We start from the raw sequence: 57,671 nt of genomic DNA on the forward strand, positions 1-57,671 counted from the left end.
AAGCTCGAAGCTCGAAGCTCGAAGCTCGAAGCTCGAAGCTCGAAGCTCGAAGCTCGAAGCTCGAAGCTCGAAGCTCGAAGCTCGAAGCTCGAAGCCAGGATTTGTCTTCCCGCTTCCAGCTTCAAACTTTCAGCTTCAGGATTGCGTTCCCCCTACGGTCAGCTCGTCGAGCTTGAGCGTCGGCTGGCCGACACCCACCGGGACCCCCTGCCCCTCCTTGCCGCAGACCCCGATGCCGGTGTCGAGCTCGAGGTCATGGCCGACCATCGACACGCGACCCATGGCCTCGGGACCGTTGCCGATCAGGGTCGCGCCCTTGACCGGAACGGTGAGCCTGCCGTCCTCGATCAGGTAGGCTTCGCTGGCCGAGAACACGAACTTGCCCGAGGTGATGTCCACCTGGCCGCCGCCGAAGCTGACCGCATAGAGCCCGCGACGCACGCTCTGGATGATATCTGCCGGGTCATCCTGGCCAGCCCGCATGTAGGTGTTGGTCATGCGTGGCATGGGCAGGTGGGCGAAGGATTCACGGCGCGCATTGCCGGTAGGCGCCATGCCCATCAGCCGGGCATTGAGCTTGTCCTGCATATAGCCGGTGAGGATGCCGTCCTCGATCAGGGTCGTGCTTTGCCCCGGGGTGCCCTCGTCATCGACGCTCATGGAGCCACGCCGGTCGGCCAGGGTGGCATCATCCACCACGGTGACGCCGGGAGCCGCCACCCGCTCGCCCATGCGCCCGGCGAAGGCCGAGCTGCCCTTGCGGTTGAAGTCCCCCTCGAGCCCGTGCCCTACCGCCTCGTGCAGCAGGATACCCGGCCAACCGGCCCCCAGCACCACCGGCATCTGGCCGGCCGGCGCGTCGACCGCTTCCAGGTTGACCAGGGCCTGGCGCACCGCCTCCCGGGCATAGCGTTCGGCGACATTCTCGTCGCGCAGGCGCGCCATCGGGTAACGACCGCCGCCGCCGGCGCTGCCCCGCTCGCGGCGCCCGTTGCGCACCGCGATCACGCTGACGTTGAAGCGCACCAGCGGGCGAATATCCGCCGCCAGGGTGCCGTCGCTGGCACGCACCAGCACCACCTCGTGCACGCCGGTCAACGAGGCGCTGACCTGGCTCACCGCGGGGTCGGCCGCCCGAGCGATCCGGTCGGCGAGCTTGAGCATGGCCACCTTGTCGTCGGCGGAGAGCCCGGTCAACGGATCGACTCCGGCATAGCGGGGATCACTGGCCACGGCGATACGGGGCGCCACCGCGAGACGATCACCGCGCCTGACGATGCCGGCCGCGGTGCGCCCCGTCTCGGCCAGGGCATCGGCGGTGATCTGATTGGAATAGGCGAAGCCGGTCTTCTCGCCGGCCATGGCCCGTACCCCGACGCCGCCATCGATGTTGTAGCTGGCCTCCTTGACCTCGCCGTCCTCCAGCACCCACCCCTCGTGCCAGCTGCGCTGGAAGTAGAGATCGGCATAGTCGACACCCGGCCCCATGGCATGGCCAAGGCCGGCGTCCAGTGCATCGAGATCCAGGCCGCCCGGGGCCAGCAGGGTCAGGACGGCGTCATCAAGCAGCGCATGTGTCGGTGAGGTCATTCGGCACTTTCCAGAGAGATCTGCGGCGAGGTCCAGGGTCCCCGCACGCGATAGTGAATTCGGGTGACGCGATCGATGGCATCACCGAACAGCTTGTCGGCGAGGTAGAGCGCCCCGCCAACCACCGGCGCACCGGCGATCACCGCCGCCAGTGGCAGGTTGCGGCTCACCGGCACTGTGACGCCGAGCCGCATGTCGAGTTCCCGACGGGCCAGGGCGACACTGCCATCCAGCGTGAAGCGGGTGGCCGGTCCCTCGATCATCACCGGTCCGCGGGTTTCCAAGACCCCACCATACAGGGTCGCGTCACCGCTGACACGGTCGAAGGCGGTGCCTTGTCCGGTGACGTCGGAAAAGTCCAGGCGCAACCGGCGCAGCAGGTAGTCGACGTTGAGCAGCCCCACCAGCCTCGCGGAGGGCGACTCGAGATGGACAAAGCGGCCATCGCGCAGCCTGACCGCCAGGCTGCCTCGGGAGCGCTCCAGGGCGAACTGCCAGGGGGCACCCGGCCAGGCCAGCTGACTCTGGACGCGGGTTTCCGCGCTGCGCAGCACCACCGGCTGGCCGAGGGCCGCCAGGGCCGTCCCGGCGTCTCCGCCATCGAGGTCGAGGCGGGCCCGGGTCAGGCTGGCCGACGAGCCGGTGGCCTCCCAGACCAGGTCGCCATGGGCCGAGATCTCGCCCAGGGTCAGGCCCAGCGGCTGAAGCCGCAGGCGCTCGGAACCGGCCTGCCACCCCACGTTGAGAGGGCCGAAGCGCTGGCCCTGCCAGGTCAGATCGGCGATCCTCAGACGCCCGACCGGCAGCCCGTCGACCCACGCCGGAAAGGGGACCGGTTCGGGCGGGATGGCGAGTTCGTCGAACAACCGCCCTCCCCCCTGCCGCGTTCCCTCGGCCGACGGCACCAGGCCATCCAGGGTCAACCGCTCCAGGGCGATGTCCAAGGGCACCGACAGCCCCGGTCGATAGTCGACGTGCCCGTCCAGCAGGCTACCACCCAGATCCAGACGCCAGCCCCCCGCATCCGGACGCCCCTGGGCGGACAGCGAGCCGAGACAGCGCGACTCGACGCTCAAGCAGTCGGTTTCCAACCTTACCCGGGACAGGGACACCGCGCCACCGGCCTGCGCCGCACCGCCCTCGGCCAAGGGCGCCAGATCCACGGCCCAGTCTCGCGGGGCCAGGCGCGGCAGGTAGGCCAGCACCGACCAGCCTGCCCCCTCGGGCCAGGCCAACGGCGCCTCGCGCCCGATCCACACTTGCCCCTGGCCGCCGCCCCGCTCTCGCCAACGCAAGCCGAGGCGACTGCCGAGCCGCCCCCTCAGCCGCATTTCCTGCTCCAGGACCAGGTCCAGACGTAGCGGCAGTATCGCCTCGGCGGCCTTGCCCAGTGGCGCCGGCAGGGCGATGCTCAACCCCTCGAGGGTGCTCTCCAGGTGCAGCGAAGGCGCCTCGCCGCCGATGGCCACATGACCTTGCCACGGCAGGCGGCCCTGCACCACGTCGTCACCCCGCGGGATCCCGGCCCGGGTCAGCAGCGCCTCGGCGGTGGCGGTGCCGGAGAGCGCGATCTCCCCCGCGTCGGTCTCGAGGGTAGCCCGAACCGGTCCCCCTAGCAGGCGGCCGGCGAGCTCTCCAGAAAGCGCCCCCTGACCGGCCGCCTGGTGCCAGGCCAGCGGGCCCGACAGCGCCGTCACCTCGAGTCCGGAAGGCGCGTGGCGCAGTTGCGCCCGATCGAGACGGCCCTCGATGTCCAGCGCCAGGGCCTCGGGTGAGGCCAGCGGCAGGGTCAGCGACAGCTCGGCCGTCGCCTCACCTTCGCCTTGCAACGACTGCACCGCCGCCATGCCCTCGACCGGCATCGCCGCCAAGTAGTCCCGAAGGGCCGGCACCCCGGCTGCGAGGTCGGCCGTCACCGCCACGCGCCCTTCCGCCAGGCGCACCTCGCCCTGCCTGGCCCGGACCCCAAGACTCACGGCATGGTCGATGTCGGCGCTCAGGGTCTCGTCTTCCACCGCCAGGCGCCCCGTGACTTGCGTCAGCGCCGGCCAGTCCGGGGCGAAGGGCAGCCGGCCATCGACGACCTCGAGATCGAGTTCCAGGGTCGGGTCGATCTTCTCGTCCTCGGACGCCCGGGGACGGATCGGCACATGCAGGCGCAGCGTCCCTTGGGATACACGACCGGCCACCTCCGCGGCCAGCCAGTCTCCGAGCTCGGCGTTCACCTTCTGGCGCAGCAGCGGCATGGGCAGCCAGTCGGTAAGCGGCCGGGAGACGGCATCCACGTCGTGAAAATCCAGCGACAGGCCGAAGCCACCGCGACCCTGCCCGCCGACGGAGAGCCCGAAGCCGCCCGTCACCCCGGCCCCCTGCCAGACGGCTTCGAGCCCGCGACCACTGACGAAGCTGTGCGGCCCGTCATAGGCCCAGTCCACCTGGCCACTCGCCCGGGTGAGGCGCATGGGCGCCTGGAAGAGCTGCGGGAAGTACAGCTGCGTGCCGTCGCCGCCCGCGAACTCGACGTGTCCGGTGAGATTGCGCGATTCCACCCAGATATCCAGCGGCCCCCCGCCCGGGGCCTGCTGCCAGGGCGATACCTCCACATCGGTGGCCGAGGCGCGCGCCAGCCACTCGCCTTCGCGACGCCCCAGGGCGAGGCCCGTGACACGCCCGCGGGGCGCCAGGGTGGCGACCGTCCTGGCCAGCCCTTCGGGAAGCGGCAGGCGGCCCTGCCAGGCGGCCAGGGCGCCCAGTTCGAACCCGCTGGTGGTGAGCCACCAGTCCTCCCCGGCGCCCGTGGCGTGCCAGTAGCGGGGTACCGCCAGACCGGAACTTCCCTCGGCGCGCACCGGCGCGGCCCAGTCGGCGCTCTCGGCATCGCCCTCCAGCCAGGCTTCCCAACCCTCCTCCTGGCGCAGCCACTGGCCACGCACGCTGAGCTCGCGCAGCACGATCGACGACGGCTCCGGCCCAGGGGGCACATCCTGGCGCTGCAGCGAGAGCAGCGGCACCTCGAGGTCGAGGCGAGCATCGGCCAGCGCCCCTCGCTGCCAGCGCCCCCAGAGCCTGGCCTGGCCACTGGCGGCCTGCAGCGCCAGGCGATCGCCGACCCCCAGCAGTTCGACGACACTCAGCAGGCTCTTCAGCTGCATGTCCGCTTGCAGCGCCGCGCTAAAGTCCTGCAGGCCACCGGGGCCAGGCACCAGTTCCATCACCACCCGCATGGCCTGGTCGCGCTGCCCTGCCACTCGCACCTCGCCCTCGAGATGGGCGCGCCGCGCATCTCCGGTCATCAGCAGCCGAGGGGCCTGCAGGATCGTCTCCTGGCGCTGGCCATGGAGCACCACCCGCAGGTCCTCGACCCAGGCCCGCTGACGCAGTAGCACGCCTACCCAGAAGTCCAGCCGCTGAAGATCGAAGCGCCCCTCGGGCGTCAGCGCCTCCGGCACCTCGGCGGGAGCCGGCCAGCGCCAGCGTCCTTCCTGATCCTGGTAGAGGTGCAGGGTCACGCCCTCGAGACGGGCCTGGGAGAGCCGAGGCATGCCCAGGCGCAGGCTGTCCAGGGTATCGAGGCGCAGCCGGGCCCGCTCCACCTCGAGCAGCGGGAAGTGTCCGAGCCCCTCACGGGAACGGAGGTCCAGGTCGGCGAGTTCCAGGCGAGGATCAAAGCCTGTCAGGCCGCCGTCGAGGCGCTCGAGGGTCACCACCGCCTCGAGACGCGACGACAGCAGGCTCTCCAGACGCCCGGTCACCGCATCGGCCTGGCCCAACAGCAGGCGCAGGACCAGAGTCAGCAGCGCCAGCACCGCCATCAGCAGCGCTATCAACGTCAACGACCAGCGGATGACCAGGCGAATCGGCGGCATGGACTCACATCAGCACGATGTCGTACTGCTCCTGGGAATAATGGATCTCGACCTGGAAGCGGATGGTCTTGCCGATGAACTCCTCCAGGTCTGCCACCGCCGCCGATTCCTCGTCGAGCAGCCGGTCGACCACCGCTTGGGAAGCCAGCACGGTGTAGGTCTCGGCGCTATAGGCCCGCTCCTCGCGCAGGATCTCGCGGAAGATCTCGTAGCAGACCGACTCCGGGGTCTTGAGGGTTCCACGCCCCTGGCAGGCCGGACAGGCCTCGCACAGGGTCTGCTCGAGACTTTCCCGGGTGCGCTTGCGGGTCAACTGGACGAGCCCCAGTTCGGTGACGCCGGTACACTTGGTCTTGGCATGATCGCGCTCCAGCGACTTCTCCAGCATCCGCAGCACCTGGCGCTTGTGCTCGGCGTCCTCCATGTCGATGAAGTCGATGATGATGATGCCGCCGAGGTTGCGCAAGCGTAGCTGGCGCGCGATGGCGGTGGCGGCCTCGAGGTTGGTCTTGAAGATGGTCTCTTCGAGGTTGCGGTGCCCCACGTAGCCGCCGGTGTTGACGTCGATGGTGGTCATCGCCTCGGTAGGATCGATGACCAGGTAACCGCCCGATTTGAGTTGGACCTTGCGCCCCAGTGCCTTCTGGATCTCGTCCTCGACGCTGTAGAGGTCGAAGATCGGCCGCTCGCCGGCATAGTGCTCGATACGCCCCACGGCATCGGGCATGAACTCCTCGGCAAACTCGAGGAGCTTGACGTGGTTCTCCCGGGAGTCGATGCGCACCTTCTCGATGTCGTCACGCATCACGTCACGCAGGATGCGGATGAACAGTGGCAGGTCGTCGTAGATCACGCTGGGCGCCGAGGCGGTCACCCGGCGCTCGCTGACCTTGCGCCACAGGCGCAGCAGGAAGTGCATATCGGTGGCCAGCGCCTCGACGCTTACCCCCTCGGCGGCGGTGCGCACGATGAAGCCGCCGGTCACCTCCAGGCTCTGCTCGGCCAGGGCCGTCTCGATCAGTCCTCGCAGCCGCTCACGCTCGCTCTCGTCCTCGATGCGCTGGGAGACCCCGTTGTGCGGCGCGTCCGGCATGTAGACCAGATAACGCGATGGCACCGAGAGATGGGTGGTCAGCCGCGCCCCCTTGGAGCCGATGGGGTCCTTGGTGACCTGCACCACCAGCGACTGCCCCTCATGGAGCAGGGTGCCGATAGAGGCCTGATCATCGGCGGGGGTGCCCGGCGGCATCACCTCGTGGGCGTGGATGAAGGCGGCGCGGTCGAGCCCGATGTCGACGAAGGCGGCCTGCATACCAGGCAGCACCCGGACCACCCGGCCCTTGTAGATGTTGCCGACAATGCCCCGGCGTCGGGCCCGCTCGATGAAGGCCTCCTGAAGCACGCCGTTCTCGACCACGGCGACGCGGGTTTCCATCGGCGTCAGGTTGATGAGTACTTCACCGCTCATGCGGAAATCCTTGTCCAGAAGAAACTCGGGGCATTATGACATAGCGCGATTCCATATCGGCACGCCCTGGCGTGCCAGCAGCGACGCGGTCTCGAAGAGCGGCAGGCCCACCACCGCCGAATGGCTGCCCTCGAGGCGAGCGATGAACACCGCCGCCAACCCCTGGATGGCGTAGCCGCCGGCCTTGTCCACGGGCTCGCCGGTAGCCCAGTAGGCACGGATCTCGTCCTCGTCGATCACCCGCATCACGACGCGGGTAGGCACGCAGGTCTCGAGCAGCCCGGCCGGGCCGCTCACGGCCACCGCGGTCAGCACCTCGTGGGATCGGCCCGACAGGGAGCTCAGCATGGCCGCGGCATGCGAGCGCCCCTCGGGCTTGCCGAGGATCTCGCCGTCGCGCACCACGGCGGTGTCCGACCCCAGGACCGGCAGCGGTGACAACCGCGCACCGGCCAGGGCCTTCTCGCGGGCCAGCCGCGTCACGTAGGCGTCGGCCGGCTCCCCAGGCCGCGGGGTCTCGTCGATATCCACCGGGCATACCTCCACCGCCACCCCGATCGAGGCCAGCAGATCACGACGACGGGGCGAGGCCGAGGCCAGGCAGAGCACAGGGGACACATCAGGAGCAGGCATGGCGGACTCCCGCATCAGGAGCTGGCGGGACGGCGGCGCAGGGCCCGGAACAGGGTAGTCAGCCAAGGCCACAGGGCCGCCCCGATCAGCGAGGGCAACAGGAAGGAGAGATGGATGGAGAAGGGCCCCAGCAGGGTGCGCAGCCACTGCTCGACCAGCTGGACCGTGCCCAACAGCACCAGGATCAGTACCGCCTGCTGCAGCAGCGAGTAGGCCCGAAAGCGCGGATAGACCAGCGCGCAGAGGAAGGCCAACAGCGACAGCAGCAGGGCATTCTGGCCCAGCGGCGCGCCCTCGATCAGGTCGAGCAGAAGGCCCAGCACGAAGCCATGGAAGACGCCGACCCGTCGGGGCACCCTCATGCACCAGTAGATGAGCATCAGCCCCAGCCAGTCGGGGCGCCAGATCTGCCAGCCATCGGCCAGCGGCATCACCTGCAGGCAAAGTGCCAGCAGCAGGGTCAGCCAGATCCAGGGCAGGTTCACGGCGGGGTTACTCGTCGCCATCACGCTTCCTTCTCGATCAGTCCCGCTACCTCCAGGGCAGCCTCGAGGGCGGTAGGCGACAGGTGGCGGGACCAGCCGCCCCGCCCGGGCACCGGATGCGGCTCGGGAGGAAACAGCAGCAGGAAGTGGCGGGAGCGCTGCAGCTGGGCGACCGGCACCGCCGTGACTCGGGCGAAGGGCTGGCCGGGATCGTGGACCACCTCGGCGACCCGGGCCACGGGGTAGCCGGCAGGGAAGCGGCCCGCGAGCCCCGACGTCACCAGCAGATCTCCTTCGCGGATGTCGGCGGTGTCGGGAACATGCAGCACATTCAGCGCTTGATAGTTCCCGGATCCCTGGACGATAAAGCGCAGTCCATTGCGATTGACCTGGACCGGTAGGGCATGACTGGCATCGGCCAGCAGCAGCACCCGGCCGGCATAGGCCGATACCGCGGTGACCTGTCCCACCAACCCCGAGGCATCCATCACCGGCTGTCCCACATAGACCCCGTCACGATGGCCGCGGTCGATCACCATCTGGTGGGTGAAGGGGTCGGCATCCAGCGACAACAGTTCGGCGGTGATGTAGGGGATATCCCGCTCGCGGGTGGCCAACAGCAGCTCGCGCAGCCGCACATTCTCCGCGGTGAGGCTGGCCATGCGCTGTACCCGGTGCGACAGGGTCAGAATCTGCTCGCGCAGCCGCCGGTTCTCCTCCACCAGGGCCTGCTGGTCCGAGAGCACCAGCGCGCCCCAGTTGAGGGCGTCACTCGGCAGGCTCACCAGCCACTGGATCGGCGCCACCAGGGTGGAGAGCTGAGCCCGCACGGCCTCCATGCGTCTGGAGTGCAGATCGGCAACCATCAGCCCCGTGGCCAGCAGGGCACACAGCAGCATGCGATAACCGGGTACCGATCCGTGCGAGAACAGCGGTTTGATAGAGGGTCCCCCTGCGATATCCCGTGCAGGTCGTCAGTCGCTAGACAGGAGCTCGAAGGTGTGCTGATCGATCATCTCGAGGGCCTTGCCGCCGCCGCGAGCCACGCAGGTCAGCGGATCCTCGGCGACCACCACCGGCAGGCCGGTCTCCTCGGCGATCAGCTTGTCCAGGTCGCGCAGCAGCGCCCCGCCGCCGGTCAGCACCAGGCCGCGCTCGGCGATATCGGAGGCCAGCTCCGGGGGCGCCTGCTCCAGGGCGCTCTTCACCGCGGCGACGATGGAGCTCAGGGTCTCCTGCAGGGCATCGAGGATCTCGTGGGAGTTAAGGGTGAAACTCCTCGGGATGCCCTCGGCGAGGTTGCGGCCCCGCACATCGATCTCGCGCAGTTCACCGCCCGGGTAGGCACAGCCGATCTCCTCCTTGATCCGCTCGGCGGTGGCTTCGCCAATCAGGCTGCCGTAGTGGCGACGCACATAGGCAGTGATGGCTTCATCGAAGCGGTCGCCGCCGACGCGGATGGATTCCGAGTAGACCACGCCGTTGAGCGAGATGATGGCGATCTCGCTGGTGCCGCCGCCGATATCGACGACCATCGAGCCCTGGGCCTCTTCCACCGGCAGGCCGGCCCCGATCGCCGCGGCCATCGGCTCCTCGATCAAGAACACCTCACGGGCACCGGCCCCCTCGGCGGACTCCTTGATGGCCCGGCGCTCCACCTGGGTCGACATGCAGGGGACGCAGACCAGCACCCGCGGGCTCGGGGTCAGGAAGGTGCTCTGGTGGACCTTGCGAATAAAGTACTGGAGCATCTGCTCGGTGACGGTGAAGTCGGCGATCACCCCATCCTTCATGGGCCGGATCGCGGTGATGTTGCCGGGGGTACGGCCCAGCATGCGCTTGGCATCGAAACCCACGGCGGCCACGCTGCGCATGTTGCCGGACTGGCGAATCGCCACGACCGACGGCTCGTCGAGCACGATGCCGCGACCGCGGACATAGATCAGCGTATTGGCCGTCCCCAGGTCGATCGACAGATCGCTGGAGAACAGCCCCCTCAAGCGTTTGAACATGGAGTCGTTACCTAGTGCAGTCCGGGAGCCCTGTGCGGTGGCAAACGGTATCACCGTGGCCCCCCTGCAGCAAGCGCAACCCCGTGCGCCGCCCCCCGCCAGACCTGCCAGCCGCGGCCGGGATGTGGTACCTTTTGCGGTCATTTTACCTGACCCCATCCCTTCGAGGACATCCGAACATGGCGCTTGAACACGCAGACGTTCTCAGGGCCGCCCATCTCGCCCGGCTCGGCATGGACGACGAAGAGGCCGCCCGTTACCTGGACGACCTCGGCCGCATCCTGGAGATGGTCGACCAGCTGCAGGCCCTCGACACCCAGGGGGTCGCCCCCCTGGCCCACCCGCTGGATGCCACCCAGCGCCTGCGCGCCGACGAGGTCACCGAGAGCGACCAGCGCGAAACCTTCCAGCGCTGCGCGCCGGCGGTGGAAAACGGCCTCTATCTGGTGCCGCGGGTCGTCGAATGATTCGCCTCGCCCTCCCCCGTCAACGGCAAGCCATCACGGAGCCCAGGGCCCATGCATGACAAGACACTGACCGAACTCGCCGCCGCGCTGTCCGCCGGCGAGTTCTCCAGCCGCGAGCTCACCGAGCACCTGCTGGCACGCATCGAGCGCCACGATGGCGAACTCAACAGCTTCATCACCGTCACCGCTGAGCAGGCCCTCGAGGCCGCGGACCAGGCCGATGCCGCCCGCGCCCAGGGCGAGGCCGGCCCGCTGACCGGCCTGCCGCTGGCGCTGAAGGACATCTTCTGCACTCGGGGCGTGAAGACCAGCGCCGGCTCGCGGATGCTCGACAACTTCGTCTCGCCCTATGATGCCACCGTGGTCGAGAAGCTCGCGGCCGCCGGTACCGTGAGCCTCGGCAAGACCAACATGGACGAGTTCGCCATGGGTTCGTCCAACGAGAATAGCTTCTATGGCCCGGTGAAGAACCCCTGGGACCTCGCCGCGGTGCCCGGTGGCTCCTCCGGCGGCAGTGCCGCCGCGGTGGCCGCGGGGCTGGTGCCGGCGGCCATGGGCACCGACACCGGCGGCTCGATCCGCCAGCCGTCGGCCTTCTGCGGCCTCACCGGGCTGAAGCCCACCTACGGCCGAGTATCGCGCTACGGCATGATCGCCTACGCCTCGAGCCTCGATCAGGCCGGCCCCATGGCGCGTTCGGCCGCCGACTGTGCGCTGCTGCTCGGCGCCATCGCCGGCCATGACCTGCGCGACTCCACCAGCGTGGCCCGGGGGGTACCCGACTATACGGAGGAGCTCGACGCCCCGCTGTCCGGCCTCAAGATTGGCCTGCCCCGGGAGTACTTCGGCGACGGCCTATCGCCCGAGGTGGAAGGCGCGGTGCGCGAGGCGATCGGCGTCTTTGAGACGCTGGGCGCCACGGTGCGCGAGGTCAGCCTGCCGCATACCCCCTACGCCATCCCCGCCTACTACGTCATCGCCCCGGCGGAGGCTTCCTCCAACCTGTCACGCTTCGATGGCGTGCGCTTCGGCTACCGCTGCGAGGCGCCGGCCGACCTGATCGACCTCTACAAGCGCAGCCGCGCTGAGGGCTTCGGTGAGGAGGTCAAGCGGCGCATCCTGATCGGTACCCACACTCTGTCCGAGGGCTTCTTCGACGCCTACTACAAGAAGGCCCAGCAGGTGCGCCGGCTGATCCGCCAGGACTTCCTCGACGCCTTCGACGAGGTCGACGTGCTGATGGGCCCGGCCTCGCCGACGCCGGCCTTCGACCTGGGCGCCAACAAGGACCCGGTATCGATGTACCTGCAGGATATCTACACCATCGCCGTGAACCTGGCCGGCATTCCCGGTATCAGTGTGCCGGCCGGCTTCACGGGAGGCCGCTCCACGGGAGGCCGCCCCACGGGAGGCCGCCCCATCGGCCTGCAGATCCTCGGCACCCACTTCGCCGAGGCGCGGCTGCTCAACGTCGCCCACCAGTTTCAGCAGGCCACCGACTGGCACCTGCGCCGTCCCGGGATCATTGAGGAGACCGCCTGATGCAATGGGAAACCGTGATCGGCCTGGAGGTCCACGTCCAGCTCGCCACCCGTTCCAAGATCTTCTCCGGCGCCTCCACCGCCTTCGGCGCCGAGCCCAACACCCAGGCCTGCGCCGTGGATCTGGGCCTGCCTGGCGTGCTGCCGGTGCTCAACGAGCAGGCCGTGGCCATGGCCGTGCAGTTCGGCCTGGGCATCCATGCCGAGATTCCCGAGGTCTCGGTGTTCGATCGCAAGAACTACTTCTACCCGGACCTGCCCAAGGGCTACCAGACCAGCCAGATGTACCATCCCATCGTGGGGCCCGGCGAGGTGGAGATCGCCCTCGACGACGGCAGTACCAAGGCCGTGCGCGTGCACCACGCCCACCTCGAGGAGGATGCCGGCAAGTCGCTCCACGAGCTCTTCTCCAACGGAAGGGGCCACGGCATGACCGGGATCGACCTGAACCGGGCCGGCACCCCGCTTTTGGAGATCGTCTCCGAGCCGGACATGCGCAGCGCCAAGGAGGCAGCAGCCTACCTCAAGGCGATCCATTCCATCGTCACCTACCTAGGGATCTCCGACGGCAACATGGCCGAGGGCTCGATGCGTTGCGACGTCAACGTCTCGGTGCGCCCCAAGGGCCAGGAAGCCTTCGGCACCCGCGCCGAGATCAAGAACGTCAACTCCTTCCGCTTCGTCGAGCGGGCCATCGAATACGAAGTGGAACGCCAGATCGAGCTGCTCGAGGATGGCGGCACGGTGATCCAGGAGACGCGCCTGTTCGATCCCGAGGCGGATGAGACCCGCAGCATGCGCACCAAGGAGCAGGCCAACGACTACCGCTACTTCCCCTGTCCCGACCTGCTGCCGGTGGTGCTCGACCAGGCCTACGTGGATCATCTGCGCGACACCCTGCCGGAACTGCCCGCCGCCAAGCGTGCCCGCTTCGAGGGCGAGCTGGGCCTGTCCGCCTATGACGCCGGGGTGCTCTCGGCCAGCCGCGAGATGGCCGAGTACTTCGAAGAGGTCAAAGACGTCTGCGGCGACGCCAAGCAGGCCGCCAACTGGGTGCAGGGCGAGCTCTCCGGAGCCCTCAACCGCGAAGGCTTGGCCATCGGCGACAGCCCGGTCTCGGCCCGCCAACTCGGCGAGCTGATCCGCCGTGTCATGGACGATACCATCAACGGCAAGGCCGCCAAGCAGGTCTTCCAGGCGCTGTGGAACGACCAGGGCGAGAGTGCCGACGAGGTGATCGAGGCCAAGGGCCTTAAGCAGGTTACCGACACCGGTGCCATCGAGGCCATGATCGATCAGGTCATCGCGGACAGCCCGGCCCAGGTGGCCCAGTATCGCGACGCCGAGCCCGAGAAGCGCGGCAAGATGATCGGCTACTTCGTCGGGCAGGTAATGAAGGCCTCACGGGGCACCGCCAATCCCCAGCAGGTCAACGCCCTGCTCAAGGAGAAGCTCGACGCCCTGTGCTGAGGCCTGGCACGGGCGCGCGACTGCGCGCCCTGCGTAACCTGAAAGGTATATCCCAGCGCGAGCTGGCCAAGCGTTGCGGCGTGACCCACTCCAGCCTCTCACTCATCGAGCAGGGCAAGGTGAGCCCCTCGGTGAGCTCGCTGAAGAAGATCCTCGACGCCATCACCATGAGCGTCGGCGACTTCTTCGCCATGGACTTGGAGAGCCGCAACCGGGTCTTCTATGCGGCCGACGAGTTGGCCGACGTGGACACCGGCCGCGAGATGATCGCCCACCAGGGCGAGGAGGCCGGCGTGCTGCTGGAAGGCGAGATCGATGATCACCATCGGCGCCGACGCTCGGGTGCTGGGCCCCGGCAAGGCCTACTACTTCGACACCAACGTCTCCCACCGCTTCCGCAACCGCGATAGCGTGCCCTGTCGGCTGGAGAGCTGCGCCACCCCGGCGTGAGCCTTCTGACTGGCCGATAATCGCCCCAACATGACGCGGCCAAAGTCGCATTCGTACATTCAGCGACAATCTGATATCGCTCTGTTACGCTTTCCTGAAAAATAGGATACCAATGCATCTTACGACGAAAGTTGGGACTACCTCCTCCTCATTGGAAGCAGGTTGTCATCACCAGCGCAGGAAGCTAGGCAGGGAACATGGAACCATTCTTCGAGCGACCCATACTCAACTCGCCCTATGAGTACCCCGGCCGCCATTGGGAGCTGGATGATCAGGGCCAACCCACCCAGAAAATCCTAGAGAAGCGTCGCAAGGCTGAGTTCATCACCCCTATCCCCAAGCCCAAGAAGCGCAAGGATGGCGGCAAGCAGGCCACCATGGCGTTCGACGAAGGCCTGGGGCTGTCTGATGACGACCAGCAGTACGATCACACGGCCGTTATTACTGCCGTACGTGAGGAGGTGGACAAATGGCGCCGCCTCCCCAACCCCAGCGACTGGCGCGTGACCCCGGAAACCGCCCGGCTGCTGCAGCACTGGCGACACCATGACTACGCCGGCATCCGCCCCTTCTTCTGCCAGGTCGAGGCCGTGGAAACGGCCATCTGGCTGACCGAGGTCGCCCCGAAGATCGGCAAGAACGGCGCTCGCTTCCTGGAGCACCTGGCCAACGCCAACAACGAGGCCAACCCGGAGCTTATGCGCCTGGCGCTCAAGCTCGCCACCGGGGCCGGTAAGACCACCGTCATGGCCATGCTGATCGCCTGGCAGACCCTAAATGCCGTGCGTCACCCCAACAGCAAGCGTTTCACGCGCGGTTTCCTGCTGGTTGCCCCCGGCATCACCATTCGCGACCGCCTGCGCGTGCTGATGCCCAATGATCCGGACAGCTACTACAAGAGCCGCGAGCTCGTGCCCAGCGACATGCTGGAGGATCTGGGCAAGGCCAAGATCGTCATCACCAACTACCACGCCTTCAAACGGCGTGAACGCCTGGAACTCTCCCGAGGTGGTCGCCTGCTGCTGCAGGGGCGAGGCGGGGATGAGCTGAACACGATCGAATCCGAAGGCCAGATGCTGCAGCGGGTCATGCCCGAGCTGATGGGGCTGAAGAATATCCTCGTCATCAACGACGAAGCCCACCACTGCTACCGCGAGAAGCCGGGGGACGCCGACGAAGAAGCCCTCAAGGGCGATGAGAAGAAAGAGGCCGAGAAGAACAAGGAAGCCGCCCGCCTGTGGATCAGCGGCCTGGAGGCGGTCAATCGCAAGCTGGGCGTTGCTCGCGTGTATGACCTCTCCGCCACGCCCTTCTTCCTCAGCGGTTCAGGCTACGTGGAAGGCACCCTCTTCCCCTGGACCATGAGCGACTTCTCGCTGATGGATGCCATCGAGTGCGGCATCGTCAAGCTACCCCGAGTCCCCGTGGCCGAGAATATCCCCGGCAACGAAATGCCCATGTTCCGCGAACTGTGGAAACACATCGGCAAGAAGATGCCCAAGAAAGGTCGCGGTCAGGGCAAGGAGCTCGACCCCCTCAGCATCCCGGTAGAGCTGCAGACCGCTCTCCAGGCCCTCTATGGCCACTACGAGAAGACCTGGCAGCTCTGGCAGAAGGCCGGCATCAAGGTGCCCCCCTGCTTCATCGTGGTGTGCAACAACACCGCCACCTCCAAGCTCGTCTACGACTACATCTCCGGCTTCGTTCGCGAGAACGAAGATGGCACAGAAAATGTCGAGAACGGCCGCCTGGAGCTGTTCCGCAACTTCGACGAGCACGGCAACCCTCTTCCCCGCCCCAACACCCTGTTGATCGACAGCGAACAGCTGGAGTCCGGCGAGGCCCTGGACAAGAACTTCCGCACCCTGGCCGCCGACGAGATCGAGCGCTTCAAGCGCGAGGCGCTGGAACGGGGCGGGGCCCTGGCCAACGACCTGCGCGCCGGCAAGGAGATCGACGACGCCACGCTGCTGCGCGAGGTCATGAACACCGTCGGCAAGAAGGATCAGCTCGGCGAATCCATCCGCTGCGTGGTCTCCGTCTCCATGCTCACCGAGGGCTGGGACGCCAATACCGTCACCCACGTGCTGGGCGTGCGCGCCTTCGGCACCCAGCTGCTCTGCGAGCAGGTGATCGGCCGCGCCCTGCGCCGCCAGTCCTATGACCTCAATGAAGAGGGACGCTTCAACGTCGAATACGCCGACGTGCTCGGCATCCCCTTCGACTTCACCGCCAAGCCGGTGATCGCCCCGCCCCAGCCGCCACGGGAAACCGTTCAGGTCAAGGCCGTGCTGCCGGAACGTGAAGCGCTGGAGATCACCTTCCCCCGCGTGGCCGGCTACCGCGTGGAGCTGCCGGATGAGCGCCTCACGGCACACTTCAACGAGGACTCGGTGTTCGAGCTCACCCCGGCCATCGTCGGCCCTTCGATCACCAAGAACTCCGGCATCATCGGCGAGGCGGTGGACCTCAGCCTCGAGCATATCCGCGACATGCGACGCTCCTCGCTGCTCTTCCACCTCACCCAGCGCCTGCTATACACCAAGTGGCGTGACCCCGGCGAGGAGCCCAAGCTGCACCTGTTCGGCCAGCTCAAGCGCATCACCCGGCAGTGGCTAGACACCTGCCTGGTCTGCAAGGGCGACACCTACCCTGGCCTGCTGATGTACCAGGCCCTGGCCGATATCGCCTGCGACCGCATCACCGCGGCCATTACCCGTGCCGAACAGGGCAAACGCCCCATCAAGGCGGTGCTCGACCCCTACAACCCCACCGGCTCCACGGTGCACGTCAACTTCCCTACTACCAAGACAGAGCGCTACGAAACCGACAGCCGCCACTGCCAGCTCAACTGGGTGGTGCTCGACAGCGACTGGGAGGCCGAGTTCTGCCGCGTCGCCGAGGCCCATCCGCACGTGCTGGCCTACGTGAAGAACCACAACCTCGGGTTCGAGGTGCCCTACCGCTACGCATCGGAAACCCGCAGCTATCGCCCGGACTTCATCGTGCAGGTCGACGACGGCCACGGCGAAGATGACCCGCTCAACCTGATCGTCGAGATCAAGGGTTACCGCGGCGAGGATGCCAAGGAGAAGAAGGCCACCATGGATACCTACTGGGTGCCCGGGGTGAACCACCTGGGCAGCTATGGCCGCTGGGCCTTCGCCGAATTCACCGATGTGTTCCAGATGCAGGACGACTTCGCCAGCAAGGTCGAGTCCGAGTTCCACCACATGATCAGCCGCGTGACCGCCAAGCCGGCAGCGTAAGGGATTTACCATGGCCAGAAAGACACAATCCACGACTCCCAAGTCCGTCGAGTCTCTCACCCACGACGAGGCCACGCGGCGCAATATCCCCACCGCCGAATACCAGTCGGTGATGCGCAAGGACGACCAGGCTCCGGTCAGGGTCAGCTACCCGCGCGGCAACGGTGAGCTGAGCGAGGAGAAGGAGAACCGCAACCGCGATCTGGACCCCCAGCTGGTCTGGCGCGGCAAGGATCAGCAGGACTGGTCCGATCTGGTGGTGCACGCTCCGCCGCTCTACATCCAGGAGAAGGTGCACCCCAAGGTGCTGATCGACGACCTGCGCCGGCGCAGCGAGGCCGATCAGCAGGCCAGCGACGACCAGCACGATCTTTTCGCCGATTTCAACGGCCTGGAAAACGACGCCGCCACTACAGAGTTCTACCAGCACGAGGCCCACTGGACCAACCGCATGATTCTAGGCGACAGCCTGCAGGTGATGGCCAGCCTGGCTGAGCGCGAGGGCCTGCGCGGCAAGGTGCAGTGCATCTATCTCGACCCACCCTACGGTATCAAATTCAACTCCAACTTCCAGTGGTCCACCACCAGTCGCGACGTCAAGGATGGCAATGCCGCCCATATCACCCGCGAGCCGGAAATGGTCAAGGCCTTTCGCGATACGTGGCGGGATGGCATACATTCCTACCTGACCTACCTACGTGACCGACTTACAGTAGCTCGAGACTTATTGACCGATTCTGGCTCCATCTTCGTGCAGATTGGTGATGAAAATATACACAGAGTTAGAGCGGTGATGGATGATGTTTTTGGAGAGCAGAACTTTGCCAGCTTAATCACCATTCAGACAACCACGGGCTTTGAATCAAATTACTTGGGCAATATGTCCGATTTTGTCCTTTGGTACACAAGAGAAAAATCAAGCGGAAAATCAAGACCTCCTTTTTATAAAAAGGATTTCACGTTGGGGGAAGGAAATGCGAAATGGCTATTTTTTGATGACTTCACCTACCGTGGTGTTAGCACTAAGGAAACTCGAGGCGCACACCCCATTCCTAGTAAAGCAAAACCATACTCGCCGGGTGATATGGCATCACAAGGTCGCGCTAAAGATAAACAACCTTTTGCATTTAGAGGAAAAACTTATGATCCGTGGAAAAAGAACTCTCACTGGAAGGCGAACTATCCGTCAGGCGTTGAGCGCCTTGCCAAGGCTGGACGGATTCATGTAGCCAAAAACTCGATTCGATATATACGATTCCATACTGATTTCGAGCTAGCAGTTCACGGAAATATCTGGACCGATACTGGTTCGGGAAATTTTACAGATGACAAGGTGTATGTTGTTCAGACAGCAACAAAGGTCATCGAGCGCTGTCTTTTGATGGCAACCGATCCTGGCGACTTGGTCCTAGACCCCACCTGTGGTTCAGGCACCACTGCCACCATCGCAGAACAATGGGGCCGTCGCTGGATCACCATCGATACATCGCGCGTAGCGCTGGCCCTGGCCCGCGCCCGGATCATGGGTGCCCGCTACCCCTACTATTTGCTGGCCGACAGCCGCGACGGCCAGCTTAAGGAAGCGGAAATCACCCGCACGGCGCCCTCCAGCCAGCCTACCCGGGGCAATATCGGCCACGGTTTCGTGTACCAGCGAGTGCCCCATATCACCCTAAAGGCCATCGCCAACAACACCGAGATCGATGTGATCTGGGAGCGCTTCCAGGAAACCCTGGAGCCGCTCCGCGAGCGGCTCAACGACGCCGTGGCAGCCAAATGGGAGGAGTGGGAGATTCCCCGCGAGGCCGGTGAGGAGTGGCCGGAAGAGGCCAAGCAGATTCACGCCAGGTGGTGGGAGCAGCGCATCGCCCGCCAGCAGGAGATCGACGCCTCTATCGCCGCCAAGGCTGACCAGGAGTTCCTCTATGACAAACCCTACGAAGACAGGAAGAAGGTCCGCGTCGCCGGGCCCTTCACCGTGGAGAGCCTCTCGCCCCATAGGGTACTGGGCGTGGACGAGAACGACGAGCTGATCGACCCGGCCGTTGCCGAGAGCGAGGGTGACTACGCGGAAGAGCGCGACTTCGTGCAGATCATCCTGGAGAACCTCAAGACCGCCGGGGTCCAGCAGGCCCACAGGGAAGACAAGATCTCCTTCACTTCCCTCACCCCATGGCCAGGTGACCTGGCCTGCGCCGAGGGACGCTTTGTTGAGGGTAAAGGGGTCGAAGGAGGCGACGAGACAGCCGGCCAGGAGAAACGCGCCGCCATCTTCATCGGCCCCGAGTTCGGCACCGTCTCCCGCCCGGACCTGGTGGCCGCCGCCCGCGAGGCCGGCGACGCCGACTTCGACGTGCTGATCGCCTGCGCCTTCAACTATGACGCCCATTCCAGCGAGTTCGACAAGCTAGGGCGCATACCGGTGCTCAAGGCGCGCATGAATGCCGACCTTCACATGGCCGACGACCTCAAGAACACGGGTAAGGGCAACCTCTTCGTCATCTTCGGTGAGCCGGACATCGATATCCTCGATGCCGCAGGCCCGAATGGAACAGGTGACGGCGAACCGGGACAGATCCAGGTCAAGGTCAACGGGGTCGACGTCTTCCATCCCAACACCGGCGAGGTCCGCTCCGATGGCGCCGAGGGCATCGCCTGCTGGTTTATCGATACCGACTACAACGAGGAGAGCTTCTTCGTGCGCCAGGCCTACTTCCTCGGTGCCAACGACCCCTACAAGTCGCTGAAGACCACTCTCAAGGCGGAGATCGACGAGGACGCCTGGGCGACCCTCCACAGCGATACCTCGCGACCCTTCGCGAGGCCGAAGGCGGGGCGCATCGCGGTGAAGGTAATCAACCACCTCGGCGATGAAGTAATGAAGGTGTTCCGGGTATAAGCACAAGGAAACGATGACATGATCGAAGGCGCAAGGAAGCTCCCCGTCCACCACCTGACCATCCGCGTGCCCTGGCATGACAACGGGTGGCAGGGCACCTTCTGCCACAACCCCTGTAGCAATACCAGCTGCACCATCCTGCCCCGCATTGCCACCGGGCGTGACGACCGCCATGAAACCGAGCATGCCGGCGAGAGCCTCGAGGGGCTGGAGCGAGACCAGCTACCCCCCTGCGTGGATGAGCACGGCACCATCATGGCGCCCTTCCCGCAATCGCTGCTGAAACACCATCCCTATGCCAAGACGTCGGAAACCACGCACGGACACTTCGCCCCGACGCCCTACACCATACCGCCCTACTCGGCCGCCGCGATTCCCTTCCGCTGGATGCTCAAGGATCAGGCGGAGGGCAACGACCGCACCGGGGTCACTAGCCGGGCGGAGGCCTTGCAGCTCGGCTACGAAGTCGCGCGCGAACCCGAGCTGGGCTTTGACACCAACTGGGCCCAGGAAGGCACCAACCAGCGAATTCTGCTGGATACCTTCTTTAGCGCGGCCAAACCCGAGCAGTCTCTGGTGTTCTTCTACGCCAAGCGCACACCCCTCGCGGAAGACCCCCGCCGCGTGATCGTCGGTGTGGGCCGGGTGAAGAGCGTGGGCGCACCCACAGAGTATCGCTATGCGGGAGAGTCCCGCCCAACGGACCGGATCACCGGCTACCTCTGGGAGCGCAACATCACGCACTCCATCCGGCCGGATGTCAACGATGGCTTCCTGCTCCCGTACCAGGAGCTGCTGGTACTGGCTGAACAGGATGACACCATCGACCTGACGGACTGCGCCGCCTTCGCCCCTGACGAGTACTTCGAGAAATACTCCTACGGTAGCGAGCTGCTCCCTCAGGACGGCGCCATCGCCTCGCTGCTGGCCCTGGAGAAGGCTATCAAGGCTATGCGCCATCTCCTGGAGGCCCCCTGGGACGACTTCCTGGAGTGGATCGACCGCGAACTGAACCGGCTCTGGCAGGTTCGTGGCGCCTTCCCGGGCCTGGGGTCCGCCCTGCATGCCTTCGGCCTCCCCCACGGCAACCTGCTGGCCTGGCACCTGCTGGGCGACAGCGAACGACCGGTCGACCCCTGGCCGCTGCTCGGCGAGGCCCTGAGCCACCCCGACAGCCTGCCGGACTACCTTAGCGAAGGGATCGGCAAGACCCAGCGCCAGAAGTGGGAAAAACTGCCTGACGAACGCCGCGACCTGCTGATGCTGCTGGCCCGCTTCAACCTGTCCAACGATCAGGCGCTGCGCTGGTACCAGGCCACCGAGCGTGAATCCGCCAGGATCGGGCTGTCGGACAAGGAGATACTGGCGAATCCCTATCTCGTCTACGAACAGGACCGCCTGCAGGAAGACCCCATCGCCTTCTCGGTCATCGATCGCGGACTCTTTCCGCCTGAGACGCTGCGCCAGGCATTCCCGATACCGGAACCCAGCCCGGTGCATGAAGCCATCGACGAACGGCGCGTGCGTGCGCTCATGATCCATGTGCTGGAGCAAGCCGCCAGCGACGGCCATACCCTGCTGCCCGCCAGCTGGTTGATCCGGCGTGTACGCCAACAGCCGATGAAGCCTGACTGTCCGCTGGATGCCGATACCCTGTCGGTTGTCGAGGAGTGTCTCTCGCCGGACATCGCCGGCACCGCCATGGCGGACGAGCCGGCCTACCAGCTGCGGCGATTCACTGAGACCTCGCAACTGATCAGAAGCGTGATCACCAAACGCCGCAAGGGTACCCCCAATGGCGGCGAGCACGACTGGCTGGCTCTGGTCAACCGGGCGATTGACGGAAATGAGCTGACAGCGGCCCTCGACGATGACGACCAGCAGGCTCGCAAGGAGAAGGCCGCCGCCCTGGAGCAGATCTATCGGTCCCGCGTATCGGTACTGATGGGCTCTGCCGGTACCGGCAAGAGCACCCTGCTGAAGGCCCTCTGCGCCATCGAGTCGGTCACTAATGAAGGCGTGCTACTGCTGGCACCTACCGGCAAGGCGCGCGTGAGGCTCGAGCAGGCCAGCGGGATGGCCGGCGAGGGCAGGACGATTGCCCAGTTTCTCAATGGCCTGAACCGCTACGATGGCAAGACCGGGCGCTATTACGTCAACAGGTCGGCCCCAAAGTCCTCGGCGCACAGGACCGTGGTGATCGATGAGTGCTCTATGCTGACCGAGGAGCAGCTGGCGGCCCTTCTCGATGCCACCCAGGGCGTGGCTCGGCTGATTCTGGTCGGGGACTCTCGGCAGCTTCCACCCATCGGGGCCGGCCGCCCTTATGTGGATATCGTGGAGCACCTGAAACCGGGTAATGTCGAGAGCTTGTCCCCGCGGGTGGCACCGGGCTATGCCGAACTCACGGTAACGATGCGACAGCAGGGCCACGCGGAAAACGTACGCACCGATCTGCTGCTTGCCAATGCCTTCAGCGGTCGCCCCCAGGATGCGGGTGCCGACGAGGTGTGGCATACCCTCGGCGGGACAGAGTCCCCCTTCGTGAAACTGGTGCGCTGGAACGAGCCGGATCAGTTGCAGGCGAGGCTGATGGAAGAGATGGTGGCAGAGCTGGGTGAGCTCGACTCCATCAATGATGAAGTTGGACTCGAGGAGACCATCGGCGGTGTGCGCTCTGAATTCAAAGGCCAGACCAACGTCTTCTTCAACAACCGCTACAAGGATCTCTCGGGAGCGTCAGAGAAGGCCGAAGCGTGGCAGATCCTGTCCCCGGTGCGGCAAAGCCAGGTCGGGGTGCTGGCTCTAAATCGAGCCATACAGCAACAGTTTCGCAAAGATTTCATCGGAAAGGCGAATGCTACAGGATACAGACGTGTCATTCCGAGCCCTGCAGGTCCGGAAGGCATCATTTACGGTGACAAAGTCATCAACATCCAGAACAACAAAAAACGCTATGTCTACCCGGCAAAGGATGACAAATACGTAGCCAATGGAGACATTGGCATCGTTGTAGGCCACAGAAAAAAAAGAACAAGAAACAAGTTTCCGAAAAGCCTTGAAAAAGACCTTGAAGTCGAACTCTCCAGTCAATCCGGCTTCAAGTACCATTACAAACCGTGGGAGTTCGATGGTCAGGAAAAGACACCTCCACTAGAACTCGCCTATGCACTGACCATACACAAGACCCAGGGCAGCGAATTCGGCACGACCTTCCTGGTCATTCCCAACCCCTGCCGCCTGCTGTCACGGGAGATGCTCTATACAGCGTTAACTCGGCACAGAGAGAAGGTGGTCATTCTTCATCAGGGCGATTTCCGAGACCTGCACAGGTTCAGCCATAGTCAGTCATCGGAGATCTACCGCCGCATGACCAACCTGTTCTCGACATCCAAGCCTGTAGAAATCAAGACTGGCAACCAGTCCGTGTTCCTCGACGACAACCTGATCTACCGGACAGAGAAGAGAGAGCTGGTCCGCTCAAAATCAGAATGGATCATTGCCGACAAGCTTCACCGTGCAGGCATCGATTACCAGTATGAGCAGCCGCTGAAGCTTGGCGGCGTTGAGCGCTATCCGGACTTTACCATCAAGGATGATGACGGCGGACAAGCCTGGTACTGGAAACATAATGGCATGATGAACAACCACGAGTACCGGCAGCGCTGGGAACGCAAGCTGGCGGCCTATCGCCAACAGGGGATACTCCCGCTGTCAGAGGGCGGCGGAGACAACGGTATCCTGCTGGTGACGGAAGAGCATCAAGGTAAGGGGCTCAACGCCGAGGAAATCGAGGCCAACATTCAGCTGGTACTGAACGGATGATGGATGCCATGACAACTCAACAACAAGAGGCCTTGAGTCAGGCTGGCACAAAGGTTCGGATGAAATACGACCCAAGCCAGATAGGCGAATGCACAGGTAAGGCCGATGACGACGACGGTGACTTCCTGGTACAGGTCAGCTTCAATGGAAAGCGCCCGGACTGGTTTATAGCAGATCAGCTGGAGCTGTTAGAGGAAGAAGTCGAAGACGACATCACCCGCATACGCACGGGGCGAATCGATACGATCGATACCTTGAAACGCGCCTTTGCCCGGATACAGCTGGGCGGGAAGATGTCTGAAATATTCTATAGCATGGACACGACACATACGGAGTTCATGCCCCACCAGTTCAAGCCTGTCCTGGCCATGCTGGATTCTCCTTCTCAGGGCCTGTTGATTGCCGATGAAGTTGGTCTGGGCAAGACCATTGAGGCAGGCCTGATCTGGACAGAACTAAGATTCCGAAAGCAGGCACGGCGCCTACTGGTTGTCTGTCCCGCCATGCTGACAGAAAAATGGCAATACGAGTTGCGATACCGCTTTGGCACGGCCGGGACGATCACTGACGCCGCAGGGTTATTGGAGATCCTCGAGCATCCTGATCAGTTGACGGTGGACAACCAATGCATCATCTGCAGCCTGCAGGGAATACGCCCACCAAGCGAATGGGAAAAAGCGGAGACCTCGTCACCCGCAGCACGCCTTGCACGCCGCTTGAATGAGATGTCGGTAGAAGACCCTGTCTTCGATATGACCATTATCGATGAAGCACACTACCTGAGAAACCCGGAGACGGCTTCTGCCACGCTCGGAAACTTGTTGAGAAGGGTGTCTGACCACATCGCCCTGCTCACCGCTACCCCGGTCAATACCAGCAATCGCGACCTGCATAGCCTGGTTAGGCTCGCTGACCCCGACCAATTCCAGTTTGCGGATCAGTTCCAGTCAATACTGGAAGCCAACCGACCACTGGTCAAGGCGTCCAATGCCCTGAAACTACAAGCCTCGACATATGGCAATGTGCTGGAACACCTTACTGACGCACAACAGCACTGGGTGCTGAGGAGAAGTGAACAGTTACAGGAACTGATCGAAGAGCTGGAAGGATATGACCTGTCGACGACGCCGAACTCTTCACAGCGTATAAGACTCAGGGAACGCATCGAACGATTGAATCTGCTGAGCCACATCATCACACGGACCCGCAAGCGTGAAGTGATGGTCAACCGCGCCACCCGGGAGGCGAAGCATCTCGAGGTACCGATGAGCCCAGAGGAACAGTCGGCCTATGATATCGCGACCGAAGCGATAGCACGTTACGCCGAAGAGAACGACTCACCCGAAGGGTTTCTCCTGGCCATGCCCCAGCGCCAGATGTCCAGCTGCATCTTTGCTGCGGTAGATCACTGGCTCAACACAAGCGGCCTGGTCGAGGGCGATAATGGCCAGTTTTATGAGGACACCGGGGAAGATGGCAGGGTTCTCCCGGAATCATCATCTCGCCTGATCGGACATATCGGCCGGCATATTGCCGGCAAGGTTGATCTGAGTGCTCTTCGGATCAACGACTCGAAATATGCGCAGCTGATCGAGGCCCTATCCGCGTTTCTTAAGCGACACTCTGATGAAAAGGTCATTGTATTCAGCTACTTTAAGAAGACGCTGAGCTACCTTAACTCACGCCTGAAGGAGGATGGCATTCGCTCTGTCATCGTACAGGGCGGCCAGGACAAGAAAGCCATCATAGATGAGTTCAGGAACAGCAGGACACAACAGGTTCTGCTGTCTTCGGAAGTCGCATCCGAAGGTGTTGACCTGCAGTTCATGAGATTCATCATAAACTATGACCTGCCATGGAACCCCATGAAGGTCGAGCAGAGAATAGGCCGAATAGACCGAATCGGACAAAAGTCCCCGAAGATCAACATCTTTAGTTTTGTGTACAAGGACACTATAGACGACAAGATCCTGAATCGCCTCTTCGATCGTCTCAACCTTTTCGAAAACGCCCTTGGTGGCGCCGAAGACATTCTCGGCGACAGCATTTCGGTAATGAGCAAGAGACTGTTATCGGGAAAGCTGACACCAGCACAACAGCAAGCCCAGATTGAACAGACAGCAGATGCCATAGAGCAGCGGCGGCGAGATGAGGAAATCGTTGACGAAAGCTCATCCAGCCTTGTGGCACTTGGCGATTACATTCAGTCCCAGGTAACCGAGGCCCATAGCTCCAACAGGAAGATTTCAGACGAAGACCTGATCGAATATATAACCGACTTTCTTGATAGATATGCACCCGGGCACACGATCAATAACTCAGAAAGGGATCATCAATTTTCGATAAGACTTCCTGCCAATATAGCCATCGATTTTGGTGATTTCACAAGAAAAGAAAAGCTCACTCCATCCAGGCTATCAACCGGGCATGAAAAGTCTTTCATTATCAACAACCAGGTGGCAAGTGGAAGCACACAAAAATACGAGCTGGTCAATCAGTTCCACCCTTTCATAAAATATATCTGCCAGAAAATTTCGCAGGAGGAACCTCATACACCGCTACTCGCACTGAAAGCGGATGCTTCGAATATTCCTGTTCTCAAGGGAGGTGGAATCTACGCCTTCAAGATAGAAAACTGGTCATTCTTGGGCAGCAAGGAAGAGGATTTTGTACGTTCAGCATTCGTCAACTGCAACACGTTGGATGAAGTTTCAGGGAATGAAGCCAGTGAAATCATGGGCTGCATTCGGACTCATGCAGAAGACTGGCTGGAAGCTCCAACCCAGCTGGATTGCGATGACAAGATAAGACACAGCATCGATACTGTTGAGAAGCTGCTTGCTCGGGAGTACAGAAAGGAACTTAAGGAGAAGCAGTCAGAGAACAACGATAGGGTAAGAATACAGGAAGACTCTGTAAGGAAGAGCCACCAAAGAAAGCGTTCACAACTGGAGCAGGCAATCAGCAACAACATGGGCAATGATCGCTATATAAAAATGACACGGGGCCGGCTGAAGTCACTGAAAAATCAGACAGAGATGCTGATGGAAAAAATAAATAACAAGAAACATATCAAGGACTGCAAAGAACCTGTCGCAGTCGGAATACTGAAGGTGGAATGATGTCGCATAAGAAACCTACACTTGGCAATCAGTTCTCGGGACTCTTTGATCAAATCAAGGTCAGATTTGATGACAAGCCAACCTCCGAGGAAAAGCCCGAGCATGGTCAAAAACGAAAAGACAAGACACGTGAAAAAAATCCACGAGGCAAGGTCAAGGCCAGGTCATCGGTAAAGCGAAAGCCCTCTAAACCCAAAAAAAGAAATTATGTTGAAGTTAAGGCACCTGATACAAGCTGTTACGACGTACCCAGAAGGCCTTCTGGGTCATCAACCAGCAAAAATTTGTCGCCCGTAGATCTGCCCCCTCTCCACGAAATTTCCGCCGACGTAGAAAACCTCGATATACATCTACCTAATTCTAATGCCATAGCATCTCCCTCTATCAACCCTAACGACGGCATGACAGCTAGAGATGGAGAGCCAGCAATCATTGGGCTGGATTTCGGCACGGCCTTCACCAAGGCCATCATTCATTGGAGAAACCGTCACTACATAGTCGACTGGAAAGATATTATTGACGCCAAGGACCCGCACTTACTTCCTTCCTCTTTCAGTGAGCATACTTCTGGATCCACTTTACTGGGTGATGTCGATGAAGCCGGCTGGACATCCAAAAAAGGGCTCAAGATATCGATCATCGAGAATACAGCCGACAACAAAGCTTCCGACATCGATGCAACGATATTCATCGCCTTGGTCACACGTTACATCCGAGGTTGGGCAGAAAAAAAATTCAAAGACATGGGTGCTGAAAAACTTCGCTGGCGACTCCATGTCGGCCTCCCAGCCTCACCATTCCAGAGCGAAAAAAAACAAGATAGGCTCATGCGGATAGCGAGTCACGGCTGGTCCATTGGCCTTAACCAAGGCATCATTACGCGCGAATCAGTCACAGACGCGACAGCGGGACCATCCCCAGACTCTCATATTCCCATCAAGGTAGTACCGGAATTTCTTGCTCAATTATACCCTTACTTGAAATCGTCGAAGAGCCAGGAAGGATTGCACGGCCTCATTGATATCGGAGCCGGCACCGTTGACTTTGTGATATTTAATATTGTCAGAATCGATAATTCTGACAAAATCCCAATCTTCGGGGACAATGTATCCCCATTAGGCTCACACTACCTGATTGGTGCCCTGGCCGGCCGCAGGGGTCAAACTATCCCTTGGCACGATTCCGATGCTTCAAAGTCTTTTGCTTTTTTTTCTGAACGAACGGGAGAGCCTCGAGAGGAAATATCACTAAGAACGAGAATTTTTGATCAACACGTCAAGAAGGCTTTAGGGCATGCTCTAAAAAGTGCTCGCTCATTATTCACTAATTCTCCCGTATGGCGTAGGCAGAATGAATTCCCATTCTTTCTTTGCGGTGGCGGTTCCCATATCACCTTTTACAAGCATTCCATCAAGAACAGGAAGTCTTTGAGCATTGCCTACAGAAACATTCCATTGCCAAAAAACATTGTGGGTGATATCAACCCAAAATCCTTCCATAGATACTCGGTAGCTTACGGGCTCAGCATCTTGCCAAGAAACCTGGCAGCCATCACGCCCAAGCGCGACATTGACCCCGTCCTCCCCCCCGACCCCATTGAAACGGAGGATAGAGATGCAAGTCGCTAACGGAGGGCCATCCACGTCAATACAATGCTTTTCCTTATAGGTGTGTGCATGAAATTTCTCATATCCGACACTTTCACCAGCAGCCTCGGCAAACTCACAGGCGATGAGCAAAAGTCAGTCAAGACAACTGCCTTCGATCTTCAGATCAACCCCGCCAACCCTGGAATGAAGCTCCATAAACTGGACAAAACCAAGGACAAGAATTTCTGGTCGGTCAGAGTAAACAGTGATATCAGATTGATTGTTCACAAGAGCCATGAAAGCCTTTTACTTTGTTACGTGGACCATCATGACAAGGCCTACCGCTGGGCTGAGAGCAGAAAACTCGAAATACACCCTAAAACCGGTGCGGCTCAAATTGTTCAAGTCAGAGAAACCGTACAGGAAATTAGAGCACCTCACTATGTAAAGACTGAGCCTGAGCAAACAGCCGAGACAAAGCTATTTGACGGTATCGCCGAGGATACTCTTCTGGGCTATGGCATACCCACCGAATGGCTGGATGATGTTCGCCAGGCAGATGAAGACACTTTGCTGGAATTGGCGGAACACCTCCCTGCCGAAGCGGCCGAGGCGCTACTGGAACTAGCAACTGGCGGCACACCTCAGCCTGCACAGCAATATACAGGTGAGAGCCCCTTCAATCACCCCGATGCACAGCGTCGCTTCAGGGTCATGTCCGATGTAGAGGAGCTCGAACGGGCATTGAGTTCACCTTGGGAAAGGTGGAGCATCTTTCTCCATCCGGCACAGAGACAATGGGTAGAACACGACTATAATGGGCCGGCTCGTGTCTCGGGCTCTGCCGGAACCGGCAAGACAGTAGTGGCACTGCACCGTGCTGTGTATCTTGCCGATCAAAATGCGGACTCGCGTGTCCTTCTCACGACATTCTCTGATTCCCTTGCCAGGATGCTGGAGACAAAACTCACTCTATTGATTGGTAATCGTCCAAGGCTGAGAGAACGTATTGATGTCTATTCGATGGATACCTTAGGTGAACGGCTGTATGACTTCCATCACGATTCAGCACGCCTCGCCACTCGAGAGGAGGTTGAGGCTCTATTAGTAGGTTTATCTAATTCCCAGCAGGACCATTCTTTCTCCAGGCGATTTCTGATAAGTGAGTGGGAAGACGTCGTGGATGCGTGGCAACTAGACAGCTGGGAAGCCTATCGCGACGTTCGCCGGCTTGGGAGGAAGACTCGACTTCCAGAGGCACAGCGCTTGACGCTGTGGACCATATTTGAAGAGGCAAAGAAGACTCTCAAGCAACGTGGATTAATCACCAAAGCGGGCCTTTTTTCCGAACTGGCATTCGCCATGGTGCGTCGCTCAACACCACTCTATGATTTTGCCATCATCGACGAGGCCCAAGACATAAGCGTCCCCCAGTTACAATTTCTGGCGTCTATGAGCGGCAACAAACCAAATAGCCTGTTCTTCGCTGGTGATCTCGGTCAACGGATCTTTCAGCAGCCGTTCTCATGGAAAGCACTCGGCGTTAATATTCAGGGGCGATCCCGTACTCTACATATTAACTATCGTACTTCGCATCAGATTCGTCGACAGGCCGACATGCTACTTGACCCCGAGCTTTCTGATGTAGATGGAAATTCGGAACAACGCACGGGCACAGTCTCAGCCTTCAATGGCCCTTCTCCTGACTTGAAAGCTTTCTATTCTCACGATGAGGAAGCCAAATACGTGGCACAGTGGCTACGCCATTGCCGCTCACAAGGGATCGAGCCTGGCGAGATGGCCATCTTCGTCCGCTCACCCAGTGGGCTGCCCAGGGCAAGCAATGCGGTCGAACGTGCAGACATGGAATGGCTCGTACTTGACGAGAAAATGCAATCTACAACGGGCATTGTGACAATAAGCTCCATGCACCTAGCCAAGGGTCTTGAATTTCGTGCCGTTGCTGTGATGGCCTGCGATGATGATATTCTGCCATCCCAGGAGAGGATCGAATCGGTATCAGATAATGCCGACCTTGAAGAGGTCTATAACACCGAACGACACCTACTTTACGTTGCCTGCACTCGGGCGAGAGATCAACTTCTGGTCACCAGCGGTGATGAGCCCTCTGAATTCATGGATGATATGCTTATTTCATCCTGAATCTCATTAAATTTAGCCAATTTTGGTCTTCTCGATCTCCCTACGCAACGCCTCCGCCTCCTCGGTCAGGGAGGCGTTGGTGCGCATGTCGCCGTTGCGGGCGGCCTGCATGGCTTGCTCGAGCTTCTGTTCGTAGGCCTTCTGTAGCTTCTTCGCCGGATCACGCTTGAAGAGTCCGAACATGGCGGTGGCTCCTGCCGGGGAATATCCTGACAGGCTACGCGCCCCAACGGCAAAACGCTATTCAATAGCTGTACATATTATAAATTTTGTACATAAAAGGAACGAGGCCGGCACCCAAGGTGCCGGCCGCGCCGTGTCGGGCATGGTCAAGGCGGGTCAGGTCGCAAGCGATATCCACACGCTCTTGAGGTCGGAGTACTCCTCCAGCGAATGGTGGGACTTGTCACGGCCATTGCCGGACTGTTTGACCCCGCCAAAGGGCATCGTCTGGTCACCGCCGGCCCAGTTGTTGACGAATACCTGCCCCGATGCCAGCCGACGCGTCACCCGCATGATGCGGTCGATGTCCTGGCTCCACAGGCCCGCGGCCAGGCCATAGACGCTGTCGTTGGCCAAGGCAATGGCCTCCTCCTCGGTATCGAAGCCGAACACCGCGAGCACCGGGCCGAAGATCTCCTCGCGGCCGATGGCCATGGTGTCGCTTACCCCGTCGAACACCGTGGGCGGAATAAAGAGCCCCGGCTCGTCCAGGGCCTTGCCCCCGGTGCGAAGCGTGGCGCCCTCCTCCACGCCACGACGGATATAATCGAGCACCCGCTCATACTGGGCCCGATCGACAATCGCGCCCATGAAGCTGGCCGGATCCAGCGGGTCGCCGGGCTGCATCCTCTCGGCGGCGACCAGCACCTTCTCGACGAAGGCTTCGCGAATGGGGTTCTCCACCAGCAGCCGGGAACCGGCGATGCACACCTCACCCTGGTTGTGGAAGATCGCCGCGGCGGCGTGCTTGGCCACCCGGTCCAGGTCCTTGCAGTCGGCGAAGACGAGGTTCGGGCTCTTGCCGCCGCATTCCAGATAGACCCGCTTGAGGTTCGACGCCCCGGCGTACTGCATCAGCTGCTTGCCGGTAGCCGTGGAGCCGGTGAAGGCCAGGCAGTCGACCTCCAGGGACAGCGCCAGCGCCTGGCCCACCGTATGCCCGAAGCCCGGCAGCACCTGGAAGACGCCACGGGGCAGCCCCGCTTCCTTCGCCAGCTGCGCCAGGCGCAGCGCCGAGAGCGGCGACTTCTCCGAGGGCTTGAGGATCACGCTATTACCGGCCGCCAGCGCCGGGGCGATCTTCCAGGCGGTCATCATCAGCGGGAAGTTCCAGGGCACGATGGCCGCTACCACGCCCAGCGGCTCGCGCAGCACCAGGGCCAGGGTCTCCTCGCCGGTGGGCGCCACCTCCCCGTAGAGCTTGTCGATGCACTCGGCCTGATAGCGCAGGCAACCGATGGCGCCGGCCATGTCACCCAACGAACTGCTCACCGGCTTGCCCATGTCCAGGGTGTCGAGCAACGCCAGCTCGTTCTTATGGGCCTCCATCAGCTCGGCCAGGCGCAGCAGCACCTTCTTGCGCTTGCCCGGCGCCAGGCGCGACCAGTCACCACGGGCGAAGGCCGCTCGAGCGTGGCGGACCGCCACCTCGGCATCGGCGGCATCGCAGCTGGCCACCCGGGCCAGCACCTCGCCGGTGGCCGGGTTGCGCGTCTCGAAGGTCTCGCCGCTCGCCGCCGCGACGGACTCGTCGTCGATAAAGGCACGGGTCTCGAAGGTCAGGGCGGCGGCCAGCGCCTGCCAGTCGTCGCGGGTCTTGGGGGCCTCGATGCGCATGCGGGGAACTCCTCGGTCGCGGCTCGGGACGAAAAGGGTTGCCAAGGTCCCAGCATCGGCCCAACGATAGGCTATCCGCAAGGCCTCCCATCCCCGAGGTGAATGCCATGCCCGTCGCCGACGAGGTCGAGGCGTTTCTCGACACCTACCCCCCTATCGACAGCATTGACCTGCTGATCAGCGATCTCAACGGCGTGCTACGTGGCAAGCGCCTCCCGCGCGATAATCTCGAGAAAGCCTATCGCGACGGCATCAACCTGCCTGCCTCGGTGTTCGCCCTGGACATCCTCGGCCACACCATCGAGGCTACCGGCCTGGGCCTTTCCAGCGGCGACGGCGACCGAGTCTGCCGTCCCGTGCCGGGGAGCCTGATGCCGAGTCCCTGGTTGCGCGATGGCCGCCAGGCCCAGCTGTTGATGACCATGACCGAACCCGACGGCACCCCCTTCTTCGCCGATCCCCGTCAGGTGCTGGATCGGGTGCTCGAGCGCTTCCGCCAGGCCGGCCTAATACCGGTGGTCGCCGTGGAGTTGGAGTTCTACCTGATCGATCGCCACCGGAATCGCCTGGGCATGATCCAGCCGCCCCGCTCGCCGGCCACCGGCGAGCGGGCCACCCAGAGCCAGCTCTACTCGATCCACGAGCTCGACGAGTATGCCGAGCTGCTGGAGGAGATCCAGGCCACCGCCCGGTGCCAGCGGCTACCCCTGGACACCGCCCTCAAGGAATGCGCCCCGGGCCAGTTCGAGATTACCCTCCGTCACGGTAACGATGCCTTGGCGGCTGCCGATGCCGCGGTCCTGCTCAAGCGTCTGATCAAGGGCGTGGCCCGGCGCCACGGCTTCGAGGCCACCTTCATGGCCAAGCCCTACGCACAGCAGGCCGGCAGCGGCGCTCATGTCCACCTCAGCCTGCTCGACGCGGCGGGGCGCAATGTCTTCGCCGCTGCGGACGGCGACCCGCTCGGCACGGCGCGCCTGCGACAGGCCGTGGCGGGACTGCTCGCGCTGATGCCCGCCTCGATGGGGATCTTCGCCCCCAACCTGAACGCCTTCCGGCGCTTCCAGCCGGGGCTCTACGTGCCCCTGGCCCCCACCTGGGGCTACGACAACCGCTCGGTGGCCCTGCGCATCCCCTCGGGCGCCAACGCCGCCCGCCGTATCGAGCATCGTGTGGCTGGGGCCGATGCCAACCCCTACCTGCTGCTGGCGAGCTTGTTGGCAGGCATTGAGCATGGCCTGCGTCATGAACTGACGCCCGCGCCGGCGATCACCGGCAACGCCTATGACCAGGTCGCCCCCAGCCTGACCAACAGCTGGTCCCGGGCCCTGGACCTGCTGGCCGCCAGCGAGCCATTGACCGAGGCACTGGGTGCCGACTTCCTCCAGGTCTTCCTGGCCACTCGGCGTGCCGAGCGCGACCAGGCTATGCAGGTGGTCAGTAAGCTGGAGGTCGACTGGTACCTACATCAGGTATGACGGCGCCCCGGCCAGGGCGCCGTCGTATGCAGGCTCACTCACGGGCGTCTTACGCCTCGTCGTGCTTCGCCTCGTCGACCACCACGCCCCACTGCGGCTGGCCCTGCTCCAGCAGCACACGCTCGCCCTGCGGGGCACTCTCGAGCCGCGCGGTCTGCGTCACGCCGTTGTAGTGCCAGCTGACGTCGTAGCCCACGGTCTGCTGGTGGCTGTCGGTAATCGTCTGGCAGCGCTGCTCGGTGGTGGTCACCGTCTGCCCCGTCTCGATGCGTCGCTGCACCTCGCGGCCGGCCAGGCCACCGCCCACGGCACCGGCCACGGTGGCGATCTTCTTGCCGCTACCGCCACCGATCTGGTTGCCGATCAGGCCGCCCACCACGGCGCCGGCGGCGCTGCCGAGCAGACTATGCGGATCACGGGTCGGCGCCTGACGGGACACCACCACGTCCTCGCACACCTCGCGGGGTGTCTGCACGGTGCGGGTCACCGGGGTCACGTCGGTGATATCGGCATACCGGGGCCCTTGGGGCTGCTGCTGCACCTGCCAGGCCCCGAAGGCCAGGCCACCCAGGCCCAGCACGGCCAGGGTGGAACCGACGATGATCGATTTGCTCATGGCATGGTCTCCTTCGCATCGCCTCCCCCGGACCCATCCAGAAGAGGCAGTTTTATCGATGTCGACGACCAGCCTAGCAGTTATCGAACAGCGTTCGTAGCCGATTGCCCCAAATTGCACGATGATTGCTTCGGCGTCGCACCCAAGCGACGCCGGCTGAACCCCACGGCAACCCCATGGATGAGAGCCGCGGCCATGCCGGCCCGAGACAGACGTTCCGCCGCGGCGCGAGGGAACGGACCCTCTGCGAGGAAGCCCGGTCTCGTCGGAGGGTCGAGCGGTAGAGGGCTAGAGGCCCAGCCGATCGCGGATCTGGTAATACCAGGCACCCAGCGCGGAGAGCGGCACCCGCAGCAGGCGCCCGCCCGGGAAGGGCAAGTGGGGAATCCCGGCGAAGGCGTCGAAGCGCTCTCCCTGCCCATGCATCACCTCGGCGATCAGCCGCCCAGCCAGGTGCGAGCAGGTGACGCCGTGGCCGGAGTAGCCCTGGGCATAGTAGACGTTGCCGTTGAGCACCCCGAACTGGGGCAGCCGGTTGAGGGTCATCAGGAAGTTGCCACTCCAGGCGTAGTCGACCCTGACGTCCCTCAACGGCGAGAAGGTCTTGACCATCTTCGGTCGGATCACCGCCTCGATGTCGACAGGACGCTGGCCACCATAGTTGACACCCCCGCCGTAGAGCAGGCGATTGTCGCGGGTCAGGCGGTAGTAATCGAGCAGGTAGTTGCAGTCCTCGACGGCGAGGTTGTTCGGGATGAGGTCGGCGGCCAGCGCCTCGCCCAGCGGTTCGGTGGCGATGATCTGGGTGCGGCAGGGCATGGATTTGCGCTCTAGCGTGGACAGCACGCCGCTCAGGTAGGCATTGCCGGCCATCACCACCCGCTCGGCCCTCACGCTGCTGCGGGCGGTGCGCACCACCACCGGCTCGCCGTGCTCCACGCCGGTGACCGGCGAAGTTTCGAAGATCTGGCCCCCCAAGGACTCGACGGCGGCCGCCTCGCCGAGCACTAGATTGAGGGGATGCAGGTGGCCGCCACCGTGATCCACCAAGGCCCCCACGTAGCGCTCCGACCCCACTTCACGCTTCACCGCCTCACCCTCCAGCAGTTCCAACTCGTGGTAGTCATAGCGCTCCCAGAGCGCCTTGTGCTCGCGCAGCCCTTCGAGCTGCCTGGCAGTGCAGGCGGCGAAGAGGTTGCCGTCGCGCAGGTCGCAGGCGATGGCGTAGCGGGCGATGCGCTCACGGATGATGCGGTTGCCCTCGAAGGCCATGTCGCCCAGGGCCCGGGCGGTCTCGGCGCCATGCCGGGCCTCGATGACGTCCAGGTCGCGACTGTAGCCGTTGACGATCTGCCCGCCGTTACGACCGGAGGCACCAAAGCCCACCCGGGCCGCCTCGAGCACCACCACCTTGTGGCCCTGCTCGGCCAGGTGCAGAGCCGAGGACAGCCCGGTGAACCCCGCCCCTACCACGCAAACATCGCAGTCGATGTCGGCGTCCAGCGGCGGTCGCGCCAACGCCGGATTGGCCGTGGCCGCGTACCAGGAGGCCACATGCTCGGTATCGTGTGAGACGTTCATGTCCCTCCCCAAGGGTGATCGCGTTATCCGCCCGATCCGCGTCAATGCTAGACCCGCAGCAGCAGGTGCTCGCGCTCCCAGGAACTGATGACCTGGAAGTAGGCCCTGTGCTCGGCGTGTTTAACCGCCAGGTAGCTATGGGTGAAGCGCTCGCCAAGGATATCGGCCAGGGGCTGGCACTCATGCAGCAGATTGAGGGCGGGGCCGATGTCGTCGGGCAGCTTGTTGCCTCCCGACCAGGCCGAACCGACCACCGGCGGTCGCGGATCGATCTCGCCCACCAGGCCCAGATAACCGCAGGCCAAGGAGGCCGCCATCACCAGGTAGGGATTGGCATCGGCCCCGGCCAGACGATTCTCGACCCGGGTCGCCTCGGGAGACGAGACCGGCACCCGCAGCCCGACGGTGCGATTGTCCATGCCCCACTCCACGTTGATCGGAGCCGAACCGCTGCTTCCGGTGCGCATCAGGCGACGGTAGGAATTGACGTTGGGGGCCAGCAGCGGCATGGCGGCGGGCAGGTAGCGCTGCAGTCCGCCGATGAAATGGTGGAAGTGGTCACTGGGCTGGCCACCGCCTCCGGCGAAGAGGTTATGGCCGCCGCGGCAGTCGAGCAGGCTCTGGTGGATATGCATGGAGCTGCCCGGCTCGCCGGCCATCGGCTTGGCCATGAAGGTGGCATACATGCCGTGGCGCAGCGCCGTCTCACGCAGGGTACGCTTGAACATCACCACCTGGTCGGCCAGTGCCAGGGGATCGCCATGCTGGAAATTGACCTCCATCTGGCCGGCGCCCTCCTCGTGGATCAGGGTATCCAGGTCCAGGTGCATGGCCTCGCAGTAGTCGTACATCTCCTCAAACAGCGGATCGAACTCGTTGACCGCGTCGATGGAGAACGACTGGCGGCTGCTCTCCTGCCGCCCGGAGCGCCCGATCGGCGGCTCCAGCGGATAGTCGGCGTCGGTGTTGGTCTTGACCAGATAGAACTCCACCTCCGGCGCGATCACCGGCCGCCAGCCGCGGGCCTCGTAAAGCGCCAGTACCCGCTTGAGCACGTGGCGCGGGGCGAGCTCCACCGGCTCGCCGGTCAGGTAATAGCAGTCATGGATAATCTGGGCGGTGGCATCCTCCGCCCAGGGCACCAGATAGATGGCCTCGGGATCGGGCACCAGTTCCATGTCGCGCTCGGCGGGATTCCAGAACCGGATGTCCTCGTCGTCCGGGTAGCCGCCGGTGACGGTCTGGATGAAGATCGTATCGGGCAGCCGCGGCCGCCCGCCGCCCAGGTACTTGCCGGCCGGCATGATCTTGCCCTTGAGGATGCCGGTGAGGTCGGATACCAGGCACTCGACCTCGGTGATGCCGTGGGTCTGGAACCAGTCGTTGAGCAGCGGCTGCTCCTGTCGGTTACTCATGGACGGCCCTCATCGTGGTGGCGGCTGGCGACATCAGAGCCGGTCGCGCAGCTTGTAGAAGGTGGTCGCCAGCACCAGCAGGGGTGTGCGCAGCAGGCGCCCACCGGGGAAGTGGCGATGCGGCATGGCCGCGAAGACGTCGAAGCGCTCGCTCTGGCCGGCGATGGCCTCGGCCATCAGCTTGCCGGCCAGGCCCGCCAAGGCCATGCCGTGGCCGGAGTAGCCCTGGGCATAGTAGAGGTTATCGCCCAGCCGGCCGAAGTCTGGCGCCCGGTTGAGGGTAATGGCCACGTCGCCCCCCCAACGGTACTCGATGGGCACCCCCGCCAGCACCGGAAACAGCCGGGCGATCTTGGCGTCCATGCGCGCCTCGAGGCCACGCGGCGCCTGGCCGTTGTAGCTGACCTCGCCGCCGTAGATCAGGCGCCGGCCGCCGGAGCGCCGGCCGCCGGGTCGCCGGCCGCCGGAGAGGCGGTAGTAGTCGAGCACGAAGTTGGCATCGGACAGGGCATCGTTTCTCGGCAGCACACGGGCCGCCTGATCGGCGGTGAGCGGGGCGGTGGCGACCATGTAGTTGGCGACCCGCATGATGCGCCCCGAGCGCTCCGGGATGAGCCCCGCCGGGTAGGCGTTGGTCCCCACCACCACGAAGTCCGCGATCACCCGGCCGGCATCGGTGACGACCGTGGCGGGTCGGCCACGGCGGATCTCCCGGGCGGCACTGTGCTCATGCAGGCGGACCCCGGCCTCGCGCGCCGCCCGGGCCAGCCCCACGGTGTAGTTGAGGGGATGAAGGTGGCCGCCCTCGACCTCGCGGAGTGCCCCGGGGTAGGCGTCGGTGACCACATGCTCACGCAGCGCCTCGCCCTCGAGCCATTCGAAGGCGTCATAGTCGTAGTCGCGGGCCATACGCTCACGGAACGCCTTGAGCGTCTCGATATGGCGCGGCTTGACCGCGGCGTGCAGGTAGCCCCAGGCGAGCTCGCAGGGAATAGCATGACGCGCGATCCGTTCGGCGGTCAGGCGCACCGCCTCGCGACTCATCGCCCAGATATCACGGGCCCGTTCCCGGCCCAACGCCTTCTCCACGGTGGCGATATCGGTACCCAGGCCCGGCAAGATCTGTCCGCCGCTGCGTCCCGAGGCACCCGCACCAATCTCTCCGGCCTCCAGCAGCACTACCGCGTAGCCCCGCTCGGCCAGGTGCAGGGCGGCCGAGCAGCCGGTGATCCCGCCACCGATCACGCACACATCGGCCCGCACCTCGCCCGTCAGGGGGGGACAGTCACCGAGGTCGACGGCGATGGAAGCGCGGTACCAAGAAGCGGGTCGCGTCAGCGCAGCGGGAAGGAGCATGGGAGTCACCTGTCGGCACCGCGGCCCCGGCACGCGGGGTGAATCCTTTACAGTTTGGCACCCGCGCGTCGACGGGTGTCAAGCCTTCAATCCCTTACGCCGTTTCGTCCCGTGCGCAGACCGGGCAGCCCGGGTCCCGCGGGACCCGGAAGTGACGCCACCGACCGGTCAGTCCATCGAAGGTGGAAAGGCCCTGGTGCACTCGGCCGGCACCGCTGACCAGCTTGATCGCCTCCAGCGCCTGGAAGCTGCCGATCAGCCCCACCAGGGGCGCCACCACCCCGCTCTCGGCGCAGGAGAGCACCTCGTCGCCCGCCCCATCGGGGGGGTACAGGCAGGCGTAGCAGGGGCTTTCGGCATCCCGTGGCTCGAACACCGCCAGCTGGCCGGAGAAGCGGATCGCCGCCCCCGAGACCAGGGGCACACCGGCCTCGCGGCAGGCGGCATTGACGGCGTAGCGGCTGGAGAACCGATCGGTGCAGTCGAGCACCACATCGGCCGTGGCCACCGCGGTCGCCAGGGCCTCGCCCTCAAGGTGGGCGGTGACCGTCTCGATGCGACAGCCTGGGTTCAAGCCCAGCGCCGCCTGCCGGGCCGACTCGGCCTTAAGACGTCCCAGGTCGTCGGTGCCATGGGCGATCTGGCGTTGCAGGTTGGAGAGCTCGACCACGTCGGCGTCGGCAATGGTCAGCCGCCCGAACCCGGCGGCGGCCAGGTAGAGCGCCACCGGCGACCCCAGTCCGCCGGCCCCGACCACCAGGGCATGGCCGTCCAGTAGGCGCTGTTGGCCCGCGATGTCGACCTGCTCGAGCATGATCTGGCGGCTGTAGCGCAGCAGTTCCTCGTCGTTCATGGTGACACTCACTTGTCCTCGAACTCCTCGATGTCGGGCACGTGCAGCGAGAAGTCTTCCTTGACCTCCTCCATGACCACGTAGCTCTTCGACTCCTTGACCCCTGGAAGGGTCAGCACCACGTCGCCGAGCAGTTGACGATAGGCCGACATCTCGGGAATGCGGCACTTGAGGATATAGTCGAACTGCCCCGAGACCAGGTGGCACTCCTGGATCTGCGGCAGCCGGGCCACCGCCCGGCGGAACTCGTCGAACACCGACGGTGACTGGGTTTCCAGGCTAATCTCGACGAACACCAGCAGGTTGGCCTTCAGCGCCCGAGGGTCGAGCACGGCCTTGTAGCCGCGGATCACGCCGGCGCGCTCTAGACGTTTGACACGCTCCAGGCAGGGCGTGGTGGAGAGTCCCACCTGGGAGGCGAGATCCACGTAGGAGATGCGGGCGTTCTCCTGCAGGCAACGCAGGATCTTGAGGTCGATACGGTCGAGCGAGCGGGTCTTGGTTTTCATGGGGTCCTGGCACGCCGGTCGGCGTTTCGGCGGTTCACGCCGTCATGGCCGTGCATTTGCCTGAAATCCTCCCCAATCCCGGGGTTTCGCGGCAATCGCGCATGCCTGAAAGACGGCTATTGGTGTTTCTTGCTGACGTCAGATGTACCACAGCCGACCCGTCGGGCTCCAGTCGACACGTCTTAACGCGATTCGTCGGCCTGACGCCCCAGGCTGACCCGTGGATGGCCGGCCAGGTCGCGATGGCAGGACACCTCCGTAAAGCCCGCCTGCGCCAGCGCCTCGCCCACCATCGCCCCCTGCTCGGCGCCATGCTCGAGGAGCAGCCAGCCGCCCCGCGCGAGATGGTGGCGGGCTGCCTGGACGAGATGGCGCAGGTCGGCCAGGCCGTCATCGGCCGCCACCAGCGCTCTGCGAGGCTCGAAACGCACGTCACCGCGTTCCAAGTGAGGATCATCCGCGGCGAGATAGGGCGGATTGGCCACGATCAGCGCGAAACGCTCGCCGGGAAGGGCGGCGAACCAGTCGCTGTGGCGAAACGCGACATTGGCAATGCCCAGCCTCGCCGCATTCTCCCTGGCCAGAGCCACCGCCTCGGAACGGATGTCGACCCCGAGCGCCGTCCAGCCCGGTCGCTCGCTGGCGAAGGCCAGGGCGATGGCACCGGTCCCGGTGCCCAGATCCAGCAGGCGCCCCTCGGGGGCCTGAGCCCGGGCGAGTGCCGCCTCGACCAGGGTCTCGGTATCCGGGCGGGGGATCAGGGTGCTGGGGTGGGTGGCAAGCGAGAGCCCCCAGAACTCGCGCTCACCGGTGAGGTGGGCCACCGGGCGTCCCTCGGCCCGGGCCGCCACCAGGGCCTCAAAGCGCGCCTCGGCCTCGGGCTCGGCCTCGCGGTCGCCCCAGGTATAGAGCCAGGTCCGATCGACGCCCAACGCATGGCAGAGCAGTACCTCGGCATCCAGGCGGGGGGTCGGCGAGCCCGCCGCCAGGCGTCGTGCCGCCCGGACCAGGAGTTCGTCCAGGCGCATCATCCGGCCTGCTGCAGGGCCGCCAGCTGCTCGGCCTGGTACTCATGAATCAGCGGCTCGATCACGTCGTCGAGTCCCTCGCCGGCGATGACCTCGGAGAGCTTGTAGAGGGTCAGGTTGATGCGGTGGTCGGTCACCCGCCCCTGGGGAAAGTTGTAGGTGCGGATACGCTCGCTGCGATCCCCGGACCCCACCAGGGAGCGGCGCTCGTCGGCCTGCTGCTGGCGCTGGCTGGCCTGGGCGGCCTGCTTGAGGCGCGCGGCCAGCAGTGACATCGCCTTGGCGCGGTTCTTGTGCTGGCTGCGCTCCTCCTGGCACTCCACCACCATGCCGCTGGGCAGATGGGTGATGCGGATGGCGGAGTCGGTGGTATTGACGTGCTGTCCGCCCGCCCCGCTGGAACGGAAGGTGTCGACGCGCAGCTCATTGGGGTTGATGTCGACATCCCCTACCTCGGCGGCCTCGGGCATTACCGCCACGGTGCAGGCCGAGGTGTGGATGCGTCCCTGGGACTCGGTGGCCGGCACGCGCTGCACCCGGTGGGCGCCGGACTCGAACTTGAGCCGGGCATAAACGCCTTCGCCCTTGATCCGCGAGATGATCTCCTTGTAGCCCCCCTGGTCGCCGTGGCTGGCGCTGACCACCTCGACCTTCCAGCCGTGCTGCTCGGCATAACGGGCATACATGCGGAACAGATCACCGGCGAACAGTGCGGCCTCGTCGCCACCGGTGCCGGCGCGAACCTCCAGGAAGACGTTGCCGGCATCATCCGGGTCGCGAGGGATCAGCAGCTGCTTGAGCCGCCCCTCCAGGGCCTCGAGGCGCTCGCGTCCCTCGGCCAGCTCCATCTCGGCCAGCTCGCGCATCTCGGCGTCGGCATCGCGGGTGAGGGTCGTGGCTGCCTCGATGTCGCTCTCCACGCGCCGGTAGTCCTCCCAGGCCTGCACCAGGGGATCGAGCTCGGCATACTCGCGGGAGTAGTCACGGAAGCGCGCCTGGTCGGCGATCACCTCGGGGTCCGCCAGCAGGGCGGCGAGCTCCTCGAAGCGCTCGGCGAAGTCGTCGAGACGCTGACGGAGAGTGGCTTTCATCGGCGAGTCCTATGGGGATGGATCGGAGGGTTCATCCAGCAGCAGCGCGGCGGCGGCGTCCAGCAGTTCATGCTGCTCATCGGACGCGGCATCGCGCAGCGCCACCGTGGGGCGATGCAGCAGGCGGTTGGTCAGCTGGTGGGCCAGGCGGCGGACCACCTCCTCGGGATCCTCGCCACGGGCCAGTCGCGCCAGGGCCTGGTCCCGGGACAGGTCACGCAGGGCCTCGCCACGGGCCCGCACCTCGCGGATCAGCGCCCCGCCGCTGCGCAGGCGACGTTCGTGCTGCCAGCCACCCACGCCATGCTCGATCAATGACTCGGCCTGGTCGGCGGCTACCTGGCGGTGACGGCGATTCTCCTCGATGACCGCCTCGAGGTCATCGACCGTATAAAGGAAGACATCACCGAGTTCGCCCACCTCGGGCTCGATGTCGCGGGGCACGGCGATGTCGACCATGAACACCGGGCGGTGGCGGCGCTGCCTGAGGGCCCGCTCGACCATGCCCTTGCCGAGCAGGGGCAGGGGGGCGGCGGTGGAGGAAATGACGATGTCGGCCCTGACCAGCGCCTCGGGGATCTCGTCGAGGGTGATCGCCGCTCCCCCCAGGGTACCGGCTAGCTGCTCGGCCCGTTCCCGGGTACGGTTGGCCACGGTCAGCTGACGTACCCCCGCCTCGTGCAGGTGACGGGCCACCAGCTCGATGGTCTCCCCGGCACCGATCAGCAGGGCCCGGGAGCGCGAGAAGTCGTCGAAGATGCGACTGGCCAGGCTCACCGCGGCATAGGCCACCGAGACGGGATTACGACCGATGCCGGTGCGGGTCCGTACCTGCTTGGCCACGGCGAAGGTGTGCTGGAACAGGCACTCCAGTTCCCCGCCGAGGCCATGGGCGCGACGGGCGGACTGGTAGGCCTCCTTGAGCTGGCCCAGGATCTGCGGTTCGCCCAGCACCATGGAGTCCAGCCCCACGGCCACCCGCATGAGGTGACGGGCCGCGTCGTTCTCCAGGTAATGGTAGGCACAGCGGGTCAGGTCTTCGATCGCTAGGCCGTGGAAACGTCCCAGCCAGTCGAGGATCTCCCGCTCGCCGGCGGTGTCGGTGACGCAGTAGAGCTCGGTACGGTTACACGTGGAGAGCAGCGCCGCCTCGCGCACCTCGGGCAAGCCGCGCAGCTCGGTCAGGGCCGACTCCAGCTGGGCCGGGGTGAAGGCAACCTGCTCGCGTACCTCGACGGTGGCGGTCCGATGATTGATTCCCAGGGCAAGCAGCGTCATGCGTTCGGCGTCTTCGGGTGATGTGATGGCCGGGGCAGGCGTTCGCGCTCGGCACCCGGTGTCAAGGCGCAGGATTCTATCATACGCGGACGGCCGACGGCGCCATGCCGACGCGCCGACCTTTGCCGGGCGCCGGCGAGCCGTTATGCTGGCGCCTCGGCCACCAGCTCGAGACTTGCATGCGCCTCGGACCTTTCATCCTGCCCCGTCGACGACGCCTCCTGCCCCCCCTGGCCCTGGCGACCTTGCTCGTCGGTTGCCAGGGCCTGCCTACCGGCGTCTCCCCTGCCGTGCCGCACGACCCCATGGCCGACGCCCCACCGGTGGCTCAGGGGCTGGATGCCGAGGGGCTCACTTCGCTGCTGGTGGCCGAGCTGGCCGGCCAGCGTGGCGACTATCGCCGCGCCGCACTCGGCTACCTCGAGGCGGCCGAGCGCTATGCGACGACCGAGCTGATCGAGCGGGCCGCCCTCGCCGCCCGCTTCAGCGACGATCCGGCCCTGCTCGAGGAGACGGCGCGGCGCTGGCAGGCCCTGGCCCCCCGGGATGCCTCGCCGGCCCGCCTGCTGGCCAGCCTGGCCGTGCAGCGCGGCGATTGGACCGAGGCCCTGTCACAGCGCCTTGCTGCCCTGCGACGGGGCGGTGAGAGCGAGCTGACCGACTTCGTGGAGATGGCCCTCGACGCGGGCACGGCCCCTGCTCCCCTGCTGCGGCTGATGCGTGACTACCTGCAGGACAATGGCGACACGCCCGCTCAGCGTCACGATGCCGAGCTGGCTACCGCGCTGCTGGAAGTGGCCGATGGTCAGCCTGCGGCAGCCAGGGCACGCCTGGATCGCTTGGCCCGTCAGGCCCCCGAGCTGCCGGCCCTGTGGCGGATCCGCGCCCAGCTGGCACTGGAGGCCGACGCGCCGCGCCAGGCGCTGCGTGCTGCCCGCCAAGGGCTGGAGGTCGCGCCGGACGATCCCCGCTTCTTGCTGCTCACGGCCCAGGCCGAGATTCGCCTGGGCCGCATCCCGGCCGCCGAGGCCACCACCGATGCCCTGCTCGAGGCACATGGCGATACCCCCGAGCTGCGCCTGGCCCTGACACGGCTGTACCTGGAGGAGGGCTACCCGGCACCGGCCCGACGCCTGCTGCTGCCGATGGCAGGCGAGGACACCCCCCCGCCACTGGTCTACTTCCTGCTCGGGGCCATCGCCGAAGCGGAAGGCGAGGTGGACAACGCTCTTCTCTATTACCGCCAGGTCCCCGAGGGCGAGCAGTTCCTGCCCGCCCGACTCAGCGCCGCCCGCATGCTGATCGCCGCCGACCGGCTACCCGATGCTCGCACCTTCCTGCGCACCGAACGCCAGCGCCACCCGGCCTACGCTTCCGAGCTGGTCTCGATCGAGGTGGAACTGCTCGACCAGGCCGGCCGGCGCAAGGAGGCGAACGCCCTGCTCGATGCCGCCTTGGCCCGCTCTCCCGGCGACACCCGGCTGCGCTACCAGCGGGCCATGCGGGCCTACCAGGACGGCGATCTGGCGGCCATGGAGGCCGACCTACGCGCCATCATCGAGCGCGATCCGGACAACGCCAATGCCTTGAACGCCCTGGGCTACACCCTGGCCGATGAGAACCTGGAGGGCCGCCTCGCGGAAGCCAGGTCGCTGATCGAGCGCGCCCACGCGCTGGAGCCCGATAACCCGGCCATCCTCGATAGCCTGGGGTGGGTCCACTATCGCCTGGGCGACCCTCAAGCGGCCCTGCCTTGGCTGGAGCGCGCCTGGGCCGCCATGCCCGACCAGGAGGTAGCCGCTCACCTGATCGAGGTCCTCTGGGCGCTGGACCAGAAGACGCGCGCCCATGCCCTGCTGGAGGAGGCCCGACAGCGCTTCGAAGAGCACCCGCGCCTCGACGAGTTGCTGAAGCGCCACCCCGAGATCGCCGACTGATACCGACCGCCTGAACGGAACCCGCCCATGACCATTACGCTGCCGTTGCGCCTGCTGCTGCTTCTGCTGACCCTGTTCCTGCTGGCCGGCTGCGCCGGCCGCGCGCCTGCTCCCGTCGGCGACCGTGCCGCCGGTCAGTGGGAGGCCCAGCGCGAGCGCCTGTCACGGCTCGATCACTGGGAGCTCTCCGGGAAGGTGGGGCTGCGCACCCCCGAGGAGTCCACCAGCGCCACCCTCGACTGGCGCCGGACCCCCTACCATTTTCGCCTGCTCATCAGCGGCCCCTTCGGCAGCGGCCGCAGCGTGCTGGAGGGTCGCGAGGGTCGTGTGTCGCTGACCACCGGCGAGGGACGCTTCGAGGCCGAAAGTGCCGAGGCGCTGATGCGCCAGCAGCTGGGCTGGTCGCTGCCGGTCGCCGCCCTCGACGACTGGATGATCGGCCTACCCGCCGCCAACCGCCCGCATCGGCTGGCGCGGGACGCGCTGGGCTTCCCCCACCGCCTGGAGCAGGATGGCTGGCAGATCGAGTACCGTGACTGGACCCGGGCCGAGAGCCTCTGGCTGCCCAGGCGCCTAGTGATGACCTACGGCGACCTGCGGGTGACCCTGGTGGCCACCGAATGGCGCCCGGAGTCCACGGATGTCTGACGTCCCCCCGCTGGTGCTGCCGGCGCCGGCCAAGCTCAACCGACTGCTGCGCATCGTCGGCCAACGTTCGGATGGCTACCATACGCTGCAGACCCTGTTCCAGTTCCTGGATATTGGCGATACCCTGACCCTGCGCGGTCGCGGCGACGGTAAGCTGCACCTCACCCCGGCCCTGCCCGGCGTGCCCGATGAGGCGAACCTGATCCTGCGTGCCGCTCGCCTGCTGAAGGAGGCAAGCGGCTGCCGGCTCGGCGCCGACCTGCACCTGGAGAAGCGCCTGCCCATGGGGGGCGGCCTGGGAGGCGGCAGCTCGGATGCCGCCACCACCCTGCTCGGGCTCGATCATCTGTGGGGGCTCGGCCTGCCCCTCGCGACCCTGGCCGACCTGGGCCTGGCCCTGGGGGCCGATGTGCCGGTCTTCCTGCACGGTCACGCCGCCTGGGCGGAAGGAATCGGCGAGCGCCTGACGCCGGTCACGCTGGATACCCCCTGGTTCGTGGTCGTCCACCCCGGCATCGGCGTTTCCACGCCGGCGGTGTTCAAGGCACCACAATTGACACGCGACACCCCCCCGATTACCATGGCGCGCGCACTGCAGGGGGGAGCGGCGAGCTGGCGAAACGACTGCGAGGCCACGGTCCGGGAGCTCTATCCCGAGGTGGCGTCCACTCTCGACTGGCTGAACGCGCGCGCACCGTCCATGCTGACGGGCACCGGCGCCTGCGTCTTCGCACGGCTCGCATCCGAACGCGAGGCCGACAATCTTCTCGCCGAGATGCCCGAAGGCTGGTCGGCCTTCAAGGCACGCGGCCTGGATCGCTCTCCCCTTCATGATGCCTTGGGTCGATGGCCATCCGCCTGACCGGTGGAGGCGCCCTCGTTCGATCCGGCACGGCAAGGTTGCTGGGGCATAGCCAAGCGGTAAGGCAGCGGTTTTTGGTATCGCCATGCGGAGGTTCGAATCCTCCTGCCCCAGCCATGTCCGTCCGGAGCGTTCGTCGATCCCTACCCTGAAGACCCTACACTGCAAAGGTGGCTGCGCGTGTCAAAATTGATGGTTTTCGCCGGGAACGCCAATCCCGAACTCGCCCAGAAGGTTGCCGAGAGTCTGGACAACCGTCTGGGCAACGCTACGGTTGGCCAGTTCAGCGACGGAGAGGTCGCGGTCGAGATCAACGAGAATGTGCGCGGCAAGGATGTCTTTCTTCTGCAGTCCACCTGTGCACCGACCAACGACAACCTGATGGAGCTGATCCTGATGGTGGATGCCCTGCGCCGCGCTTCCGCCACTCGGATCACCGCCGTGGTGCCCTACTTCGGCTATGCCCGCCAGGACCGCCGCGTACGCTCCGCCCGAGTACCGATCTCCGCCAAGATCGTCGCCGATATGATGGTCAAGGCCGGGGTCGACCGGGTCATGACCATGGACCTGCACGCCGACCAGATCCAGGGGTTCTTCGACGTCCCGGTGGATAACGTCTACGGCTCGCCGATCCTGCTCGACGACATCGAGCGTCAGAACTACGACGACCTGGTGGTAGTCTCGCCCGACGTGGGCGGCGTGGTCCGGGCCCGCGCCATTGCCAAGCAGCTCAACGCCGACCTGGCCATCATCGACAAGCGCCGTCCGTCGGCCAACCAAGCGCAGGTGATGCATATCATCGGCGAGATCGACCACCGTACCTGCGTGGTGGTCGACGACATGATCGATACCGCCGGTACCCTGTGCAAGGCCGGCGAGGCCCTCAAGGAGCACGGCGCTCGACGCGTGGTGGCCTATGCCACCCACCCCATCCTCTCGGGCCCCGCCGTGGACAATATCTGCGGCTCCGTGCTCGACGAAGTGGTCGTCACCGATACCATCCCGCTGTCGGATGCCGCGCGACGCAGCGGCCAGATCCGTCAGCTCAGCGTGGCCGGGCTGATCGCCGAGGCGATCCGCCGGGTCAGCAACGAGGAATCCGTCAGCGCCATGTTCCACTGAGACTTTTTCCACTGAGATTCTCATCGGGAACGCGGTGCCGGACACGTGCCCTTCGGGGCGTCCGGAGGCGTCGTGGTCTGGTCGCGGACCCCGGCGTTCTCCTTACTTCAAGCAAGAGGCAATTCCATGTCCGATTACACCCTCAACGCCAGCGTTCGCCACGACCTGGGGAAAGGTGCGAGCCGCCGCCTGCGTCGTGCGAACGAGCAGGTACCGGCCATCATCTATGGTGGTGAGCAGGCGCCGCAGCCCATCGCCGTCGACAAGACCAGCTTCTACAAGGCACTGGAGGAAGAAGCCTTCTTCTCCTCCGTGATCACCCTGCAGGTGGATGGCAAGGCCCAGCAGGTCGTGGTGCGCGACCTCCAGCGTCACCCCTTCAAGCCGCTGGTCACCCACGCCGACTTCCTGCGCATCGACGCCACCCACGAGATCACCCTGCGTGTGCCGTTGCACGTGGTGGGCGAGGACAAGTGCAAGGGTATCAAGGACGAGGGCGGCGAGTTGCACACCCTCTCCAACGAGGTCGAGATCAGCTGCCTGCCGAAGGACCTGCCCGACTACCTCGAGGTCGACATCACCGAGGTCGAGTTGGGCACGACCCTGCACCTCTCCGACCTGAGCCTGCCGGCCGGCGTGACGCTGGTCGAACTCACCCACGGCGAGGACCATGACAACGCCGTGCTGAGCATCACCAAGCCGAAGGTTCGTGCGGAGGAAGGCGAGGAAGCCCAGGGCGGTGAAACCGCCGAGGGCGAGGAAGGCAGCGCCGAGTAATCGGCCTTGCCGGGGCCGCGTCGACCGACGCGGCCCGCCATCGTCACGATCAAGCGCTACGGCGCTTGATTTTTTTTTGGAGGCAGCGAAGATGCGCCAGGTCAAAGCGATCATCGGGCTGGGCAACCCCGGCAAGGACTATGAAGCGACCCGTCACAATGCCGGCGCCTGGCTGGTTCATGCCGTGGCACGGGCCGCCGGCAGCGAGCTGCGCCCGGACAAGAAGTTCCTGGGCCAGCATGCCCGGGTGCACCTCGACGGCCACGAGGTCCACCTGCTCGAGCCGGGTACCTTCATGAACCGCAGCGGTGGCGCCGTGGCGGCCCTGACCCAGTTCTTCAAGATCGCGCCCGACGAACTGCTGGTGGTTCACGACGAGCTCGACCTGCCCGCCGGCACGGCGCGCTACAAGCAGGGCGGCGGCCATGGCGGTCACAACGGCCTGCGCGACATCATCCGGGCGCTGGGCAACGACAAGTCGTTCCATCGCCTACGCATCGGCATCGGCCACCCGGGCGAGGCGCGCCAGGTGACGAACTACGTGCTGGGACGCCCCGGCAAGGCCGAGCGCGCCGCCATCGAGGCCGCCATCGACGAGAGCCTGGCCACCCTGCCACTGGCCGTCGCCGGCGACTGGGCGAAGGCCATGAGCCAGTTGCACAGCTTCAAGCCCTAACGGGCGCAGCGAGCTCCGGGCATCGAGCCGCGAGCTCGTAGCTCGTAGCTCGTAGCTCGTAGCTCGTAGCTCGTAGCAACGATAGAATACCCGCCCATCGCCATTCATGAATTCGCTTTCCAGGAAGATCCCATGGGTTTCAACTGCGGTATCGTGGGCCTGCCCAACGTCGGCAAGTCCACCCTCTTCAATGCCCTGACCAAGTCCGGCATCGACGCCGAGAACTTCCCCTTCTGCACCATCGAGCCCAACGTCGGCATCGTGCCCATGCCCGACCCGCGCCTCGACCGGCTTGCCGAGATCGTAAGGCCGCAGAAGGTGCTGCCCACCACCATGGAGTTCGTCGACATCGCCGGCTTGGTGGCGGGGGCCTCCAAGGGGGAGGGGCTGGGCAACCAGTTTTTGGCCAATATTCGCGAGACCCAGGCCATCGCCCATGTGGTGCGCTGCTTCGACAACGACAACGTCATCCACGTGGCCAACCAGATCGACCCCCGTACCGACATCGAGACCATCAACCTGGAGCTGGCGCTCGCCGACCTCGACACCGTCGACCGGGCCATCCAGCGCCTGACCCGCGTGGTCAAGAGCGGTGACAAGGACGCCATCGCCACCAAGGCGATCCTCGACCGCATTCAGCCCCACCTGGCGGAAGGCCTGCCGCTGAGAAGCGCAGGCCTCGACGACGACGAGAAGCGTCAGCTCAAGAGCTTCGGCTTCCTGACCCTCAAGCCCACCATGTACATCGCCAACGTCAACGAGGATGGCTTCGAGGCCAATCCCTACCTGGACGTGGTCAACGAGATCGCCGCCGAGGAAGGGGCCGTGGTAGTACCGGTATGCAACCAGATCGAGGCCGAGATCGCCGAGCTCGACGAGGAGGAGCGCGCCATGTTCCTCGACGAGATGGGCATGGAAGAACCCGGGCTCGACCGGGTGATCCGCGCCGGTTATGCCCTGCTCGGGCTGCAGACCTACTTCACCGCAGGGGTAAAGGAGGTGCGCGCCTGGACCGTCAGGGTGGGCGCCACCGCCCCCGAGGCCGCCGGCGTGATCCACACCGACTTCCAGAAGGGCTTCATCCGCGCCGAGGTCATCGCCTATGACGACTTCGTGACCCTGGGCGGCGAGCAGGGCGCCAAGGATGCCGGCAAGTGGCGCCTGGAAGGCAAGGACTACATCGTCCAGGATGGGGATGTGATCCACTTTCGCTTCAATGTCTAATATCGAAGACCATCACCCTGGGTCGTCGATCGGGGCTGTTCCGTCGACAGGCCTGTAGGTCGGATAAGCCGAAGGCGCATCCGACGTGACGGAGACGCTGTCGGCCGGGTCTACGCCACTTGACGGCCGGGGGCGTCTCCGGTAATATCCGCCCCCGTCGAAAGGCTACGTAGCTCAGTTGGTTAGAGCACATCACTCATAATGATGGGGTCCCCTGTTCGAGTCAGGGCGTAGCCACCAGATACCGAAAAAGCCCGTCTGGCGAACCAGGCGGGCTTTTTGGCTTCGGGCTTCGGGCTTTTTGGCTTCGGGCTTCGGGCTTCGGGCTTCGGGCTTCGGGCTTCGGGCTTCGGGCTTCGGGCTTCGGGCTTCGGGCTTCGGGCTTCGGGCTTCGGGCTTCGGGCGGCCAGCTTATCTTGCCGCCTTCCAGCTCGCCGCCCGTAGCTCATAGCCCAGCCTCAGGGCAACTCGGCGCGGTTGAAGAAGGCCGTCAGCACCCGCGTCAGATGCTCGACGTCATGGGCACCGGCGGTCTCGCGGATGGAGTGCATGGCCCACTGGGGTACGCCCACATCCAGGGTCGGCACGCCGAGCTCGGTGGCGGTGATCGGCCCGATGGTGCTGCCGCAGCCCATGTCGGCCCGGGTGACGAAGGTCTGCACCGGCACCTCCACCTCGCGGCACAGATCCCGGAACAGCGCCGCGGTGGCGCTGTTGGTGGCGTAGCGCTGGTTGGCGTTGACCTTGATCACCGGCCCGCCATTGAGCGCCGGCCCATGGGCGGCGTCGTGCCTGTCCGGGAAGTTGGGGTGCAGGGCATGGGCATTGTCGCAGGAGATCAGCCGCGAGGCCTGGATCAGGCGGATGACCCCCTCCTCCCCTGCCTCGCCCAACTGGGCGTTGACCCGGCGCAGCACATCGCCGAGGAAAGGGCCTTGGGCGCCGCAGGCGCTGGCGCTGCCCACCTCCTCGTGGTCGTTGGCCACCAGCACGGCCCCCTGGCGGCCGTCACTCTCCAGCAGTGCTTCCAGCCCCATGAAGCAGGACAGCAGGTTGTCGAGGCGTGCACCGCTAATCAGCTCGCCTTCGACGCCGACCCGGGCCGGCGGCTGCACGTCGTAGAGGGCCAGTTCGAAGTCGAGCACCTCGACCTCCTCGAGGCCATGCTCGGCGGCCAGCCAGTCGCGCAGCAGACGCTCCAGGTCCGCCGCTTTCCCGCCCTGCAGCAAGACCGGCGCCATCTCGGTCTGGGCATTCATGGCCCGGCCATTGTTGGCCTCCCGGTCCAGGTGGATGGCGAGGCTCGGGATGATCGCCACCGGCCGGTCGACATCCAGCAGCACGCCTTCCAGGCGACCATCGGGATGGCGCACATGCACCCGCCCGGCCAGCCCCAGGTCGCGGTCGAACCAGGGCGCCAGCAGCGCCCCACCATAGACCTCCACGCCGAGCTGCAGCCACCCGGCGGCAGTCTGGGCGGCTTGTGGCTTGAGCCGCAGGCCAGGGCTGTCGGTGTGGGCACCGATCAGGCGCAGGGCCTCCAGGGGCTGCGCGGGCAGCTGCAGGGCGATCAGCGAGGAGTCGTTGCGGCACACATAGACCTTCTCACCGGGCGATAGCCGCCAGGCCTGGGTCTCCTCGAGGCACCGGTAGCCGGCGGCCTCCAGGCGCTCGGCCATGTTGGCCGTGGCGTGCCAGGGGGTGGGGGATCGACGCAGGAAATCGAGCAGGCGCTCGAGCCGGGCATCCTGGGACATGGGCTTCCTCTATCGCAAAGCGGTTGGGGGTCTTGGGAACTCGGGCAAGCTGCTATAATGGCTCTTTTCGTCCATGCAACTTGCCAGCCGAGCCGAGGTCTGGAGGGAAGAGTGTACATGAATCCTGGAGTGCTTCATCGATGAGCCTGTTTGTCACCCTGGGGCGTGCGTCGGCCCTGTTCCTGCTGCTGGCCGGCTCGACGGCCCTGGCACAACCCGCGCCGAGCGATGCCCAGCGTCAGGCGGCCGTGGAAGTGGCCGAGTCCCTGCGCTACGGCCACTATGCGGAGGTGAGCCTCGACGACGCCTGGTCGCGGCGGGCCTTCGCGCGCTACCTGGATATCCTCGACGGCCAGCGTGCCTACCTGCTGGACCGTGATGTGGAGGCCTTCCGGGATCTCGAGACGACCCTGGACGACGCCATCCTCGACGGCGAGCTGTCCCGGCCCTATGCGCTCTTCGAACGCTACCAGACCCGCACGGAAGCCCGCCTCGAATGGCTGTTGGCCAGGCTCGACGAGGGCCTGGACTTCAGCTTCGACGGCGAGCAGCGCCTGGCTCTGGAGCGCGAGGACGTGCCCTGGGTCGACAGCGAGGCCGCCCTGGACAGGCTATGGTCCAAGCGCCTGGAGAATGCGGCCCTGACCCTGTCGATCAGCGGCCAGGACGATGATCAGGTGATAGAGACCCTTCGCCAGCGCTATGAAGGCCAGCTCAACCGCCTCCAGCAAACCAATGCCGAGGACGTCTTCGGCCTGCTGATGGCCGCGGTGACCGGCACCATCGACCCGCACAGCGAGTACCTCTCGCCACGTCAAGGCGAGTCCTTCGACATCCAGATGCGCCTGTCGCTCGAGGGCATCGGTGCCCTGCTGCAGGCCGACGGCGAGTATGTGAAGGTGGCGAGCCTGGTGCCGGGCGGACCGGCCGAACGCGCCGGTGTGCTCGAACCGGCCGATCGCATCATCGGGGTCGGCCAGGAAGGCGAAGAGATGGTCAATGTGGTGGGGATGCGCCTGGACGACGTGGTGGACATGATCCGCGGCCCCAAGGGCACCGTGGTCCGTCTCGACATCGTGCCCGCCCAGGCCGTGGACATGACCCGCTCCAAGGTCATCGAGATCACCCGCGATACCGTCAAGCTGGAGGACCAGGCCGCCCGGGGCGAGGTGATCGAGCTCGAGCGAGAGGACGGCGTCCACCGGGTCGGCGTGATCAAGGTCCCGACCTTCTATGTGGACTTCGACGCCTGGCAGGCCGGCGAGGAGGACTACCGCAGCAGCACCCGCGACGTGGCCAAGGAGATCGAGCGCCTCAAGGCCGAGGGCATCGAGGGCATCGTGCTGGACCTGCGCAACAACGGCGGGGGCGCGCTGCAGGAGGCCAATTCCCTGATCGGCCTGTTCATCGATCGCGGCCCCACGGTGCAGGTTCGCGACGCCCGCGGGCGTATCAGCCTGTATGGCGACACCGAAAGCGGCACCCTCTATGATGGCCCGCTGACCGTACTGGTCAACCGCCTCTCGGCCTCCGCCTCGGAGATCTTCGCCGGCGCCATTCAGGACTATGGTCGCGGCCTGGTGGTGGGCACCGATACCTTCGGCAAGGGCACGGTGCAGACCCTCAACGAGCTGAGCCACGGCCAGATCAAGCTGACCCGCGCCAAGTTCTATCGCATCTCCGGGGAAAGCACCCAGCACCGCGGCGTACAGCCCGATATCGCCTTCCCGAGCCTGGTTGATCCCGAAGTGATCGGCGAGAGCAGCCTCGATAACGCCTTGCCCTGGGATACGGTTCGCGAGGTGCAGTACCGGACCTATGGCCAGCCCGACGCCTTCCTGGCCCCCCTGCGCGACCGCCATCGCGAGCGAGCCGACGAACAGCCCAACTTCCACTACCTGGAGCGCCAGGCGGAACTGGCCAGCCGCCTGCGCGAGCAACACACCAGCGTCAGCCTCAACCGGGAACAGCGCCAGCGCGAGGCGGAAGCCCGCGAGGCCGAGCAGCTGGCGCTGGAGAACGAGCGTCGCCGGGCGCTGGGAATGGCACCGCTGGACGAGTGGATCGACGCCCGAGACGAGGAGGCACTCCCTGGCGATGACGACAAGGCCGAGCCCATCGACCGCGCCCAGGTGCGGGAGGCGGCCCAGATCCTGCTCGATTACGCCGGCATGAAGGGAAACTGGCACCTCGCCGAGCACATGTGACCCCCGGCGGGGATGACGGTCATCATGGGCCGGGCGCGTGAAGCAGCCCGGCCTTTTTCATTACACCGCTCGACCAGGCGATACCCGCCCTGCCCTGGCGGCAGGGATGGACAGGCCAACCGGCAAACTGCCTCACTCGGTCACGCAATAAGCAGGAAAGCGAACCGCGACAACAGCCACAATCAGAATGACGACGAAAAAAGGGGGAAGGGAAATCACGATAGGCAAGAGCATTGGCATCTGGCTCCCCGAGCAGGACTCGAACCTGCGACCCAGTGATTAACAGTCACTTGCTCTACCGACTGAGCTATCGGGGAATGACATGCTGGCCCTTGCGGACTAGGAAGGAAAGGTGGCTCCCCGAGCAGGACTCGAACCTGCGACCCAATGATTAACAGTCATTTGCTCTACCAACTGAGCTATCGGGGAATGACCTTTGCGATTACTGCCGTGCTCGTTGCTCCGGGAGGAGGCTGGCTCCCCGAGCAGGACTCGAACCTGCGACCCAATGATTAACAGTCATTTGCTCTACCAACTGAGCTATCGGGGAATGGCCTCGAGCACGGGGCGTAGTATACGCATCGGCTTGTAAACGTCAAGGCCCGGCAGGCGTGGCAGACGCAGCCCCCAACGCAAGACGCCCGCGCGACCAGAGGGTCGGGCGGGCGTCTCGGGCTGTCCTGGTGGCTACGCCCTGACTCGAACAGGGGACCCCATCATTATGAGTGATGTGCTCTAACCAACTGAGCTACGTAGCCATTCCACGAATCGTTCCTCCACGAGGCGATTCGACGGTCGTGAATTATGCACGCGAGCCCACCACATGGCAAGCCCGATCCTCCCTCCTCTCAGGCCTCGATCCGGGTGGCCTCCTTCCCCTGGCAGGGTCGGTCCCCCCTGAAATCACTTTATTAATTGAACGTTCAATTTAAAAATGGCAAGCTGTCCCTATGGCCACATGCCGTAGTGGCATGGTGGCAAGACAGCTTTCCCGGGAGAGGAGGTCGCAAGGTGCCCAAGGTCGGAATGGAACCCATCCGTCGCCAGCAGCTGATCCAGGCCACCATGGCGGCCATCGACGAGGTCGGCCTGGCCGATGCCACGGTGATGCGCATCGCCCGGCATGCCGGCGTCTCCGCCGGCATCATCAGCCATTACTTCGGCGGCAAGGATGGCCTGCTGGAGGCGACGATGCGCCAGATCCTCAGCGATCTCGGCGAGGCCGTCACCGCCCGCCGCCGGGCCCTGGCGACGACGTCTCCCGAGGCGCATCTGGCGGCGATCATCGACGGCAACTTCGACCGTTCCCAGGTCACCGGCCCGGTGGCCAAGACCTGGCTGGCCTTCTGGGCCAGCAGCATGCACAAACCCGAGCTGGCGCGCTTGCAGCAGGTCAACGATCGCCGCCTCTACGCCAACCTCTGCCACCAGCTGCGCCGGCTGCTGCCCAAGGAGCAGGCCCGTGATGCCGCTGGGGCGCTAGCCGCGATGATCGACGGCCTGTGGCTGCGTGGTGCCCTGACCCCCGAGGGGCTGGATAGTGACCGTGCCCGGCGCCTGGCCCGGGACTATCTCGACCAGCTGCTTCACGCCCATGGGGTGGCCACGACACCGGCGACGCCTCGCTCCCTTTCCACCGAGTCCTGACGGGAGGTCCCATGACCCACCACGACACCGAAACCCTCTACATCGACGGCCGCCGGGTGGATGCCACCTCCGGGGAGACCTTCGCGGTCGTGAACCCCTTTGATGGCAGCGCCCTGGCCGAGGTCCCGCAGGCCAGCGAGGCCGACGTGGACGCCGCCGTCGACGCCGCCCGCCGTGGCCAGCAGGTCTGGGCCGCCCTGTCCGGCATGGAGCGCGGGCGCATCCTGCAGCGCGCCGTGGCGCTGCTGAGGGAACGTAACGACGCGCTGGCCGAGCTGGAGAGCCGCAACACCGGCAAGCCGATCAGCGAGACCGCCGCGGTGGACATCGTCACCGGCGCCGACGTGCTCGAGTACTATGCCGGCCTGACCGCGGCCCTCGAGGGCAGCCAGATCCCGCTGCGCGAGTCCTCCTTCGTCTACACCCGACGCGAGCCCCTGGGCGTGATCGGTGCCATTGGCGCCTGGAACTATCCGATCCAGATCGCCTGCTGGAAGTCGGCCCCGGCGCTGGCCGCCGGCAATGCCGTGGTCTTCAAGCCCAGCGAGGTCACCCCGCTGACCGTCATGGCACTGGCCGAGATCTTTACCGAGGCCGGCCTGCCCGACGGCGTCTTCAATGTGGTCCACGGCGACGGCCGGGTCGGCCAGATGCTCACCGGCCACGAAGGCATCGACAAGGTGTCCTTCACCGGCGAGGTGGGCACCGGCAAGAAAGTGATGTCGGCCGCTGCGGCCTCCACCCTCAAGGACGTGACCATGGAGCTCGGCGGCAAGTCGCCGCTGATCGTCTTCGACGACGCCGACCTGGACCGTGCCGCCGACGCCGCCATGATGGCCAACTTCTACTCCAGCGGCCAGATCTGCACCAACGGCACCCGGGTGTTCGTGGCTCGCGCGATCAAGGACGCCTTCGAGGGCA

Annotated in this window: 39 protein-coding genes, 6 tRNA genes and 1 pseudogene (1 of these 46 running past the window's edge); 23 read left to right on the forward strand and 23 right to left on the reverse strand. The window is 64.7% G+C overall.

Features of this window, described 5'->3' with window-relative positions; genetic code table 11:
- Positions 1-135: 135 nt before the first annotated feature.
- The 7 genes from tldD to FHR94_RS04750 all read right to left on the reverse strand — a co-directional run bounded on the left by tldD (position 136) and on the right by FHR94_RS04750 (position 10,054).
- Positions 136-1,590: a metalloprotease TldD gene (gene tldD, locus FHR94_RS04720; RefSeq protein WP_183324486.1), complete on the reverse strand. Its 1,455-nt coding sequence runs from the start codon at positions 1,588-1,590 to the stop codon at positions 136-138.
- The gene (locus tag FHR94_RS04725) at positions 1,587-5,456 is read right to left on the reverse strand and encodes a YhdP family phospholipid transporter (RefSeq protein ID WP_183324487.1); all 3,870 of its coding nucleotides are present in this window, start codon (positions 5,454-5,456) and stop codon (positions 1,587-1,589) included. The genes tldD and FHR94_RS04725 overlap by 4 nt, the downstream gene beginning before the upstream one ends.
- A 4-nt stretch (positions 5,457-5,460) precedes the next feature.
- Positions 5,461-6,924 (reverse strand): ribonuclease G, encoded by a 1,464-nt coding sequence (gene rng, locus FHR94_RS04730; RefSeq protein ID WP_183324488.1) that lies wholly within the window; start codon positions 6,922-6,924, stop codon positions 5,461-5,463.
- A gap of 33 nt (positions 6,925-6,957) precedes the next feature.
- Positions 6,958-7,557, reverse strand: coding sequence for a Maf family protein (locus FHR94_RS04735; protein ID WP_183324489.1), 600 nt, complete (start codon positions 7,555-7,557; stop codon positions 6,958-6,960).
- A 14-nt stretch (positions 7,558-7,571) separates the two neighbouring features.
- The gene (gene mreD / locus FHR94_RS04740) at positions 7,572-8,063 is read right to left on the reverse strand and encodes a rod shape-determining protein MreD (RefSeq protein WP_183324490.1); all 492 of its coding nucleotides are present in this window, start codon (positions 8,061-8,063) and stop codon (positions 7,572-7,574) included.
- On the reverse strand, positions 8,063-8,941 hold the full coding sequence (mreC, locus tag FHR94_RS04745; RefSeq protein ID WP_221188367.1) for a rod shape-determining protein MreC: 879 nt from the start codon (positions 8,939-8,941) through the stop codon (positions 8,063-8,065). Before mreC ends, mreD begins: the two co-directional genes overlap by 1 nt.
- 75 nt (positions 8,942-9,016) lie before the next feature.
- On the reverse strand, positions 9,017-10,054 hold the full coding sequence (locus FHR94_RS04750; RefSeq protein WP_183324491.1) for a rod shape-determining protein: 1,038 nt from the start codon (positions 10,052-10,054) through the stop codon (positions 9,017-9,019).
- A 179-nt stretch (positions 10,055-10,233) separates the two neighbouring features.
- Between FHR94_RS04750 and gatC the strand changes: the two genes are divergently transcribed.
- From gatC to FHR94_RS04800, 10 genes and pseudogenes are all read left to right on the forward strand, one after another.
- Positions 10,234-10,521, forward strand: coding sequence for an Asp-tRNA(Asn)/Glu-tRNA(Gln) amidotransferase subunit GatC (gatC, locus tag FHR94_RS04755; RefSeq protein ID WP_183324492.1), 288 nt, complete (start codon positions 10,234-10,236; stop codon positions 10,519-10,521).
- A 51-nt stretch (positions 10,522-10,572) separates the two neighbouring features.
- A complete protein-coding gene (gene gatA, locus FHR94_RS04760; RefSeq protein WP_183324493.1) occupies positions 10,573-12,063 on the forward strand; it encodes an Asp-tRNA(Asn)/Glu-tRNA(Gln) amidotransferase subunit GatA in 1,491 nt (496 codons plus the stop codon).
- Positions 12,063-13,532: an Asp-tRNA(Asn)/Glu-tRNA(Gln) amidotransferase subunit GatB gene (gatB, locus tag FHR94_RS04765; protein WP_183324494.1), complete on the forward strand. Its 1,470-nt coding sequence runs from the start codon at positions 12,063-12,065 to the stop codon at positions 13,530-13,532. Before gatA ends, gatB begins: the two co-directional genes overlap by 1 nt.
- Positions 13,529-13,982: pseudogene (locus FHR94_RS04770) on the forward strand (helix-turn-helix domain-containing protein). The gene gatB and the pseudogene FHR94_RS04770 overlap by 4 nt, the downstream one beginning before the upstream one ends.
- Before the next feature lie 197 nt (positions 13,983-14,179).
- On the forward strand, positions 14,180-17,251 hold the full coding sequence (locus FHR94_RS04775; protein ID WP_183324495.1) for a BPTD_3080 family restriction endonuclease: 3,072 nt from the start codon (positions 14,180-14,182) through the stop codon (positions 17,249-17,251).
- Positions 17,252-17,261: 10 nt separating this feature from the next.
- The gene (locus tag FHR94_RS04780; RefSeq protein WP_183324496.1) at positions 17,262-20,150 is read left to right on the forward strand and encodes a site-specific DNA-methyltransferase; all 2,889 of its coding nucleotides are present in this window, start codon (positions 17,262-17,264) and stop codon (positions 20,148-20,150) included.
- A gap of 18 nt (positions 20,151-20,168) precedes the next feature.
- Positions 20,169-23,975 carry an AAA family ATPase gene (locus tag FHR94_RS04785; protein WP_221188368.1) on the forward strand — a complete coding sequence of 1,269 codons (3,807 nt, stop codon included), beginning with the start codon at positions 20,169-20,171 and terminating at the stop codon, positions 23,973-23,975.
- 8 nt (positions 23,976-23,983) lie between these two features.
- Complete coding sequence (locus tag FHR94_RS04790) at positions 23,984-27,097, forward strand: helicase-related protein (protein ID WP_183324497.1); 3,114 nt, start codon at positions 23,984-23,986, stop codon at positions 27,095-27,097.
- On the forward strand, positions 27,097-28,725 hold the full coding sequence (locus tag FHR94_RS04795) for an acetate and sugar kinases/Hsc70/actin family protein (protein WP_183324498.1): 1,629 nt from the start codon (positions 27,097-27,099) through the stop codon (positions 28,723-28,725). The genes FHR94_RS04790 and FHR94_RS04795 overlap by 1 nt, the downstream gene beginning before the upstream one ends.
- 48 nt (positions 28,726-28,773) lie before the next feature.
- The gene (locus FHR94_RS04800) at positions 28,774-30,849 is read left to right on the forward strand and encodes a 3'-5' exonuclease (RefSeq protein WP_183324499.1); all 2,076 of its coding nucleotides are present in this window, start codon (positions 28,774-28,776) and stop codon (positions 30,847-30,849) included.
- Positions 30,850-30,861: 12 nt separating this feature from the next.
- Here FHR94_RS04800 and FHR94_RS04805 read toward each other — a convergent pair whose 3' ends face one another.
- Positions 30,862-31,032 carry a DUF6435 family protein gene (locus tag FHR94_RS04805; protein ID WP_183324500.1) on the reverse strand — a complete coding sequence of 57 codons (171 nt, stop codon included), beginning with the start codon at positions 31,030-31,032 and terminating at the stop codon, positions 30,862-30,864.
- Positions 31,033-31,188: 156 nt separating this feature from the next.
- Positions 31,189-32,688, reverse strand: a complete 1,500-nt coding sequence (locus FHR94_RS04810) for an aldehyde dehydrogenase (protein WP_183324501.1) — start codon at positions 32,686-32,688, stop codon at positions 31,189-31,191.
- A gap of 107 nt (positions 32,689-32,795) precedes the next feature.
- Between FHR94_RS04810 and FHR94_RS04815 the strand changes: the two genes are divergently transcribed.
- Entirely contained in the window at positions 32,796-34,166 is a 1,371-nt protein-coding gene (locus FHR94_RS04815) for a glutamine synthetase family protein (RefSeq protein WP_183324502.1), read from the forward strand.
- 49 nt (positions 34,167-34,215) lie between these two features.
- Here the strand turns inward: FHR94_RS04815 and FHR94_RS04820 are convergent, their stop codons facing one another.
- The 9 genes from FHR94_RS04820 to hemA all read right to left on the reverse strand — a co-directional run bounded on the left by FHR94_RS04820 (position 34,216) and on the right by hemA (position 43,893).
- A complete protein-coding gene (locus FHR94_RS04820) occupies positions 34,216-34,782 on the reverse strand; it encodes a glycine zipper 2TM domain-containing protein (RefSeq protein WP_183324503.1) in 567 nt (188 codons plus the stop codon).
- Positions 34,783-35,070: 288 nt separating this feature from the next.
- Positions 35,071-36,363: an NAD(P)/FAD-dependent oxidoreductase gene (locus FHR94_RS04825; protein WP_183324504.1), complete on the reverse strand. Its 1,293-nt coding sequence runs from the start codon at positions 36,361-36,363 to the stop codon at positions 35,071-35,073.
- A 47-nt stretch (positions 36,364-36,410) separates the two neighbouring features.
- Positions 36,411-37,778 (reverse strand): glutamine synthetase family protein, encoded by a 1,368-nt coding sequence (locus FHR94_RS04830; RefSeq protein ID WP_183324505.1) that lies wholly within the window; start codon positions 37,776-37,778, stop codon positions 36,411-36,413.
- A gap of 33 nt (positions 37,779-37,811) precedes the next feature.
- Complete coding sequence (locus FHR94_RS04835; protein WP_183324506.1) at positions 37,812-39,134, reverse strand: NAD(P)/FAD-dependent oxidoreductase; 1,323 nt, start codon at positions 39,132-39,134, stop codon at positions 37,812-37,814.
- Between the two features lie 94 nt (positions 39,135-39,228).
- Positions 39,229-39,987 (reverse strand): HesA/MoeB/ThiF family protein, encoded by a 759-nt coding sequence (locus FHR94_RS04840; RefSeq protein ID WP_183324744.1) that lies wholly within the window; start codon positions 39,985-39,987, stop codon positions 39,229-39,231.
- Positions 39,988-39,995: 8 nt separating this feature from the next.
- Positions 39,996-40,496 (reverse strand): Lrp/AsnC ligand binding domain-containing protein, encoded by a 501-nt coding sequence (locus FHR94_RS04845; RefSeq protein WP_183324507.1) that lies wholly within the window; start codon positions 40,494-40,496, stop codon positions 39,996-39,998.
- Positions 40,497-40,678: 182 nt separating this feature from the next.
- On the reverse strand, positions 40,679-41,524 hold the full coding sequence (gene prmC / locus FHR94_RS04850) for a peptide chain release factor N(5)-glutamine methyltransferase (protein WP_183324745.1): 846 nt from the start codon (positions 41,522-41,524) through the stop codon (positions 40,679-40,681).
- Positions 41,524-42,615, reverse strand: coding sequence for a peptide chain release factor 1 (prfA, locus tag FHR94_RS04855; protein ID WP_183324508.1), 1,092 nt, complete (start codon positions 42,613-42,615; stop codon positions 41,524-41,526). Before prfA ends, prmC begins: the two co-directional genes overlap by 1 nt.
- A 9-nt stretch (positions 42,616-42,624) precedes the next feature.
- Positions 42,625-43,893: a glutamyl-tRNA reductase gene (gene hemA, locus FHR94_RS04860; protein ID WP_183324509.1), complete on the reverse strand. Its 1,269-nt coding sequence runs from the start codon at positions 43,891-43,893 to the stop codon at positions 42,625-42,627.
- Between the two features lie 179 nt (positions 43,894-44,072).
- On the opposite strand from hemA, the gene FHR94_RS04865 reads away from it, so the two are divergent.
- From FHR94_RS04865 to FHR94_RS04905, 9 genes are all read left to right on the forward strand, one after another.
- Positions 44,073-45,830, forward strand: coding sequence for a tetratricopeptide repeat protein (locus tag FHR94_RS04865; RefSeq protein ID WP_183324510.1), 1,758 nt, complete (start codon positions 44,073-44,075; stop codon positions 45,828-45,830).
- A 27-nt stretch (positions 45,831-45,857) separates the two neighbouring features.
- Positions 45,858-46,478: a lipoprotein insertase outer membrane protein LolB gene (gene lolB / locus FHR94_RS04870; RefSeq protein ID WP_183324511.1), complete on the forward strand. Its 621-nt coding sequence runs from the start codon at positions 45,858-45,860 to the stop codon at positions 46,476-46,478.
- Complete coding sequence (gene ispE / locus FHR94_RS04875) at positions 46,471-47,340, forward strand: 4-(cytidine 5'-diphospho)-2-C-methyl-D-erythritol kinase (protein ID WP_183324512.1); 870 nt, start codon at positions 46,471-46,473, stop codon at positions 47,338-47,340. The genes lolB and ispE overlap by 8 nt, the downstream gene beginning before the upstream one ends.
- A 42-nt stretch (positions 47,341-47,382) precedes the next feature.
- Positions 47,383-47,457: transfer RNA gene (locus FHR94_RS04880), tRNA-Gln, on the forward strand.
- Positions 47,458-47,520: 63 nt separating this feature from the next.
- Positions 47,521-48,462 carry a ribose-phosphate diphosphokinase gene (locus tag FHR94_RS04885; RefSeq protein WP_183324513.1) on the forward strand — a complete coding sequence of 314 codons (942 nt, stop codon included), beginning with the start codon at positions 47,521-47,523 and terminating at the stop codon, positions 48,460-48,462.
- A 126-nt stretch (positions 48,463-48,588) separates the two neighbouring features.
- Positions 48,589-49,239 (forward strand): 50S ribosomal protein L25/general stress protein Ctc, encoded by a 651-nt coding sequence (locus tag FHR94_RS04890; protein WP_183324514.1) that lies wholly within the window; start codon positions 48,589-48,591, stop codon positions 49,237-49,239.
- 91 nt (positions 49,240-49,330) lie between these two features.
- Complete coding sequence (gene pth, locus FHR94_RS04895) at positions 49,331-49,915, forward strand: aminoacyl-tRNA hydrolase (RefSeq protein ID WP_183324515.1); 585 nt, start codon at positions 49,331-49,333, stop codon at positions 49,913-49,915.
- 132 nt (positions 49,916-50,047) lie between these two features.
- Positions 50,048-51,139 carry a redox-regulated ATPase YchF gene (ychF, locus tag FHR94_RS04900; RefSeq protein WP_183324516.1) on the forward strand — a complete coding sequence of 364 codons (1,092 nt, stop codon included), beginning with the start codon at positions 50,048-50,050 and terminating at the stop codon, positions 51,137-51,139.
- Between the two features lie 163 nt (positions 51,140-51,302).
- Positions 51,303-51,379 (forward strand) — tRNA-Met (locus tag FHR94_RS04905).
- Positions 51,380-51,597: 218 nt separating this feature from the next.
- On the opposite strand, the gene FHR94_RS04910 is transcribed toward FHR94_RS04905, so the two are convergent.
- On the reverse strand, positions 51,598-52,896 hold the full coding sequence (locus FHR94_RS04910) for a M18 family aminopeptidase (protein ID WP_183324517.1): 1,299 nt from the start codon (positions 52,894-52,896) through the stop codon (positions 51,598-51,600).
- A gap of 140 nt (positions 52,897-53,036) precedes the next feature.
- Here FHR94_RS04910 and FHR94_RS04915 point away from each other — a divergent pair, with 140 nt between their 5' ends.
- A complete protein-coding gene (locus FHR94_RS04915; RefSeq protein WP_183324518.1) occupies positions 53,037-55,103 on the forward strand; it encodes a carboxy terminal-processing peptidase in 2,067 nt (688 codons plus the stop codon).
- Between the two features lie 241 nt (positions 55,104-55,344).
- Here FHR94_RS04915 and FHR94_RS04920 read toward each other — a convergent pair.
- The 4 genes from FHR94_RS04920 to FHR94_RS04935 all read right to left on the reverse strand — a co-directional run bounded on the left by FHR94_RS04920 (position 55,345) and on the right by FHR94_RS04935 (position 55,861).
- Positions 55,345-55,420: transfer RNA gene (locus FHR94_RS04920), tRNA-Asn, on the reverse strand.
- A gap of 36 nt (positions 55,421-55,456) precedes the next feature.
- Positions 55,457-55,532, reverse strand: a tRNA-Asn gene (locus tag FHR94_RS04925).
- A 45-nt stretch (positions 55,533-55,577) separates the two neighbouring features.
- A tRNA-Asn gene (locus FHR94_RS04930) sits at positions 55,578-55,653 on the reverse strand.
- Positions 55,654-55,784: 131 nt separating this feature from the next.
- Positions 55,785-55,861, reverse strand: a tRNA-Met gene (locus tag FHR94_RS04935).
- 253 nt (positions 55,862-56,114) lie between these two features.
- Between FHR94_RS04935 and betI the strand changes: the two genes are divergently transcribed.
- A complete protein-coding gene (gene betI, locus FHR94_RS04940) occupies positions 56,115-56,750 on the forward strand; it encodes a transcriptional regulator BetI (RefSeq protein ID WP_183324519.1) in 636 nt (211 codons plus the stop codon).
- A gap of 11 nt (positions 56,751-56,761) precedes the next feature.
- On the forward strand, positions 56,762-57,671 hold the 5' portion of the coding sequence (betB, locus tag FHR94_RS04945) for a betaine-aldehyde dehydrogenase (protein WP_183324520.1). It continues 575 nt past the right edge of the window; 910 of the gene's 1,485 nt are visible here — the first part of the coding sequence; the start codon lies at positions 56,762-56,764; the stop codon falls past the right edge of the window.

It is taken from the genome of Halomonas cerina (genome assembly GCF_014192215.1).
Lineage (GTDB): Bacteria > Pseudomonadota > Gammaproteobacteria > Pseudomonadales > Halomonadaceae > Halomonas > Halomonas cerina.

Bases quoted from the DNA above. Each gene is read 5' to 3' on its own strand.
- tldD (WP_183324486.1), bottom strand. From the start codon at position 1,590: ATGACCTCACCGACACATGCGCTGCTTGATGACGCCGTCCTGACCCTG.
- FHR94_RS04725 (WP_183324487.1), bottom strand. From the start codon at position 5,456: ATGCCGCCGATTCGCCTGGTCATCCGCTGGTCGTTGACGTTGATAGCG.
- rng (WP_183324488.1), bottom strand. From the start codon at position 6,924: ATGAGCGGTGAAGTACTCATCAACCTGACGCCGATGGAAACCCGCGTC.
- FHR94_RS04735 (WP_183324489.1), bottom strand. From the start codon at position 7,557: ATGCCTGCTCCTGATGTGTCCCCTGTGCTCTGCCTGGCCTCGGCCTCG.
- mreD (WP_183324490.1), bottom strand. From the start codon at position 8,063: ATGGCGACGAGTAACCCCGCCGTGAACCTGCCCTGGATCTGGCTGACC.
- mreC (WP_221188367.1), bottom strand. From the start codon at position 8,941: ATGCTGCTGTGTGCCCTGCTGGCCACGGGGCTGATGGTTGCCGATCTG.
- FHR94_RS04750 (WP_183324491.1), bottom strand. From the start codon at position 10,054: ATGTTCAAACGCTTGAGGGGGCTGTTCTCCAGCGATCTGTCGATCGAC.
- gatC (WP_183324492.1), top strand. From the start codon at position 10,234: ATGGCGCTTGAACACGCAGACGTTCTCAGGGCCGCCCATCTCGCCCGG.
- gatA (WP_183324493.1), top strand. From the start codon at position 10,573: ATGCATGACAAGACACTGACCGAACTCGCCGCCGCGCTGTCCGCCGGC.
- gatB (WP_183324494.1), top strand. From the start codon at position 12,063: ATGCAATGGGAAACCGTGATCGGCCTGGAGGTCCACGTCCAGCTCGCC.
- FHR94_RS04775 (WP_183324495.1), top strand. From the start codon at position 14,180: ATGGAACCATTCTTCGAGCGACCCATACTCAACTCGCCCTATGAGTAC.
- FHR94_RS04780 (WP_183324496.1), top strand. From the start codon at position 17,262: ATGGCCAGAAAGACACAATCCACGACTCCCAAGTCCGTCGAGTCTCTC.
- FHR94_RS04785 (WP_221188368.1), top strand. From the start codon at position 20,169: ATGATCGAAGGCGCAAGGAAGCTCCCCGTCCACCACCTGACCATCCGC.
- FHR94_RS04790 (WP_183324497.1), top strand. From the start codon at position 23,984: ATGACAACTCAACAACAAGAGGCCTTGAGTCAGGCTGGCACAAAGGTT.
- FHR94_RS04795 (WP_183324498.1), top strand. From the start codon at position 27,097: ATGTCGCATAAGAAACCTACACTTGGCAATCAGTTCTCGGGACTCTTT.
- FHR94_RS04800 (WP_183324499.1), top strand. From the start codon at position 28,774: ATGAAATTTCTCATATCCGACACTTTCACCAGCAGCCTCGGCAAACTC.
- FHR94_RS04805 (WP_183324500.1), bottom strand. From the start codon at position 31,032: ATGTTCGGACTCTTCAAGCGTGATCCGGCGAAGAAGCTACAGAAGGCC.
- FHR94_RS04810 (WP_183324501.1), bottom strand. From the start codon at position 32,688: ATGCGCATCGAGGCCCCCAAGACCCGCGACGACTGGCAGGCGCTGGCC.
- FHR94_RS04815 (WP_183324502.1), top strand. From the start codon at position 32,796: ATGCCCGTCGCCGACGAGGTCGAGGCGTTTCTCGACACCTACCCCCCT.
- FHR94_RS04820 (WP_183324503.1), bottom strand. From the start codon at position 34,782: ATGAGCAAATCGATCATCGTCGGTTCCACCCTGGCCGTGCTGGGCCTG.
- FHR94_RS04825 (WP_183324504.1), bottom strand. From the start codon at position 36,363: ATGAACGTCTCACACGATACCGAGCATGTGGCCTCCTGGTACGCGGCC.
- FHR94_RS04830 (WP_183324505.1), bottom strand. From the start codon at position 37,778: ATGAGTAACCGACAGGAGCAGCCGCTGCTCAACGACTGGTTCCAGACC.
- FHR94_RS04835 (WP_183324506.1), bottom strand. From the start codon at position 39,134: ATGCTCCTTCCCGCTGCGCTGACGCGACCCGCTTCTTGGTACCGCGCT.
- FHR94_RS04840 (WP_183324744.1), bottom strand. From the start codon at position 39,987: ATGAACGACGAGGAACTGCTGCGCTACAGCCGCCAGATCATGCTCGAG.
- FHR94_RS04845 (WP_183324507.1), bottom strand. From the start codon at position 40,496: ATGAAAACCAAGACCCGCTCGCTCGACCGTATCGACCTCAAGATCCTG.
- prmC (WP_183324745.1), bottom strand. From the start codon at position 41,524: ATGCGCCTGGACGAACTCCTGGTCCGGGCGGCACGACGCCTGGCGGCG.
- prfA (WP_183324508.1), bottom strand. From the start codon at position 42,615: ATGAAAGCCACTCTCCGTCAGCGTCTCGACGACTTCGCCGAGCGCTTC.
- hemA (WP_183324509.1), bottom strand. From the start codon at position 43,893: ATGACGCTGCTTGCCCTGGGAATCAATCATCGGACCGCCACCGTCGAG.
- FHR94_RS04865 (WP_183324510.1), top strand. From the start codon at position 44,073: ATGCGCCTCGGACCTTTCATCCTGCCCCGTCGACGACGCCTCCTGCCC.
- lolB (WP_183324511.1), top strand. From the start codon at position 45,858: ATGACCATTACGCTGCCGTTGCGCCTGCTGCTGCTTCTGCTGACCCTG.
- ispE (WP_183324512.1), top strand. From the start codon at position 46,471: ATGTCTGACGTCCCCCCGCTGGTGCTGCCGGCGCCGGCCAAGCTCAAC.
- FHR94_RS04890 (WP_183324514.1), top strand. From the start codon at position 48,589: ATGTCCGATTACACCCTCAACGCCAGCGTTCGCCACGACCTGGGGAAA.
- pth (WP_183324515.1), top strand. From the start codon at position 49,331: ATGCGCCAGGTCAAAGCGATCATCGGGCTGGGCAACCCCGGCAAGGAC.
- ychF (WP_183324516.1), top strand. From the start codon at position 50,048: ATGGGTTTCAACTGCGGTATCGTGGGCCTGCCCAACGTCGGCAAGTCC.
- FHR94_RS04910 (WP_183324517.1), bottom strand. From the start codon at position 52,896: ATGTCCCAGGATGCCCGGCTCGAGCGCCTGCTCGATTTCCTGCGTCGA.
- FHR94_RS04915 (WP_183324518.1), top strand. From the start codon at position 53,037: ATGAGCCTGTTTGTCACCCTGGGGCGTGCGTCGGCCCTGTTCCTGCTG.